Origin of the sequence: Pseudomonas imrae (assembly GCF_046352735.2) — a bacterium.
GTDB lineage: Bacteria > Pseudomonadota > Gammaproteobacteria > Pseudomonadales > Pseudomonadaceae > Aquipseudomonas > Aquipseudomonas imrae.
This window is the reverse complement of sequence record NZ_CP110853.2, coordinates 3,559,846-3,616,325: the sequence shown is the minus strand read 5'-3', so window position 1 is coordinate 3,616,325 and position 56,480 is coordinate 3,559,846. Positions and strand designations below refer to the sequence as shown.

Genomic DNA, 56,480 nt, shown 5'->3' with positions numbered 1-56,480 from the left:
GGTTGCCACCATGCGCGGCATGCTTACCGAGCTGGATCCGGGTGAGTGGAAGGCGGGTGAAGCCAGTGAGTTCAAGTTCGCCATCAGCCTCAGCTACTACAAGCTTGAAGTCGCTGGCCGCTTGATGTTTGAGATCGACCCGCTGGGTTGCGTCCGCGTCATCAACGGTGTTGATCAACTTGCCAGCGTCCGTCGCGACCTGGGTTTGTAAGGAAGTTTCCCCCATGAAAAAAATGAACAAGGCTCCATCCTGGCTCACCGTCACGTCGGATATCGCGACCATTAAGTTGACCCGGCCATGCGACATCAACAACGTTACGGTCGACCAGTTGACCCTACGCGCCCCGACCTTACGTGAAGTCCGCGCCTCTGATGCCATTGGCGGTGATGACCCGGTGTTGCGCGAAATGACTCTGTTCGCCTCGTTGGCAGATGCCGGCACCAAGGACATCGATGCGCTCAAACTGACGGATTATGCGCGTCTGCAGGCGGGTTACTCCCAGCTGTCAAAGGACGCCGACATGCCTGAGGATAAAGACCAACTGCCTGCGTGGCTGGTCGTCGATCCAGAGGGTGCGGTGGTGACGTTCTCCAAGGCCTATGAGATCAAGAATCTCAAGCTTGACCGCCTGACCTTGCGCGCCCCGACTGTGCGCGATGTCCGCTCCGCCACTTCTGCATCTGCTGGCGATGACGACCAGCGTGACACGATCCTGCTCGCCAACCTGTCTGAATCCGACGCCAAGGATCTGGAGGGGCTCAAGCTGACGGACTACCAGCGGCTGCAGGCCGCCTACTTTCGCCTGGTGCAGGACGACGGAGTTTAGCCCCACCCTGCAAAAGCAGGTCGCGAAACGCTTGGCGACGCAATACTCATTTGCCGCCAACGAAATCGAGACCATGCCCTTTTCCACGATGATCTGGTGGCTCATGGACTGAGCCTCACATCCCCGGCCGGAGTAATCTCATGGCAAATAACCTGGCGCTCGGCCTGGTCATCGGCGGCGCCGTCAGCTCCACGGTCGGCGCCGCCTTCAAGGATGTCGAAGGCCGCATCAAGAAACTCAGCGAGCAAGGTACCAAGGCTCGCGTGCTGCAGAGCACCATCGGCGACACGGTGCGCCTGCGGGACGAATGGAAGAAGGCCCATGACACCGGGGCGGCTTCGGCCGATGGCCTGCTGCGTAAGCTGGAATCCAACCTCAGAACCCTTAAGGAGCAGGGTATTGAGGTGGGCAAACTGCGCAAGGAATACCAAGCCCTCGGGCAGGTAGCGCGAGGCGCTGAACTCAAGGCGCTGGGCCACACGCAGATCCAGCAGGGCAAGGAGGGCATGAAAAGCTCCCTCGGCCAAGCGGCGGCACTTACTGCGTCGTTGGCGATTCCGACCAAGGTCTCCGGCGACTACCAGGCGCAGATCCGCCAGATGTCGTTGTGGGCACACACCGCCGGTACCGGTGATGAGGCCGAACTGGCGGCTAGCATCAGCAAGGTCGCGGCAGATAAGGGCATGAGCCAGCAACTGCTCGCAAGGTCGGTCGGGGCGCTGATCGAAAAGGGCGTTGAGTGGGATGTTGCCACCAGCTATGCCGGGCAAATCGCCGACCTGATCGACGGCCAGGGCATGGAGCCCGAAACCATCGCCACCTTGATCAACTCGTTCAAGGAGGCCGGGGTTAAACAGGCTGATATGGGCGCCATGCTGGGCCAGGTAGCGGCGGCTGGTGACATCGGTGCATTCGGTCCCAAGGACATGGCCAAGTACCTGCCGGCCATGCTCGGCAACATCAAACGTCTGGGCATGGAAGGTCCGGAGGCGGTGCGCTTTCTCGGGGCCAGCTTGCAGTCGCAGTTCTCGCAGACGCAAGATTCGGCGGCTGCGGCCACCAACATGAACAACCTGCTTAACGCAGTGATCAGCAGCACCAGCCAGGAACGGTTTGCCAAGGAAGGCTACGACCTGACCGGCTCGATCCTCGCCGCGACCAAAAGCGGCAAAGCGGCCAACCCGGTCGATGCCTTCATCATGCTCAGTGAACAACTGATCAAGAAACAGGACCCGGCCAAAGCCAAGAAAATCGAGGCTCTCAAGGCCAAGATCAAGGCCTCGGCGGATGGCAGTGCCGAGGAAGAGCAGGCCATGGTCGCGCTGACCGAGGCAGCGGGTTTGGCGAACATCGTCAGTGATCAGAGCGCCAGTGCGGGCTTGCTCGCGCAGATCAAATATGGCGACAAGATCAAGGCCGATATGGCAACCATCAAGGAGACCGATGGTAAGGCCAAGATCGAGGCGGATGCGGCGAAGGCGCGGGAGACGTCGAATCGCAGGTGGTTGGCGGCCACGGCGGGGATTGAGTCGTCGATGACCCGAATCGGGGACGCGGTACGGCCGCTGACGGATATGGCGGCGGATGGGTTAGGGAAGGTCGCTTATGGATTGGGGGAGCTGGCTGGGAAGTTTCCGACTGTTGTGAGCGGTGCGACGTTGTTGGCCGCTGGTGTCATCGGTTTGGGCGCTGCCATTAACGCGATCAAGATCGGCAAGGGCTTACTCAACGTCGGGCGCGGCTCGCTCATGGGCAACCCGAACGTGATCCAGCGGGTGTTTGTTACCAATCCATCAAGCCCTGGTGCAGGGGGGATAGACGGGCGTGAAGGCAAGCGCGGCCGAGGGAAGGGCAAGCGTGGTCGGGGTGGTCGCACACCCAGTCCCGCCTCGGCGTTACCAGTCGGGGCAGCAGCTAGCCGATTTGCGCCCAAGGCTATGATGGGGAAAGGGTTGGGGTTCGCCAAGGTCGGCGCCCCCTTGGCGTTGATCGAGGCCGGGTTGATTGCGGCCGATACCTACCAGAACGCTGAGACGCGTGACGAAAAGGCCGAAGGCTACGGCAATGCCGCCGGCACCTTGGCTGGCACGCTGGCTGGTGCAGCAGCTGGTGCCGCGATTGGGTCCGTCGTGCCGGTTATCGGCACAGTGGTCGGTGGCCTGATCGGTGGGTTTTTGGGCGGTTGGGGCGGTGGTGAGTTGGGTAGTGCGGTCGGTAAGGCCGCGTTCGGTGGGGCTGATATGCCGGCTGAACGGCCAGTGCTTTCGGCACAACCTTCACCGTTGCGCCTGCAGCCGCCAAGCGACATGCCGATGCCGATGCCGATGCTCGGCCAGATGGCTCCCTCGGCCTCGGCTGGTCCGTTGATGCTCAAGCTGCCTGCAGCAGCGTTGCGCTTGCCCCCGGCCAGCACGACAGAGGCACCCGACGTCATTCATGTTGCCCCCTCTGTAGCGTCTGGTCCGTTGATATCCAAGGCACCCGTCGTGACAGGGCCGACGTTGGGAGATGTCTCACGCGCGTTGGCGACCGCACCTGCTGCAACTGCCGCGCCGCGTGAGTCTGCCCCTGACACCGCGCCCACGCCGCGCCTCGGACAGGCATCACCTTCGTTGTCGTTTGGCCCTTTGATGCTAAAGACACCTGCTACAGGGCCGAGGCAGGGTGATGTCTCCCGGTCATTGGCGGGCGCACCTGCTGCGGTGGCAGCTCCGGCGGTGATCAAAGCTGCGGTCGTTGCAAAGTCGGAACCCGCACGTATAGATCAGCAATGGACATTCGCACCATCGATTCCGGTTAGCGTGCAGGGCGATGTCAAGGATCCGCGACAACTGGCCCAGGAACTGATGCCGTACCTTCGCAGAATGTTTGAGGACTTCAGTCGTGAGCAAGCTCGCCGGAACCTGTTTGATGCACCCCACGTTTAAGGAGACGCAATGACTTACTTGGAACAGCTGCAGTCGGGTTTCAAATACCTGGTCAAGGCGGGTGAAGCAGGGCGTCGTAGCATCGATGAGATGATCGGTCCGGTGAACGGCGCAATCGGTGAGATTACCGGTGCTGCAGAGGAAATCGCCAGCCTTCCCGGTATGCCACCTGGTGTTGGCGTAAAGCTGCAGCGGGTCATGCGTGGAATCGGTACTGCGCAGTCCAAAGTCGGTACCGTTCTGGCGACCTACAACAAAGCCACGCGGACAATGTCAGGCATTGATGAACGGATGGGCACGCTTAAGGAACAGGCCTATCGTGCTGGGACGGCTATCAATAAGGTCGCTGGCCTGGTCGATCCCAGTCTGGCAAATATCCTGCCGACCAGTGCTCTGGCGCCCAGCGTCACACCCATGGCGGAAGCGGTTAAACCGTTTCCGCACTTGCTGATCCTGCAACCGCTTCAAACCAATGCTCAGCCGTTCTACTTCAACCTGGATACGGCTGCCTTCGATGAACTGCGCCGGCAAACTGAGTTTCGCTGGGCCTCGCAAGAGCGCCTCAGTCGCCGGCCAGCGCAGCAAGCCGTAGGCATGGGCGAGGAAAAATTGAGCCTCAAGGGCGCGATCTTTCCCAGCTTTAAAGGCGGGCTCAAGCAGCTGGATACCCTGCGTTCCATAGGGTCAAAGCTGCTACCACTGAACCTGACTACCGGCTACGGCTTCGTTCTCGGTACCTGGTGCCTGCGTAGCCTTGAAGAAGAGCAGGGCGCATTGCTGGCTGGCGGGATCCCGCGTAAACAAACCTTTAGCCTGGAGTTCACCCGCTATGGCGACGATATGCAGAACGTCTGATGGTGACCTTCTCGATACCCTTTGTTTTCAGCATTACGGGCATCTGAACGGATCGGTCGAGACCGTGCTGGCGGCAAATCGGTCGTTGGCAGATGAACCCCAGCCGTTTCGGGCTGGGCTATTGATCACCTTTCCAGAGGTGACGGAGCCGATGGTGGAGCAGGTGCAGTTGTGGGATTGAATGTAGAGGTGTGTCGATGAAACCTACTTTTCGAATCGTCGCTGACGGTGCTGATATCACCGCCCTGATCAACGATCGTCTGTTACTGCTGCGTACGCTGGATAAGCCAGGGATGGAATCGGACGAGTTCGAGTTGCGTATCGATGACCGTGACGGCGCGGTTACATTGCCCAAGCGCGGCGCAGGGATTGAGGTCTACCTCGGGTACGACAGCAAAGCACTGGCGCGCCTGGGCCGGTACACCGTCGACGACATCGAGGTCTCTGGCCCACCCGACACCTTGGTCATTCGTGGCAAGGCGAGCGACATGCGCGGCAGCGGCAAGACCACTCGTAGCGGTAGTTGGGAAAACGTACCGCTGTCCCGGATCGTTGGTGACATCGCGACACGCAACGGTTGGGCGCCTGAATGTTCGGTTGCAACGACGGTGCCTCGAGCTGACCAGTTAAATGAATCCGACTTCAACTTCATCACCCGGCTAGCCAAGAATCATGATTGCACGGCCAAGGTTGCTGATAGCAAGTTGTTGGTGCTGCCCCGCCAGAGCGGCCAAACCGCCAGTGGCAAGCCCTTATCGGCGATTACCATTCGTCGTAGCGACGTCAGCCGGTGGCAGTTCCGCTTCACCGACCGCACCACACAGAAGGCAGTTAAGGCGCAGTACCAGGACAAGAAAACCGGCGAGCTGGTCAACCTGACTCTGGATAACGATGACGCGCCGGCAGGGTTGCCCCCCGTGCATACCGACCGACACATCCATCCAAACAAGACCGCTGCCGAGCAAGCAGCCAAGGCTCGGCTCGTGGCTTTTAACCGCTCGACTGCCGAGGTCCGGCTGGAGATGGTTGGGCGTACTGATTTATTCGCCGAGCGACAGATCAATGCGCAGGGTTTCAAGGAAGGACTGGATGGGATGTTTCTGGTCGACTCGGTGGAGCAGGTGTTTACCCAAACTGGTTGGAGCACTACGGTCGAATGCAATGCAGGGAAGCAGGGCAAAGCCAAGGCGGCAGGGAAGAAAGCGAAAAAATCCAAGGAGGTCAAAATTCTGGAGCTGTGACCAGACTTTTCAGTTTCATCACCCGCCGCCTTCGAGCGGTATTTTTTTGTCCGGGAAAACACAATGTCTCTCACCGAGCAACAACTGCAACGCATCATGCCCAACGCCCGCCGCCAAGCGGGCGTTTTCGTATCCGCCCTAAACGCAGCCATGGCAAATCGGCAGATCGATACGCCGAAGCGTAAGGCGGCGTTCCTGGCCCAGGTCGGTCATGAGTCCGGCCAGTTGCAATACGTGCGTGAATTGGGGAGCGATCAGTACCTCAGTAAATACGACACCGGCAACCTTGCCGCCAGACTGGGCAACACTCCGGAAGCCGATGGTGATGGTCAGCGCTATCGCGGTCGGGGGCTGATCCAAATCACTGGCCGCAGTAACTACTTGCGCTGCAGCGTGGCGCTGTTTGGCGATGAGCGCTTGCTACGCACGCCGGAGCTGCTGGAGCTACCGCAATGGGCGGCAGAATCGGCAGCCTGGTTCTGGTGGGTGAATGGGCTGAACCTGCTGGCCGACAAAGAGCAGTTCAAAACCATCACCCGCCGGATCAATGGGGGCCTCAACGGCTTGGAGGATCGGCTGCAACTCTGGGACAGGGCGAGGGCGGTGTTATGCGTCTCTTTGACCTGATCCCGGCGCAGTTCCGAATCGCCGCCATCTGTTTGTTGTTGGTGATGCTGGCCGGCGGATCTGCTTCATTGGCCTGGACGGTCCAAGGCTGGCGGTTTGGTCAGCAGTTGGAGCGGCAAGCGCGCCACCAGGCCGACACCCTCAATGAAATGGCCCAGGCATCTGCCAGCCTGCAGCGCACTGAGCAGGACAAGCGCCTAGCCCTAGAGCGGCGCCTGCAGAGCAAAGATGAAACCCACCACAAGGAATTGACCAATGAGCAAACGAAGCAGGCTCGCCTGCGTGATCGCTTGGCTACTGCTGATCTACGGCTGTCAGTCGTACTCGCCGCCACCGAAACCAGCTGCAGTAGCTCAATGCCAACCACCACCGCCACCGGCCGCGTGGTTCATGGCACCGCAAGAGTCCAACTTGACCCAGCGCATGCTCAACGAATTATCGGAATCACCGATGCCGGCGACCAAGGATTGATCGCTCTACGGGCCTGTCAGGCTTACGCAAAAGAAGTTTCAACACCGAAGTAAAAGGAGCGGCCAGGGCAGGATGTGTCAACATCCAGCTCGGCCACCTTTCCTGCAGATCGTCCCTGCAAGTCCAGCCAAGGCTCCTGCTTCGTGCACAAAGCGGAGCGAGCCTAGCACTGTTTATCCATACAGCAAAGGTCTTGCTTTCATATGTCCACACCCATCATCCCTTGGATGGGCGGCAAACGCCGCCTGGCCGACCGTCTTATCCCGCTCTTTCCGCCACATGAATGCTACGTTGAAGTATTTGCCGGCGGCGCCGCGCTTTACTTCATGCGTCCCCAGGCCGCGCCGGTTGAAGTCCTGAACGATATCAACGGCGACCTGGTGACGCTGTACCGGGTCGTGCAGAACCATCTGGAGGAATTCGTGCGCCAGTTCAAATGGGCACTCAGCTCTCGGCAGGTGTTCGAATGGCAGAAGATGACGCGTCCTGAAACTCTGACCGACATCCAGCGCGCCGCCAGATTCTTCTATCTGCAGCATCATGCGTTTGCCGGTAAAGTCACGGGGCAGACGTTTGGTACTGCTACCACGGGCCCGGCCATAAATTTGCTGCGGATCGAGGAAAACCTTTCTGCAGCGTGGCAGCGGCTGTCGGGAACCTATGTTGAAAACCTTGGGTGGCTTGAGTGCGCCGAACGCTATGACCGGCCGCATACCTTCCATTACATGGATCCACCTTACTGGCAGACCGCTGGCTATGGAGTGGACTTTCCTTTTGAAAACTACGAGCGGATGGCCGACTTCATGCGGCGTTGCAAGGGCAAGGTGATGGTCAGTATCAACGATCACTTGGACATCCGCCGGGTATTCGAAGGTTTCCATTTTGAAACAGTCGACATCCGCTACAGCAACACAAACCAACGGCAAGGCAAGGCCGAGGTTAGCGGAGAATTAGTGATCATGAACTGGGAACCAGCCGCCTTAGGAGGGCTGTTTTGATGGTCGCCATCGAGGCCGGCTTCGTTGTATACTGCCGGCCCCGCATACCCCTTGAGCTACAGGAATATCAGCGTGACTGTACTCCAAACGATGTACTGGCAGCCTACGCCGCCTTAGCGCTACGCCCCCTCGCAACACCTTGCTTCCGCTAGCTTCGCTCGCGGATGCGTACTGCTGTACGCCTGGTTTTTGACCTAAAGCACACAGCGCAATAATCCTAAAATTTGAATTAGTATCGATTTGCTCGCCGTCCGTTTGGCGTGTGCGATGCTTTGCCCTGGATATTTCTATGCTGCAAAAACTTAGACAAACGTGGTTTTCCAACGTCCGTGGAGATGTGCTCGCGGGAATCGTAGTCGCACTCGCGCTGATTCCGGAAGCAATTGCTTTTTCCATCATCGCCGGCGTCGACCCTAAGGTCGGTCTCTACGCCTCCTTCTGTATCTGCGCCGTAATCGCATTCGTCGGAGGCCGCCCAGGCATGATCTCGGCAGCTACCGGTGCGATGGCACTATTGATGGTCACGCTGGTAAAAGATCATGGACTTCAGTATCTGCTGGCAGCCACCTTGCTCTGTGGGGTACTCCAAATCCTCGCGGGTTACCTGAAACTCGGTTCACTGATGCGCTTCGTCTCACGCTCAGTGGTCACTGGTTTCGTGAACGCATTGGCTATTTTGATTTTCATGGCGCAGTTGCCTGAATTAACCAACGTCACCTGGCATGTCTACGCCATGACCGCAGCAGGCCTCGGAATTATCTACCTGTTTCCGTATGTACCGAAGATTGGCAAGCTGATTCCTTCGCCGCTCGTGTGCATTCTGACCCTGACTGCTATCGCGATTTACCTGGGGCTGGACATCCGTACCGTTGGCGACATGGGGCAACTGCCGGACACGTTGCCGATTTTCCTGTGGCCTGAAGTGCCGCTGAACTTTGAAACCTTGCGCATCATCTTTCCTTACTCCGCAGCGCTGGCAGTTGTAGGCTTACTGGAGTCGATGATGACCGCGACCATCGTCGACGACCTCACCGATACCACCAGCAACAAAAATCGCGAATGCAAAGGTCAGGGTGTGGCCAACATCGCTGCCGGCGTGCTTGGCGGGATGGCAGGTTGCGCGATGATCGGCCAGTCGATTATCAATGTGAAATCAGGTGGGCGTACCCGCCTTTCGACGTTATGCGCGGGGATCTTCCTGCTGCTGATGGTGGTGTTTCTCGGTGAATGGCTCTCCAAAATACCGATGGCAGCACTCGTTGCAGTAATGATCATGGTCTCCATCGGCACATTTAGCTGGGATTCACTTCGCAACCTGAAAAAGCACCCGCTATCGACCAACCTTGTAATGGTCGCAACCGTGGTGGTGGTCGTGGCAACGCATAACTTGGCTTACGGCGTATTAGTTGGCGTACTGCTGGCTTCGCTATTCTTTGCGAACAAGGTCGGACACTACCTCGACATCAAGAGCACTCTTGAAGAAGATGAGTCGCATCGGACTTATCGTGTCATGGGACAAGTATTCTTCAGCTCGGCAGACAAGTTCACCGACGTGTTTGATTTCAAGGAGGCGCTCAATAAGGTCACCATCGATCTTACACAGGCGCACTTTTGGGATATCACCGCCGTCGCAGCGCTGGATAAAGTGGTTATCAAGTTCCGTCGTGAAGGTGCCGAGGTCGAAGTGCTGGGTCTCAACGAAGCAAGCGCGACAATCGTTGACCGCTTTGGCGTGCATGACAAACCTGGCGCTATCGACAAGCTCATGAGCCACTAAGGAGAACGACAATGACTCACGTAATGGCATGCATTGATAACTCACAATCCTCATTGGCGGTCTGCGACTATGCAGCATGGGCGTCGCAACGACTCAGTGCCCCGCTGACTTTGCTCCATGTGCTGGATAAGGAGAAATATCCGGCATCCGCCGATCTCAGCGGCAATATAGGTCTTGGCAGCAGAGAATATCTATTGGAAGAACTGGCTACGCTAGATGCGCAGCGTGCCAAGCTCGCCTTGGAGCAAGGGCAGCATATGCTTGAAAAGGCCCGCGAGCGGACGGTCATCTCCGGTGCCGTAGCGTCTGACCTGAAACAGCGACATGGCCACCTTGTTGAAAGCCTGAGCGACCTGCAGGAAGATATTCGCCTACTCGTTATAGGGAGAGTGGGTGAAGACAGCACGCACAATGCTCACACTCTTGGCCGCCAGATTGAAGCAGTTGTCCGAACTATCCATCGGCCCATTCTGATTACAAGCAGAAAATTTAAACAGCCAGAGAGGGTAATGCTTGCATTTGACGGCAGCCCTACAGCCCATAGAACCGTGCAGATGCTTGCTTCCAGCCCATTGTGCGAAGGCCTGCCGATTCATATCGTTATGGTTGGAATAGATTCTCAAGACAACCAGAACGAGCTTGAGAAAGCACGAAGCATACTTATCTCGTCCGGCCTGAAGGTTCAAGCCGAGATCCGGTCAGGCGAGGTAGAATCGGTTCTGCATGCGTATCAAGCCGAGCACGCCATCGATCTCCTGGTCATGGGCGCGTATGGGCATTCACGCATCAGGCAGTTTTTGGTAGGTAGCACGACGACGACGATGCTGCGAACAGTCACTCTTCCGGTATTGCTGCTTCGCTGAAACAGCGTCCCGACCACAGTATTTCCAAAGTCCGGAAATGCTGTGGCGATCCTGAATGATGATTAACTGAACTTGCTGCAACGAGACCACATGCAACTCATAGCCGAAATTATTCATCCAGAGCTGAAATCCATGCAGGGCAGAGTATTCCGTCGTCATGCTGCACGCGGCATCGTATTGCGAGATGAACAGATCCTGCTGCTGTTCACTGAGCGCTATAACGATTTTAGCTTTCCTGGCGGCGGTCTTAATGCTGGCGAGGACATCGTCACAGGGCTGAAGCGTGAGCTTGAAGAGGAGACTGGTGCTCGTGAAATTCAGATACGCCGGCACTATGGTTATATTGAAGAGTACCGGCCCTACTGGAAGCCCCAATACGACTTGATGCATATGACTTCGCATTTTTATCTTTGCGGTGTAGCGTTTCAGCTAGATCCAGTGAGAATGGAAAGTCATGAAATAGCTAATGGTATGCGGCCTGTTTGGATCAACCTGCAAGAGGCCATTACACACAATGAAGCCGTGATGCAGCGTCAGGAGTCCTCGATGGGGCAGTCCATTCAGCGCGAAACTTTCATGTTGAAGAAAATCGCGTCAGAGTTGATGACGCCAATCAGCCGCTGAGAGTTTTTATTTTGGGGGTTTTTGGTGCGATTCAGCCACGGGCCCGAGATGTATCGGTAGTGTTCAAAGCTTTGGGGCAAAAATGGGGCAAACCGTACGCCAATCTATGCCATTCAATGCCACTTATGCATTTATGCAACCCGCTGAAGACTGGCCCTTCAGCCAGCAACCGCGGGCTTTGCCAGCAAAATCTCTCACATACTCAAGCACAATTGGGGTGTGAGCAATTGCGGCGTAGCGAGAGGATGCTTACGACCCAAAGCTTCCACTCGGTCAGCAGTTATACCCAGCCTCACCCATCGCGGGCCCCTTGAGAGGTTTGGTTATCTATCTCAGGCGGCAGGCCGACGCTGAACCTGCAGTAGTGGCAACCACGAAGTGGAAGCGTATACTGAGAGTTTGTATTAAAGTTAACCAAATAAAAAACGACCGTATGAGAGGGTATTTATTCCGCTGAGCGTTGAGCTAGATATCTAAAGTAAGCGCTATAGTTTTTTACGTCAGCAAGTCTTTCTAATTCTCCTATTTGCTCCACTGCATACTTCATGGATATGTTCGTACGGGTGAACATCAAAAAGACAAACGAAAATGACGCAGCTAGTAGTGAAAGCAAAGCACCTTTTACGGATAGAAACGCATTACTTAATTCTGCCCATGGAAAGATAAGCGTGGGGAGGCTAACTGCTGGCATAAAGGTTAACGGATAGATTACACCCGCTAGGAAAATGAGCCCTACCATTAGCAATGACCAAGTGATTTGTGGTGGAGATTCTGGGTTGCCTTTCACCGATTCGAGGAAGTCGCTTACGACTCGAGCATGATGCTTTGCCTCTAAGTGACACACAGTAATCAAATCCCATTCCTTTTGCAGCGGGATCCAAGGGGGGCTGAGTCCTGGGACATTTAGCACCGTTTGGCGTGTGTCAATATCGAAATGCGATGTGTTTGCGCGTATCAAAGCGTTAATTTGAGCCAGGCCTGTAAGCTGGCCGCTGTTGCTTAGCTCTCTGGCGCGATCAGCCGCCTCTTTGCGAAGCCGCCTTTCAAGATTCTGATGGCAAACGTTGTTAACCTTTTCACGCAGTTTATCAAGTATGGGGCTACGCTCTGAGAACACTGAAAAATTAGCTTCTTCGTAAATCTTAAGGAGCATTTCATCTGAAAACTCAGTTGACTCTTCTTGTTTGAGTTTTGCGATCTCACGATCAGCACTGCTATGTGCAGCAGAGTTCGTTTCGCGGTTGTACCAGTCAAAGTCAATCGTGTCGATTTTGTCGAGAATTTTTCGCGACTCAACAACAAGGGTTTTCATTCTATTGTTTTTGTCATTGAAGGATGCTTGGTTCGCAAATATCTTAGCAATAATAAATGCGCCGATAATACCAACAATAGCAGCGGTCGATTGCGAGAGCGTACTGAAAAACCAATTCCAGTCAGGGGTCATGATCCAGGTCCGTTAGGTCATAAAGCGACATCGAGAGCTGACTTTAACCCTAAGGCTATAAAAAAACGAGCCCGATAAAACATTGGCCGCAGCAAACCACCTTGCTCCCGCCGACATGTACATTTGGATCGTGAAAATCCAGCATAGGTTGCAGAGCGTTCACCGGGAATACACCTTCACTGCTCTACAGTGATCGCTCCTGGTCGAATACTGCTGATCACGGGGCATCTATTGGCCTATTGCTGCCTGCCAGCACCGTACGCTGCCCACGTTGGGATTACCGACAGCAAACTTGAAATGGCTTAGGCTTGGCCTGAACTCGAACCCTTGAGCTTGGCTAAGCCCTGTTTGATATGGCCGGCGTTTTCACCAATCGTGTCAAGCGCACCACGAACGTTATTCCCTACCTCTGACGAGCCTTGCTGTTCCAAGTGCAGTGTCAGCTCCATTAAGGCTGCCTCCAAGGCAAGCTGGTTGGTGTACATCCTCTCAAGTACATCGGACAGCGAATAATCACCGCGCATGGCGTCGGCTCCTTCCGAGAAAAAGTACAAGCATAGTATCGGTAGTGCCCTTGTCAGGCAGTGATTTCACTTGCTTAGAAATTGCTACAGCGCGAAAGGGTTATAGCGGCTCGGCCCGTAAGGCAAGGGTGTTGGGGAGGGCTACGCCCAATCCATCATCGGGGCAACGCTAAAGCGCCGGGACAGCGCGGGGCTTGATTCTGTTGGGCTAAAGCTCTGTTTATCTAGCATTTTCTTCAACGTGTTCTGGGCGGTATTTCGGGCGTTTTCCGGCGTTTTTGAAGGCTCGGTGGTACGGTGTACCACTTCAAAACTGACGCGTACCACTTTCGACATGGCGACTATCAGGGCAAGAAAACTGGCAGATGGGACGGTGAGCTAGACGGCTCAGATCCGCATCAAGCGCGACGGAGTACAAGTCTACCAAGAGAGCCAGACCTTCGCCCGGAAACAGACAGCCCTGGCGTGGACGCGCAAGCGCGAATCGGAGCTGGACCAGCCTGGTGCGATCGAACGGTCGAGCCGGCAGGGCGTCACCGTCAAAGAAATGATCGAGCAGTAGCTGCTGGAAGTGGAAAAGGCCCGGCCGTTGGGCAAAACCAAGAGGGGGCGGGGTTCAGCCACAAACCGCTGGCAACGACCTGGCGCAGCTCGGCGTTGTGCTGGCAATCGCCAAACACACGGCGGCTGGATGAAATAACCCGTATTCGCGGCGCATAACGCGGGTGCCGATGCGGGGGCTGAGGATGTCGGTGATCGACTGGTTGATGTGATCCAGATCGCCGATGGTGCAGCCTTCCACCAAAGTGGCGTTGAGGTGATGGGCGACGCTGTCCTACTCGATCACCGTGCCGTCGGCGTAGGTGCGGCGGTGCAAGCCGGGGCGATTGCCATTGGCTGGGAGGTGGGCGCTGTAAATGCCGATCACGACGCCGCCGTTGGCGAACTGGCCGGATGGGCTGAACACCATGACTGGTTCACCTTCTGTCGGCGGGTCCCATACCTGGTCGGCTCCCGCGCGTTGAGCGATCCATGGCAGCCAGGCCGTGGCCAGTTCGCCGGCTTTACCTTCACACGGGGAGGCTCCATCTGCGCGCCGTCCAGATAGTTGATGAATATAATTCTACTTTGCAAGTCTGGGCGCTTGGGTCATCCTTGTGAGAAACTTCTTAAGCAATACACATGGCAGGCGTGAACATTAAACGTTCACGCCTGATTTTTGCGCCCATGTCATGGGTTAATTGAAAATTCCAGCGCCGCTGACGGCTGATCTTTCGCGGTGAATGTAATACTGCCGGTGCCGTTATCAAATGTCCCCCCAAATAACGTTAGCGGAAATTTGAAAGTTTCACTGTTGTCTTGTTCCGCCGGAAATCTTGAGTGCCAGGATACTGGTGGTGAGTATTTATCGTACTTTATTACAATGGTTGTATCGATTTGATCCCCGGTTTTCATTCCAGGGAAACCAATAGTAAGATAAAAGAACTCGTTTAGTTTAGACACTAATAGTTTGCCGTCTTTAACATCTGTGCTGGTAGGGGCAGGCCATGTATCTAGTTTTTTAACTTCTATTATTTGCATTTTTTATTCCTTTAAAGTTTATTTTTGGGGGGAGGCACTTTTGATTAGACTATCGGGCATCATGGCCTCGATCTGAATTCTATGGGACTTTAATACACGATATATCGTTCGCTTTTCAGTGAATAGCGCTGAGGGCTGAGGAAATTTGGCCCTGGCGTGGTCGTGCGGCAAGTTGATCGGAGCATTCTTAGATGGTCTCGCTGGCCTGCGCCATGCGATGTGTACGACATTACTTTTCGTACAGAGCCCAGGATAAACATAACCCGGTCTCTTTCGAGACCGGGTTTACAGTTTGGGGAAGGTTGAATATACGCTGAGTTAACCGCGTAAACGTTGCTTATAGGGCAATAACAGACACATGGTTACTACCTCTATTGCATACATAAGCATATGCACCGTTCATGCTGATGCCAATGCCTTCAGGGTTGGTGAAACCGCCGATGGTTTCAATAACAGTGTCGGTACTGGTGTCGATAGTGTGCAATTTATTGCCCAAGGATTCGGATATGTAGGCTCTTTCCAAAATGGGATGCATTGCAACTCCATTGGGTGAGTTGAACCCAGTTAGTATTTTACTGATTTTGTTAGTGATTAGGTCTAGTACCAGGACAGTGGTTCCGGTGTCGTTCAGTCCGCGGTTGGTGATGTAAGCCTTTGGGGCATGAAAGTTATGCGGGCTGGTAGCTATGTCCTGTGGGTAAGACGTGCCTGGAATATCGCCAATGAGACTTCCATTTCCCACCGGATTAATCATTGTAATGACACTTCGGGAGGGAGCATACAGTCGAGTGTATTCAGGGTTGAATGCCAGTCCAGTGGGGTAGATGACTTTCAAACTGTTCAGGCGTGCTCCCGTTTGTGCGTCGTGAACATACACAAAAGCATCGAAGTTGCAGGAAAAGTAAACTTTTGATCCCTGTTCGTTGAACGCTATCCCAAGAATACGATTAAAGCCATTTATAGTCTGGACGATTTTGTTTGTTGCGAGGTTTACCACCGAAGCGGTTTTTGCTCCCATGTTGCCGACAAATAGGCGAGTACCGTCAGGATGTATGGCCAGCCTATAGGGGCTGGAGAACCCGGAGATAGTATCAATCACGGTGTTGGTATGGGTATCGATAACGGAAACCGTATGCGAGACCCAATTCGTGACATAGGCGCGAGAGCCATCAGCACTAAGTGCAATGTGGTGTGGTTTATTGCCGACAGTGATATTTTTAATTATACCTGTTTCGCGTTTAACAATATATTGAGGCGCTTTTAGCTTGACTGCCGTACTGAATTGGTTGGTGCCATCAAGAGAGACACTGACTTCGACATCCAACGTCGTCCCATCCGATAGCGAAAGTTGATAGCCGAGCGGGATAGGCTCGCTGATCTTTTTCGCACTTGCCTCGGCAGCTGTTACGACTCTTCCATCGGCCAATTCAATGTCGCGCTCACCGTCCAGCTTGATCCAGATGGCCTGGCCTGCTCGCATGAAGGGATAGCCCAGAATCTGCACGCTGTTGCTATTATGGGTATTGAGTTGATTTCCGTCTGCTTCGGGTACCGATACCAAGTCCAAGTCTGGAATTGGTTGCACCTCCAGGTCAAGCGTATCTGAAGGAAGTAGGGAAGTGCCGCGCTTCACTGTGTAATACACGGGAACATGGCTATCCACATTGGCTGCCACGGCTGTATTGCCGATCGTGAAATCGACATACCCTTTGCTGGCATCGCCAGGTTTCGGCGCAATAGTTGGCCTGCCCAAGTCTGGTTTGCCTTCGAAATACGGTTGGATCAAATCGGTATTGAGCATGTTATAACGCACACGCAGGGTAAACACTGCAGGGTAAGGAGGGCCGCTCACATGTATCGGATTCATCGTTGCACTTTTACCTGGCACGACAATGGTCGCTTCCAGTATTTCCGGGACATCAAGATTCAGCGGGGCCCCTACTCGCATATCCACAGAATGAGACAGGCGGTCACGTTCGCCGTCTTTTTTCAAGATGTAATAGATTCTCGCCGAGTATTGAAGATTTGCTAGAACAATGGCTCGTGGGACATCGAAATACAGGTTTTGGCCCACCCATAGCGGTGTAATAGGGAACGGCTTGTTGTAACTGCCCCCTGGGGCAGTGCCTTGGAAGTACAAGGTGACGGTAGAGCCAAGTGTGAACAGCGCATTTTTCGGGATGATGATTGTTGCGCCGAAGTGACTGACTTCTGGATTGAATACGTGATCCGGTGGCGGAGCTTCCTCTATTTCAACTATGGGCATTGATTCGATGATGCCGCCTACGTCAAAATTAGCGACTTGTGAGTAGCGAGTGCCTTCGCTATTGGTTACTTGATAACTGATATTTAACGTACCACCTGCCAGTTTCGCAATCTCGCCGTTGGGGCCATTGATAATGTTAAACGTAATAGTACCGTCGCCCGCCGGTCTTGGGCCAATTGGACGGTAGTAGTCGTCGCCAGTCGGATAGGTACCGATCAGATGTACAAGTACCTGGTCGTAGTAATCCTGGCCACCGTAAGGATTGATCCTGATAGTGACGTTTACAGACTCTGGCGGTATGTTGCCCTCGGGCGCCTGAAGTACGGTGACGGGAGGCAGGCCGATCGGAATGGAGTTACCGATCACGTCCAATACATTGACCCGTGAGCGGCGATTGGGGGTAACCCCGCTGCGTTTGCGTTCGAAGTATATACGAACGGAGCCTCCGACCAATGCCTGCAGGTCTGCGAACGCGATGGGGATATGTAAGTTGACGAAAAGTGAGCTGATTTTGCCGTAGTATTCTTTTTTCACAACCGAACCATCGGCAGTGTGTCCTTCGGCGAATACAAGGATTTCATCGTCTTTCAAGTAACCATTGCCTGGCACATTGATGACCAGGGTCGCGGGTTGCCCCTCGAGAACTCTAATGTCTATGCGGCCTTCATCGTCAACCTCAGCAACAATAGGCTTGTTCAGCAGTGGATTGGGGTTACCTACATGCGATTGAATAGTCGTGATGGGGGAGGCCCCGTCCGTTTTGTTTCCTGCTTCGTCAATGACAAAGTATTGAGTGACAATGTCGCCATAGCCGACCGTACTCCAGGTGCCGGCGTTAACCATGATGACGATAGGATCGGCGCCCGCCGCTTCACCTTCCGTTACCGAATGCTTGACGGCATGACCGTTAAGATGGAGCCAGATAACATCTCGGGCTGCCCAGTTATAGAGAGGTGAAAGACCTGTTCGATTTGGGTACTTGTTGATGCGAACGGCAACCCCGTTCTGGGCGTCTGCGTCAGTAACGCCGTGGTCAATAATATGTTGTTCATACATTGGCGCATCGAAATGTTGGTGATAGGACAAACCATGGTCGGGGTCTGGTCCGCCAGGCTCTATATCGTCGACAAAAAATTTGAAGTGAGCGGTCTCGTCAGCCCCTCCACCTGCTCGGGTAACCTTGAAGAAACAGGGAGCAATCTCGCCGTAGTTCAACTCGGTCTGCGGCACATAGAGCGGTATTGATAGTCCCCCATCCGCCTGGATATCAGTCACCGTTGTAAAAGCTACCGGGTTATTATCATCTCCGAAGAACAGTTCAATGAAGTCAAACTCTGCCATGAGCAAGTAGGGGCGCAAGGTGCAGAGCAAACCTTTTTCCGGATTGAGGGTTTTTGCTCCCTTATTGATGCCCCCATGGTAGCCAGTATAGGGCTTCCTGAGGCCCGGAATATCCAAGACCAGGCTGGAAAAAGGTACCGGGGCCAGGATTTCAGGGCTTGTAAGGTCAACCTCATAGACTGTTTCACCCTTGGAGGCGGGGCGAGGCGTCGGTGCGGGTGTTGGTATAGGCATAGGCACAATCACCGGGCACTGGCACTCGGACTCACTCTGATTGGGGTCGCTGGGGACTTTTGGCATGGTCGTGATCCTTGAATGAAAGGTGAAAGCCTCGGCACCATCACGGCTGAGACCTGAAAACCATTCGATGCCAAAGGAAAGAGCGAAGATAGCTGTGAGAATTGACAGTGCCGACGAGCGGTACCCGTCTGCCTTGATAGTTAGGCTCTGTACGAAATCAGCCGAAACCAATTTGACTTCCACGGGCGTCGAGATTCAGTAAAGTCCACGACCATCAAAGGCAGGAGCCCACGATGGCCGAACGGTACGAACTCCCCGATGCAGCCTGGGATTTGGTTGCAGACATTTTCTATGACCCTCGCCGCAGCGGGCGGCCACGAATAGATGATCGCTTGATGCTTAACGGCGCCCTTTGGATGCTCTGTTCTGGCGCTGTCTGGCACGATATGCCTGGACGCTCTGGCCCATGGTCGACGGTTTATCAGCGCTTTCGTGATTGGCGCAATCTCGGAGCGTTTGACCACATGCTCAAGCGGCTTCACATCAAGCTCAACGAGCATGGGTAAATTGATCTGGAGACCTGGATGATTGACTCCACTGCGGTACGAGCAGCCCGGGCCTCTTCTGGTGCAGGGAAAAAAGGGGCCTGAAGAACCGCAAGATCACGCGCTCGGGCGCAGCAGGGGCGACCTGACCACCAAGATCCATATGCTGTGCGATGCCAACGGCATCCCGCTGATGCAACCTGTTATTCCTCTGCGCAGTATGAAGCGCAAACCCAAGCCAGGATTACCGAGACTGTTTGATCGTCCCAAGTACCGGCAGCGCAATATCATCGAGCGTATGTTTGGCTGGCTGAAGGAGAACCGCCGCATCGTTACGCGCTTCGACAAACTCGCGCAAAGTTATGCGGCGATGGTCTCGCTGGCCTGTGCCATGCGATGTGTACGATATTACTTTTCGTACAGAGCCCAGTAGTGCTGTCTTCAGCGCAGTTTTCCAGTAACTGCCGTGAGTCATACTGCATATGCAACGTCAAAAAATCATATTCCCAATAGGTCGCAGGGAAGTAGCACCGCATGTTGGTGATTTATTGTGATGACCAAGAAACCTTGTCCTGAGATGGTCGATAGGGCAAACCCTGAATGGCCAGCCAAGGATTATGCAGAGACTAAGCCCGCCGGCAACATGCAGGCGGGTTGTTTGGCAAGGCCCAGGAACGGAAATGCTCAAGCCAAAGCGTGGTCGGCCAAAGTCGGTAGTCACCAAAGAGCACACCAATGTTCGTTTTGATGCAGATGTGCTGGAGCGATTCAGCGCCTCTGGACCACGCTGGCAAATGTGAATAGTCGTTCTAGGTGGGCTTTAGACCCAGTATTTACGATCCTCAGGGGCTTCAATTCCCGTCCTTCATCCGCCGCGCCACCAGATAAACGCCCAGTCCGGCCAACGCAGTAAACGCGCCGATATAGCCGGTACTCGTCCACCCCAGCCCCGCCGTAATCGCCATCCCGCCAAACCACGGCCCTAGCGCATTGGCCAGGTTGAACGCGGCATGGTTGGAGGCTGCTGCCAGGCTCGGCGCTTCGTGGGCGATGTCCATCAGGCGGATCTGCAGCGGTGCGGCCAGGGAGACCATGGTGCCTACCAAGCCGATACCCAGCAGTACGCCCCATAGCGAACCGGCGGCAAAGGGGAAGATCAGCAATACCGCCATCGACCACACCAGAATCAGGCCAACCGCGCGAAATTGCAGGCGGTCGAACAGTTTGCCACCGGCGATGTTGCCGATAATGCCGCCGACCCCGAATGCCGCGAGCCCAAAGGGAATCCACTGGGGCGACACTTTGGTCACTTCGAGCATGGTCGGGGCCAGGTAGCTGAATACGCAAAACATCCCGGCAAAGCCAATCGCACCAATGGACAAGGCCATCCATACCTGTGGCTTGGTGAAGGCGCGCAGTTCTTTGCGGGGGTCGCTGCGCGGCTCATCGTGGCGGTCGGGCACATAGCGCCAGACCAAAGCGATGGTGCACAAGGCGATCACGCTCACCAGTGCAAACGCTGAGCGCCATCCCAGGTATTGCCCAAGGACAGTGGCGATCGGGTTGCCCAGCAGCATGGCCAGGGTCAGGCCCATCATCACTCGTGCCACTGCACCGGCGCGTTTGTCTGTAGCGACCATGCTCGAGGCCACCACGGCGGCGATGCCGAAGTACGCACCATGGGGCAAGCCGCTGATGAAGCGAAAAGCCACCAGGCTGCCAAAAGTCGGAGTGAACGCCGTGGCCAGGTTGCCCAAGGCGTACAGCGCCATTAATAAAAGCAGCATATGTTTGCGCAGCAGTTTGGCACCGAGGATCGCCAGCAACGGAGCACCGACCATCACTCCCAGCGCATAGGCGCTGATGGCGTGGCCTACTTGCGGCTCGCTCAGGTTCAGGTTGCTGGCGATGTCGGGCATCAGGCCCATGATGGCAAATTCGCCGGTACCGATAGCGAAAGCACCCACGGCCATGGCAGCTTCCATTTTCGCGGCGCTGCGTGCGGGCAGGACGTGCCCGGATGTTTGATGGATAGACATGGATTGTTCTGCTTTTGATGGATGGCACAGGGGAAAGCCGCCGATGCTACTCCTGCAACTGCGAAGGTTTCTAGAGCAGGCTTTTACGGGAGAGTTCCGTTGCGCCTAGGGCGGGGGCTATTGAAGCTGCGTACTGGATTGCACAATGTTCAGCACCAATGGCCAATACCGGCATTTCCAATACCTTGCGCGACGTTTCTGCACGGTATTTCGATCCAGGCGCGCGATGGCGTCCCTTCGCACCAGCTTCGGCAGTCGGTCGACGTTGTACTGAGCTTGTTGCCGGCACGACCACCGAGTCCAGAACAGACGCCCGATCCAACGGGACCATGATATTCTGCACGCCATCTTGGTCTAATCTCTCTACGGTACGTACACCCGAATACGTGCCGGCGAGTTGCTGTCGCCGAGGTAGCTGAAGCCAATAATGATAAGAAGTCAGCGCAGAAGGGACATAAAAGTGAGGTCGATACGTCGGCCTTGTGTGCCCACCCTTCGGTCTTTAGTCGATACGGGAACCCGCGGTGCGTTGTTTGGCGCTGCGTGAATCAAGGTTGCCGGATGAGACAAAACCGTGGGGCGGATGGCGTTTTATCATAGGTGCTACGATGTTCAAGAAAGTAAACACTGCCCTGCTGGGGCTGGCTTTGTCGATGGGGATCACTTCCGCCCAGGCGCAAGAGGCAAAGAAAGTCGATGTGCTGCTGATCGGCGGCGGCATCATGAGTGCGACCCTGGGTGTATGGCTCAATGAGCTGGAGCCTGAGTGGTCGATGGAGATGGTCGAGCGCCTGGACGGTGTTGCCGAGGAAAGTTCCAACGGTTGGAACAATGCCGGTACTGGCCACTCCGCGCTGGCCGAGCTGAACTACACTCCGGAAGACAAGAACGGCAACGTTGAGATCCCGAAAGCGGTCGAGATCAACGAAGCGTTCCAGGTTTCCCGTCAGTTCTGGTCGTGGCAGGTTCAGCAGGGCGTTCTGAAGAACCCTCGATCGTTCATCAACTCCACTCCGCACATGAGCTTTGTGTGGGGCGATGACAACATCAAGTTCCTGAAAAAGCGTTATGAAGCGCTGCAAGCGAGCCCATTGTTCGCTGGCATGCAGTACTCCGAAGACCCAGCGCAGATCAAGCAGTGGGTTCCGCTGATGATGGAAGGGCGTGATCCGAACCAGAAAATCGCAGCTACGTGGTCGCCGCTCGGCACTGACGTGAACTTCGGCGAGATTACCCGCCAGTTCGTCGCGCACCTGCAGACCACGCCCAAGTTCGACCTGAAACTGTCGAGCGAAGTGCAGGACATCACCAAGAATGACGATGGCTCCTGGCGCGTCAGCTACAAAAACCTGAAAGACGGTACCAAGACCGAGACCGACGCCAAGTTCGTGTTCATCGGCGCGGGCGGCGGTGCATTGCACTTGCTGCAGAAGTCTGGCATTCCGGAAGCGCGTGAATATGCAGGCTTTCCGGTGGGTGGCTCGTTCCTGGTGACCGAGAACCCGACCATTGCCGAGCAACATCTGGCCAAGGCCTACGGTAAAGCTTCGGTTGGCGCACCGCCAATGTCGGTTCCACACCTGGACACCCGCGTGCTGGATGGCAAGCGCGTCATCCTGTTTGGCCCATTCGCGACCTTCTCCACCAAGTTCCTGAAAGAAGGTTCGTACTTCGACCTGCTGACCAGTACTACGACTCACAACATCTGGCCGATGACCAAAGTCGGCATCGAGCAGTACCCGTTGGTTGAGTACCTTGCCGGTCAACTGATGCTGTCCGATGACGATCGCTTCAAGGCGCTGCAAGAGTACTTCCCGAACGCCAAGCAGGCCGACTGGCGCTTGTGGCAAGCCGGCCAGCGTGTGCAGATCATCAAGCGTGACGAAGAGAAGGGCGGCGTCCTGAAACTCGGCACCGAAGTGGTCAGCTCCGCCGACAACACCATCGCAGGCCTGCTGGGTGCATCGCCGGGCGCGTCTACCGCTGCGCCGATCATGCTGAGCGTGCTGCAAAAAGTCTTCAAGGATAAGGTTGCTTCCCCTGCCTGGCAGGAAAAACTGCACCAGATCGTGCCGAGCTACGGCACTCAGTTGAACGGCAATCCTGAGCGTGTTGCGCAAGAATGGGCCTACACCGCCAAGGTTCTGCAACTGACTCCGCCGCCAGCGATTTCGCAACAGGCTGCTCCACAAGCAAGCGAGGCTGCCAAGCCTGCTGCGCAGCCGAGCGCGCCAGCGGCTGATATCGCACTGTAAATCATAGGCGGCGTGCTGGCTCAGGACCCGCTCAATGTAAAAAGCCCGCTGAACCGGTAACGGTCAGCGGGCTTTTTAGTTGCGGTCAGGCCTTGGGATTGTGCCGGAACGCAAAACCCCTGTGGGAGCTGTCTTGAACATCATCTTCGCTTAACTGACGGGCATCAGGTGCTCAGGTAGGTTTTTTTGTACCTAACAAACGTACATCCTTGAGCAGCGTTGCCCCTAATTGCTCAGTGCCCAGTTCCTTATATCCTACCGCCTTGATGTTTCCATCCTGCTCCGCCTGGATGATGATCACTGGCGTCTCCGTGCCCGTACCTTTTTCGATGTGCATGGCGTATTGGGGAACCTGCAGTTTGATCGGTGTTCCTGCCGCCTTGCCTTTCCCATTGATCAGAAACGCCGCGCAGCCGCTGTCGACATCGGCATTGGTGGCGGAACGGCCGCTGACAAAACAAGTTTCGGGCAGATCGGGCCAAGCGATGGTTTGCGCCAGGGCCGGGGCCGGTACCGACAACAGGATGGGAAACAGGAGTGTGCGCACGTCAGGCGTTCTCTGAAACAGCAGGGGAGCACGTTTTACCAAAGCCTGCCCATCGCAGCAATGCCAGGTTCGGCCCAGGTGCTGTATACCTGCGTGCTTCGACGCGTTGGTATCAAACGTGGCGGTATATTCGCATCCGGCGGCATGGGCACAGCTCTCCATCGGCACCCTGCAATTACGCCCAAACAGATAAAGCATATGAGCACGCCGCACGCGCCTTTGAGCCGGCGCGTGCGGGTTTCAGATTATTGCACGACGCGGTAACACGGCACGTAGGCCGCACCACCTGGCAATTTCATACGGTGCTGCTCTACAAACGCCTTCAGTAACTGGTCCAGTGGTTTCATGATCGCTGGGTCGCCGTGGATTTCATATGGCCCTTTCTGCTCGATCAACCGAATGCCCTTGTCCTTGACGTTGCCCGCCACGATCCCCGAGAACGCCCGGCGCAGATTGGCTGCCAGTTCATGGGGCGGCAGGCGGTGGTTCAGTTGCAGGCTGGCCATGTTTTCGTGGGTTGGGTCGAACGGACGCTGGAAACCTTCATCGATCTTCAGCAGCCAGTTGAAGTGGAACGCGTCGTTGCGTTCACGGCGGAACTGTTTGACGGTCTTGAGGCCTGCGGTCATTTGCCGGGCGACTTCTGCCGGGTCATCAATAATGATCTGGTAGTGGGCCTGGGCCGCCTCGCCCAGGGTCGCACCAACAAACGCGTGCAACTGGTGCAGGTACGGCGCTGCCTGTTTCGGCCCGGTGAGGATGACCGGGAAGGGCACGTCGCGGTTGTCCGGGTGCATCAGGATGCCCAGCAGGTACAGGAACTCTTCGGCTGTGCCGGCGCCGCCCGGGAAGATAATGATCCCGTGGCCTACGCGCACGAAGGCTTCCAGGCGTTTTTCAATGTCTGGCAGGATCACCAGTTCATTGACGATTGGGTTTGGTGCTTCGGCGGCGATGATGCCCGGCTCGGTGAGGCCCAGGTAGCGGCCGCCAGTGATTCGTTGCTTGGCGTGGGAAATGGTCGCGCCCTTCATCGGGCCTTTCATCACGCCGGGGCCGCAGCCGGTGCAGACGTCGAGGCTACGCAGACCCAGTTCGTGGCCGACTTTCTTGGTGTATTTGTACTCTTCGGTATTGATCGAGTGGCCGCCCCAGCACACCACGATCTTTGGCTCGACGCCCGGACGCAGGGTGCGGGCGTTGCGCAGCAGGTGGAACACGTAATCGGTGATGCCCTGGGAATTGCTCAGGTCGATGCGCTGGCTGTCCAGTTCGTTTTCGGTGTAGACGATGTCGCGCAGGGCGCTGAACAGCATTTCGCGGGTGCTGGCAATCATTTCGCCGTCGACGAAGGCATCGGCAGGTGCGTTCAACAGCTCAAGGCGTACACCACGATCCTGTTGGTGAATACGCACTTCGAAGTCTTTATAGGCATCGAGGATAGTCTTGGCGTTATCGATATGCGCGCCGGTGTTGAGGATGGCCAGGGCGCACTGTCGGAACAGGGTATAGACACTGCCGGAACCGGCTTCGCTGAGTTGCTGGACTTCACGTTGAGAGAGTGTTTCGAGACTGCCCTTGGGGCTGACGGAGGCATTGATGACTTGTCGTTGAGGCATTCTGGTTCCCTGAAAGCGCTACCACCGGCCCGCGTACGGTCAGTGGCTTGAGGATGTGGCGCGCCGAATACGGTCGCACAGGACTGGTATTTTCCCCGGCTCGCAAGCCGGACGCAAACCCGGTCGAGTTTCATCATGCCCCAGAATTTGTCGGATCCGTGCCCGTATCGAAAAAATATAGTCTTTGCCCGGTGTGGATTGGATTTTGCGAACAGAAGATTTGCGACTATCGTGACGCTTCGGATTTTCGGACGTCATAGACCGGTACGATTGAAGTTGAATGGCCACCACTGGCCTTCGGCACCTTGGAAGAGGCAGTAATTTATGATCATCAAACCGCGGGTTCGTGGCTTTATCTGTGTGACCGCCCACCCTGTTGGCTGTGAAGCGAACGTCAAAGAGCAGATCGGCTACGTGACCGAACACGGTGCCATCACTGGCGGCCCGAAGAAGGTTCTGGTCCTGGGCGCGTCCACCGGCTATGGCCTGGCTGCGCGCATCAGTGCCGCTTTTGGTTGCGGTGCCGACACCCTTGGCGTGTTTTTTGAAAAAGAAGGCGAAGAAGGCAAGCTCAGCTCTGCTGGCTGGTATAACAGCGCCGCCTTTCACAAATTTGCTGAAGAAAAAGGCCTGTACGCCAAGAGCATCAATGGCGACGCGTTCTCCGACGAAATCAAACGCCTGACCATCGAGACCATCAAGAAAGACCTGGGCAAGATCGATCTGGTGGTCTACAGCCTGGCCGCCCCGCGCCGTACCGACCCGCAAGGCGTGGTGCACAACTCCACGCTCAAGCCAATCGGCAAAGCCGTGACCCTGCGCGGGATCAACACCGACAAGGGGGTTGTAGTCGATACCACGCTGGAGCCTGCTACCCAGGAAGAAATCGACGGCACCGTCAAAGTGATGGGGGGCGAAGACTGGCAGCTGTGGATCGACGCCCTGCGTGACGCCGATGTATTGGCCGAAGGCGCCAAGACCACCGCCTTCACTTATTTGGGCGAAAAACTGACCCAGGACATCTACTGGAACGGCTCCATCGGCGAAGCCAAGAAAGACCTGGACAAGAAAGTCCTGACCCTGCGCGACAACCTGGCAGCGCTCAAGGGCGACGCCCGTGTATCGGTGCTCAAGGCTGTGGTCACCCAGGCCAGTTCGGCGATCCCGATCATGCCGCTGTACCTGTCGCTGCTGTTCAAAGTGATGAAAGAGCAGGGCACACACGAAGGTTGCATCGAGCAGGTCTATGGCCTGTTCAAGGACAGCCTGTACGGCAGCGAGCCGAAGCTTGACGCTGATGGCCGCCTGCGTGCCGACCTGGCGGAGCTGGAGCCGAAGGTCCAGGACGCCGTAGCTGCACTGTGGAACCAGGTGACCGACGACAACGTCAACGAGATCAGTGACTTTGCCGGTTATAAGGCCGAATTCCTGCGTCTGTTCGGTTTCGAAATCGACGGTGTGGATTATGACGCAGATGTTAATCCGACCGTGCAGATCAAAGGTCTGGTTCAGGCTTAAGCGATCCGGTTGATAAAAAAAACGGTCCTCCAGGACCGTTTTTTTTTGCTTGTTTGAAACTGCATATCAGAACGCTCCTACGGGGCCTGGTTCGTCCTTTTGTTCCTTCGTGTGCCAGACTGCAGCAGCTCACACACTCAGGCTAACGGAGGATCTTCATGACGATTCGTGCAGTAGTTTTTGATTTCGGTGGTGTTCTGTTTGACTGGAGCCCCCAGCATCTGTACCGCAAGTTGATTGATGATGACCAAGAGCGGCAATGGTTTCTGGATAACATTTGCACCCAGGTCTGGAATACCGAGCAGGACGCCGGGCGCAGCCTTGCCGAAGCCACGCGCACCCTGATCACCCAATACCCACAGCATGAAGCTTTGATCCAGGCGTACTACGACCGTTGGCCCGAGATGCTGCGCGGGCCGCTCAAGGAAGGGGTGGCGATCCTTGAAGCGCTGCATGAAATGAAGATGCCACTGTTCGGCTTGACCAACTGGTCTGCAGAAACCTTTCCTTATGCGCGGGAAAACTATCCCTTCCTGCAGTACTTTCGCAATATCGTGGTCTCGGGCGAAGTAAAGCTGATCAAGCCAGACGCCGCGATCTACCAAGCAAGCCTCGAGCAGATCCGTGCCCACCTAAAGGACGTCAAACCTTCTGAGGTGGTTTTTATCGATGATGTGGCAGACAACATCGAGGCGGCCATCGCCTTGGGTTGGCAGGGTATCCATCACGTAACCGCCGAGCGCACCCGCGATGCCTTGCGGGCCCTGGGGGTGAATCTCTAGCGCGCCCATTGCTCCATCGCGAAGTCGACGAAGGCCCGCAGCTTGGGCAGGCGGTAACGGTCCTGGGCATAGAGCAAGTGCATTGGCCGGTAAGGTGGCTGATAGCCCGGTAGCAATGCCACCAGCTTGCCCGCCAGCAAGTCCGGACCCACCAATGCGTCGGGCAACATAACGATGCCCATGCCTTCGACGGCTGCGCGTTGCAGGGCTTGGGAACTGTTGATAGTCATCGGTCCACTGACGGTAACCTCGACCAGGCCCTCGGGGCCGCGCAGTCGCCATTGTTTGTCGGCATGGCGCCAGTCGTCGTTGGAGGGGTAGGCGAATGCCAGGCAGTCGTGTTGCTGCAGATCCGCCGGTTTTTGTGGTGTGCCTCGCCGGGCCAGGTACTGCGGCGCGGCGCACAGGGTCATGGTGTAGTCCTGCAACGGCCGGGCGATCAGGCTGGAGGGCTGCGACTCGCCGAGACGGATCGCGACATCGAACCCGCTGTCGATCAGGTCCATCGATTGATCGCTCAGCACCACATGCAGCTTGATCTGCGGATAGCGGCGGGAAAATTCACTCAGTGCAGGTGCCAGCCGCTCGGAGCCAAACGCCGGCGGCGCAGTGATGCGCAACAGCCCCTTGGGAGTTTCGCTGTGGACCTGCTCGGCCAGTCGCTCGGAATCGGTCACTAGCCCCAGCACTTCCAGGCAGCGCTGGTAATAGAGCCCACCGAATTCGGTCAGGCTTTGCTTGCGGGTCGTGCGCTTGAGCAGGCTTACCCCCAGCCGTTGCTCCAGCGCCCGCAGATGGTTGCCGACCATCGTGGTGGACATCCCGCAAGCGTGGGCCGCTGCTGTCATGCTGCCGGCATCTACCAGTTTCACGTAGACGGTCATTGCCTGGAATAGATCCATTATCAAGCCCTGATTCAAAGTCATTGCAGTTTTGCGCAGTTTATCCAGCTCAAGTGGTTAACGATACTGCGCCATCACTACGATGTACTGGAGCCAGACACCATGACCACCGCCTGTTTGATGGACACCTATCAACCTTTGCCCTTGAGCTTTACCCATGGACTGGGCACGCGCCTCTGGGACCAGCAGGGTCGTGAATACCTGGACGCCGTGGCCGGTGTTGCGGTGACCAATGTCGGTCATTCCCACCCGAGGCTGGTATCGGCTATCAGCGAACAGGCCGGGCTGCTGCTGCACACCTCCAACCTGTACGGCATCGACTGGCAGCAGCAATTGGCCCGGCGATTGACCGAGCTGTCAGGCCTGGACCAGGCCTTCTTCAACAACTCCGGTGCCGAAGCCAACGAAACAGCGCTGAAACTGGCGCGTCTGCATGGTTGGAAAAAAGGCATCGAGCAGCCTCTGGTGGTGGTGATGGAAAACGCTTTTCATGGCCGGACCCTGGGCACCATGGCTGCCAGCGATGGGCCGTCTGTGCGGTTGGGGTTTCAACGTTTGCCGGGGGATTTCATCAAGATCGGATTTGGTGACCTGGCGGCGTTGGAGCTGATCACCGAGCAATTCGGCACGCGTATCGCTGCGGTGTTGCTGGAGCCGATCCAGGGAGAAAGTGGTGTGCAATTGGCTCCGCCCGGTTACTTGCAAGTTTTGCGCGATCATTGCACACGCCACGGTTGGTTGTTGATGCTCGATGAAATCCAGACCGGAATCGGTCGTACCGGCACTTGGTTCGCGTTCCAGCACGAAGGTATCGTGCCCGACGTGATGACCCTGGCCAAAGGCCTGGGCAACGGTATCCCGATTGGTGCCTGCCTGGCGCGTACTGCCGTGGCCCGGTTGTTTACCCCTGGCAGTCACGGCAGCACCTTTGGCGGCAACCCCTTGGCTTGTCGTGTGGGTTGCACCGTGCTGGATATCATCGAGGAGCAGCGCTTGCTGCACAATGCCGCGCAACAGGGCGAGCGCCTGCTGGCGCGGCTCAGGGTGGAGTTGAGTGAGCATCCACAGGTAGTGGCGATCCGCGGGCAGGGCCTGATGATCGGCATTGAGCTGGCCAGGCCTTACCGTGAACTCGTCCAGCGGGCCGCCCAGGAACACGGGGTGCTGATCAATGTGACACGGAGCAAAATCATTCGCTTGCTGCCACCGTTGACGCTGGATGCGAAGGAAGTCGAGATGATCGTGCGGGCAATTGCCAGGTTGCTCAATCAAAGTGCCGGGCCATTGAGCCACTCTTGATTCATGGTCTCGGTATCCCCCAGGTATTCCAACAGCCACTTCATGGCCGGCGACAGTTTGTTCTGCGCCCAAGCCACGCAGGATGGGCTGGCGGGGAAGGGCCGGGACAGTTGCAGTGCCACCAGCTCCCCGCCGTCGATCAGTGGCAGAACCAAGTGCGCAGGCACCATGCCGACGCACAGCCCGTCGCGCAGGCAGTCCATGGCGGAAGCCCAATTGGGGACTACTAGCCGACGTTGGTTGTCCAGGGTCCACGTGTCGCGTTTGGGTAGGTTGCGCGAGGTATCGGTCATGCACAGCGACGCAAAGGGCCGCAACTGATCATCGCTGAGCAAACCATTCACCTGTGCCAGAGGATGTCGGGCGCTGGCCACGCATAACCAGTTCAACAAGCCCATATCGCGAAAGGTGAAGTGGCTGGCCACTGGCACCGCGCTGGTGGCGCCGATCACGATATCGGTGCGCTCATCTGCCAAGGCATCCCACACGCCGTTGTACACCTCATACTCCAGCAGCAGCTCGACTTCCGGGAACTGGCGATAAAAATCCAGCACCAGTTGTCGGCAGCGCTGTTGCTTGACGATAGAGTCCACAGCCACTTTCAATTGGCCACTCCAGCCATTGGCAACCTGCTGGCACAATCTGCGGGTGCCGAGCATTTTTTTCATCACCCCACGTGCTTCGTCGATAAACAGCCGGCCGGCAGGTGTGAGCTCCACATCGCGATGGCGCCGCACAAACAGAGGGACCGCCAGCCACTCTTCCAGTTGCCGCACGGTATAACTGACAGCAGACGGCACGCGATGCAGTTCCTGGGCTGCGGCGCTGAAGCTGCCGTGGCGTGCGACGGCATCCACCACATCCAGGGAGTATTCGGACCACATGGCGCCTGCCTTCAAAAAAATTGATAAGAATGTCCAATTATTATCGCTTCACAGAAGATTTGTCAGCTTCATAATGGGCGTCAGTCAGCAAATTGTTTGATGGCAGGACTAACAAGGCTTCGATGAAAAATTCTTTTGGTTTCACTTGGTATCTGGCGGGGTTGAGCATGCTCGGCTATCTGGCCATGGACATGTATTTGCCCGCGTTCGGCGCGATGGGCGAGCAATTGCAGATTTCGGCGAGCGCGGTGGGCGCCAGCCTGAGTATTTTCCTGGCGGGTTTCGCGGTGGGGCAGTTGCTGTGGGGGCCGTTGTCTGACCGCTTGGGGCGCAAGCCGATTTTGCTTACTGGCTTGAGCCTGTTTGTACTCGGGTGCCTGGGAATGTTCTGGGTCGAGACTGCGCCGCAGCTCTTGGCCTTGCGTTTTGTGCAGGCGATTGGCGTATGCAGTGCCGCGGTCAGTTGGCAGGCACTGGTAATCGACCGTTATCCCGCCGACAAGGCCCACCGAGTGTTCGCCAGCATCATGCCGTTGATGTCATTGTCGCCAGCGCTGGCGCCACTGCTGGGGGCGGTGGTGTTGAATCACTGGGGCTGGCAGGCAATTTTTGCGACGTTGTTGGGTGTGTCGCTATTGCTGCTGTTGCCGACACTGTTCCTCAAGTCTGTACCGAAACGCCTGACCGCCAATGGCGAAAAATCCACGCTCGGCTACGGGCAGTTACTTGCGTCACGGGCGTTCACCGGCAATGTGATGATTTTTGCCGCGTGTTCTGCCAGCTTCTTCGCCTGGTTGACGGCATCGCCGTTTATCCTTGGAGACATGGGCTACAGTCCCAATGACATCGGGCTGAGCTACGTGCTGCCGACGTTGGCGTTCCTGGTGGGTGGCTACAGTTGCCGCAGCGCTTTGCAGCATTTTGAGGGCAAAGCGTTGTTGCCCTGGTTGTTGGTGGCGTACTGCGTCAGCATGGTGGCGCTGTACCTAGTGGCGACTTTGACGGTGCCGACGCTGACCACCCTGTTGATTCCGTTCTGCCTGATGGCGCTGGTCAATGGCGCCAGCTATCCGATTGTGGTGGCGAATGCGCTGATGCCGTTTGCGGAAAACTCCGGCAAGGCCGCTGCGTTGCAGAACACCTTGCAGTTGGGTCTGTGCTTCGTCGCCAGCTTGCTGGTGTCGGCGATGCTTGAACAGCCTTTGCTAGTCACCGTGATTGTGATGCTGGCGACCGCGCCGCTGGCGGTGCTGGGGTATTGGCTGGCGCGGCCGACGTCAGACAAGCCGGAACTGGCAGGCGCCTAGAACGTCACTTCCATGTTCAGGGTCGGTGTCGAGGTGCGGCTGCCTCGGCCGCCATCCACGCCGAACTTGTTGTGCCAATACTCGTATCCCACACCCAGGTACAGGTTGGGCTTGGTGCTTTTTCCAGGGCGTACGGCCACCATCAACGCGGTGCGTACCAGGGTTTCCGGTGCTGTATCGCGTGCATTGAAGTCGTGGCCTTTGTCGCCCACATGGTTGATGAAGCCCTGAAACCTGGCGCCATGGTTGCCGATCTCGAATGGGCGCATCCACGTCAGGTTAAGCATGTAGGTATCGTCGAAGGTATGGTTCGGATCTTTCGCCCCCGGAATGCCTGAATGGTTGTTTTCCTTGTAGTACATCAGGCTCAGGTCCAGCACGCCGACAGTATTGAACTTCAAGGTCGGGCCGATAACCAGCGCGCGCTTTTTCGCCGACGCCAGATTGTTGTTGCGGTTGGCATCGAAACCCAGGGTCAAGGCATAGTCCTTGATCAGGCCGCTGCCCAGCGGCCTGTCGAACACCCGTGATGCATACAGCTGATGACGATAGACGGCATAGACCTCACTGCCGCCATGATCGGTGCCCTTGCGCGGGTCGCGACTGTCGGACAGGAACACGTCGAGGTTGAGAAAGTTGCTGCCGTACTGGTAGCCACTGGCATGGGTGAAACTGTAGATACGTTTGCTGAAGTCGTTGGGGTTGTTCGGATTGGTGAACTGTTGGCCGTAGCGAAATCCCACGCTGTTGTTCATCCATTCCACCGCGACAGCCTCCCCGCCGCCGATAAGTGTGAGCAATACGGTTGCGCCGTGCAGTGCCTTTTTCATTGTTTTAGTTCCTCTGGCGTTTGGCTCATGGCGGCCGTGCAAGGGCGCGCCGGCCGCAGTATCGACACAACCAGCCTGGCGCTCAAAGAACAGAATCTCGACTGGGGTGTTGCCGAAATGGCAGCACTGAAGTTGGCCTTGAAGTCAGGAAGTACGCGGCGTCCGAGGGTGCTCTTCACGTTCGCGCAGAGCGATTTCTTCGGCGAACAAGTGCGCCATCGATTCCACTGCCGTGGGCAAGTCCCTTCCCTTGCGGGCATACAAGCCCAGGTCGCTGAATATCCCGCCCTGATCATTCAGAGGGATATGCAGTAACTCACCCCTGGCCAGATCGACCTCGACGCCAATCCGTGTCTGGAACGCGACACCCAATTGCTGGCGTGCGAGCTGGCGCGCCAATTCCATGGAATTGCTTTGCAGCAGGGGCGTATGGACGATGTTCGAGCGTTTGTGCAACGGAGCGATCAGGTGATGGATTGATAGCTCGCTGTTGGCCTGGATCACCCCATGTTCGGCGCACAAGGCGTAGCTGACGCTGGTGTGCAAGGCCAGTGGGTGACCGGGCGCAACCAGGGCCCCGAGACGGAAGTGACCTACGCACAACTGGGTGGTTTCTGCGCTGTGCGGCAGGGCAAACGCCAGTCCGAGATCGGCCTGGCCGTTGATTACCGCCGCTGGAATCGACTGGGAACCCTGCACCGTCACGCCGACGGTCACCGCCGGATAACGCTGGCGCATGCGCTTGAGCACCGCAGGCAGCAACTCCACCGTCGCGCCTTCTACCGTGGCGATCTCTACATGGCCGGTTTGTAAGGCGTTCAAACCTTCCAGCTCACCGCGTACCCGCTCCACATCCTGCAACACCAGGCCGACGTGACGGGTCAGGATCTCCCCGGCAGCCGTCAGGCGCAGGCCGCCGGGCAGCCGTTCGAACAGGGCTGCGCCTACTTCGTCTTCCAGTTTGAGGATCTGTCGGTTCACGGCCGACGAGGCAACATTGAGTCGTCGCGCCGCCTCACGGATCGAATGGCAGCGACGAACCATGTCGAAGTAGCAGATGGCCGGGGAATGGATGCGAAGAGTCCGGTTGAGCATTTTTTTCAGGTCCTGGTGGGTCCCGCTTCAAGCCACGGGGCACGGCGGCTGAATGGATTTTTGTAACCCGGTTGATGGGTTGTTTGTGAAAATGATTGTATACAACTCTATGGACATCCAATCTTTCTATTGCATACAGTGAGCGCACAACAAAAACAGAGACCCCCTCACCATGACTATCCCGAAGGTGTCACCGCAACGGCCAGAAGATGAGAATCTCGGCGTCGCTGCCAACATGGCTTACGGCCTGCAGCATGTGCTTACCATGTACGGCGGCATCGTGGCCGTGCCGTTGATTGTGGGGCAGGCAGCCGGTTTATCGCCCGCCGATATCGGTCTTTTGATCGCCGCTTCGTTGTTCGCCGGAGGCTTGGCCACGTTGCTGCAAACCTTGGGCCTGCCGTTTTTTGGCTGCCAGTTACCGCTGGTGCAAGGCGTGTCTTTTGCCGGTGTGGCAACCATGGTGGCGATTGTCGGCAGTGAGGGCGCGGGCGGTGTGCCAGCGATCCTTGGGGCGGTGATGGCGGCGTCGCTGATTGGCTTGTTGATCACCCCGGTTTTCTCACGAATTACCAAGTTTTTCCCGCCTTTGGTGACCGGTATCGTGATCACCACCATCGGCCTGACCCTGATGCCGGTCGCGGCACGTTGGGCCATGGGCGGCAACAGCCGTGCCGAAGATTTCGGCAGCATGTCGAACATCGGCCTGGCGGCAATTACCCTGGTGCTGGTGTTGTTGCTGAGCAAAATCGGCAGCGCGACCATCTCGCGGCTGTCAATCCTGTTGGCGATGGTGATCGGTACGTTGGTCGCGGTTTTCCTGGGGATGGCTGACTTTTCCAGCGTGACTCAGGGGCCAATGTTTGGCTTCCCCACGCCGTTCCATTTCGGCATGCCGACCTTCCATGTGGCTGCGATCATCTCCATGTGCATCGTGGTGATGGTGACGCTGGTAGAGACCTCGGCCGATATTCTGGCGGTGGGCGAGATCATCGACACCAAAGTCGACTCCAAGCGCCTGGGCAACGGCCTGCGTGCCGACATGCTGTCGAGCATGTTTGCACCGATCTTCGGCTCGTTCACCCAAAGCGCCTTCGCCCAGAACGTCGGCCTTGTGGCGGTCACTGGGGTCAAGAGTCGTTTTGTGGTGGCCACGGGTGGGCTGTTTCTGGTGATTCTTGGCTTGCTGCCGTTCATGGGACGCGTGATTGCGGCGGTACCGACTTCGGTGCTGGGCGGCGCCGGGATCGTGCTGTTCGGGACCGTCGCGGCCAGTGGCATCCGCACGCTGTCCAAGGTCGACTACCGCAACAATATGAACCTGATCATCGTCGCCACTTCCATCGGGTTCGGCATGATCCCCATCGCCGCGCCGAGCTTCTATGATCAGTTCCCTAGCTGGTTTGCCACGATTTTTCACTCGGGGATCAGCTCGTCAGCGATCATGGCGATTCTGCTGAACCTGGCGTTCAACCACTTCACGGCGGGCAACTCCGATCAGCAGTCGGTGTTTGTCGCCGGCACTGAACGCAGCCTGTGCTTCCAGGATGTAGCTGCGCTGCGGGATGGAGATTATTTCCGGGGTGGCAAGCTGTTTGATGCCGAGGGGACGGAGATTCCAGTGGTGGCCGAGGAACCGAAGAAGGCCTCCGTACCAGGCAGGCCCGAGACCAGCGAAGCCTAGGCAAGATCCAGAATTCCACCGTAGCAGTTGTCGAGCGACAGCGAGGCTATGTCAGCGGTATGCCAGGCCGGCCGCTAACGCAGCCTCGCTGGCGCTCGACAGCTGTTACGGGGTGTCCCGCTGGTGTTATTGCTTGAGCACACTTCATCCAGAAACTTCACCACCGTCCCCATGCACGCCTGGCGCTCTTCAACGTGGGGCATGTGGCTGGAGTCTTCGAACAGCGCCCAGCGCACATCCTGAATCTCATCCAGAAACGGCTTTACCACCAACGGTGTAGCCTCGTCATGGCGCCCGGAAATTACCAGGGTTGGTACATCGATCCTCGACAGCCGGCCAATGCTTTTCCAATCCTTCAGACTGCCAATCACATGAAACTCGGTCGGGCCGCTCATGGCGTGATACACCGTCGGGTCCGCGCCTACCAGGGCGAAGGTACGCGCCACTTCTTCCGGCCACGGGTTTACCCGACATACATGCTGATCATAGAAAATCCGCGATGCGGCAAGGTATTCGGGGTCCTGGCAGGTTCCGGCGTGTTCATGCCTGCTCAGGGTTTCATGCACGCCTTCAGGCAACAATTTGCGCAGGCGGTTGGCTTCGGCTACCCAGGTGCGCATGCAGGTCGGCGAGTTGGCCGGGATAAACGCTCGCAGGCCTTTGGGCTGGCGTATCGCGTGTTCACTGCCGAGCATGCCACCCCAGGATTGCCCGAGAATTGCGTAGTTGTCGCTGATTTGCAGGTGATCCAACAGGCTGTCCAGCTCCTCCAGGAACAGCTCCACTGTCCAGAACGAAGAGGCCGCACCCGGCAGGTGGGTTGAACGGCCGTTGCCCAACTGATCATAGTGAATCACCGCATGCCGGCTGGCGGCGATGTCCATGAAGGCGTCCACATAGTCGTGGGTGCAACCCGGGCCGCCATGGATAATGACCAACGGTGTCTTGCCGCTGCCAAGGTCGCCGGTCACTCGGTACCAGGTCTGGTAGTCGCGAAAGGCCATAAAGCCTTCGCGGATCTGTTCGATGAATTCCATCGCGTGCCCTGTCATTAAAAATGGTCAGCCACACGATAGTCTGCACAAAAAGTTTAAGTAACTAGCAAAACAGCTAGGTTTTCCTTCGGATCACTCGCCAGATAATCGGTTATGTCCGCTGCATGTTTGCGCTTTCTGCCTGTCGCCAAGAACAGCATTCAAAGCAGCCTGTCAGTAGTCTTGGAAGCTCTGACCTTTGACCATTTCATCTGCCCACCCCGGCTGCCGCTCGAATTCCTCGAACAGCTCGAAAATGGTCGACTTGACCTTCTGCACGGCGTTGCTTTCTACAACCGTGTCATGCCAGCACAGTGAAAGTTCGCGCTTGAACAGTCGATGATCGATCCTGGCCAGCTTGAGCCTGTGTTGCTCAAGCTCAACATGGGCCGCGGCCCACGGCAGGATCGTGACGCCGAGTTGCGCCTTGACGGCTGAGAACAACAGGTCGGTGGAATTGGCTTCGAATTCAACCTCGCATTTCAGGCCGGCCTCCTGCAGTGCAAATTCGACCCGACTGCGAATCGTGTTCGGAGCACAGGGCAGCACTAGCGGCATCTTCGCCAATGCCTCAATCGACACCGGTTCATCCGTCAATGAAAATTCCGGCCACGCTACCAAGTACAGCGTTTCGGTTAACAGCCGCCGCAAAGCGATGCCCTTGGTTTCGACCACATCGACATTCACCGCCAGTGCCACTCGCCCTACCGTGATCAGACGTCCGAGCTCGGCGCTCGGAGAATCGATCAATTCCAACTTGATACCCGGATAACGGCTGCGAATCGTGCGCGCGAGCGGAATTGCCAGCATGCGCGCCGTACTCGACGGCATGCCGACCGAAACTTTGCCTTGGGGGAATTCGGCGTCCTGGCGCAGCAGTGCGTGGGTGCCGTCGGCCTGGCGCAGCAGTTCGATGGCATGCCGATAAAGCGTTTGCCCAGCCGCTGTGGCAACAACGCCATGCACACTGCGCTCGAGCAGTTGCATGCCCATGTCCTGCTCCAGGTTGCGCATCTGCTGGCTGATGGCTGGCTGTGCAATATGCAGCGTTTCACTGGCGCGGGTGATGTTCCCGCACTCGACCACCTTGATGAAATACCGCAACTGCCGCAGATCCATGTTTACCCTCTAGAGCCATATGATTTTCCGATGAAAGTAGAGGAATATCATATTTGAAGGATATGAGATACGGCGCCTAGACTCGTCTCACAAACGAAGCGCCACCGGTCGTCAAAGGCGAGCAGGGCTTCAAAGGCCTTGGCGCAATGGCCCGTATTCAACCCTTCAATGGACAATCCTATGCAAGCTTTGCAGGGCGTTAAAATCGTCGACCTGAGTCGCGCACTGTCGGGGCCGTTCTGCACCATGGTGCTGGCAGACCTCGGTGCCGATGTGATCAAGATCGAGCCCGGTCCGACTGGCGATATGAGCCGCACCTGGGGGCCCTTCGACCGAGGCGTGAGCACCTACTATTTATCGTGTAACCGCAACAAGCGCGGCATGTGCATTGACTTGCGCAGTCCCGAAGGGTTGACCACCATCGAGCAGCTGATCGATGACGCCGACGTCGTCATCGAGAATTTCAAACCTGGAACGCTGGACAGCATGGGGCTCGGTTATGAGGTGCTCAGCGCCCGCAATCCGCGACTGGTAATGGGCAGTATTAACGCCTTTGGCGCCGACGGGCCGATGAGCAGTTGGCCGGGCTTCGACCAGATCGCCCAAGGCTACTCGGGGCTGATGAGCCTGACCGGTTTCGTCGATGGCGATCCGACACGCACCGGCACCGCTATCGGCGATTTGACTTCGGGCATGTGGTTGGTGACAGCGGTGCTGGCCGCGCTGCTCGAGCGTGAGCGCACCGGGCGCGGCCAACATGTCAGCACGTCGCTGCTGGCCAGTCTGGTCGGGTTGCTGAGTGTGCACGGTCAACGCTACCTCAGCCTGGGGGATGTGCCGCGCCGCACCGGCAACGCCCATTCGGTGATTGCACCTTACGGCGTGTTCCAGACAAAGGATGGCCCACTCAATCTGGCGCCGATTACCTCGGCCATGTGGGGGCGTTTGTGCGTACTGCTCGATTTGCCCGAGTTGCCGGACGATCCGCGCTTTGCCACCAATGAAGCGAGGGTCGAACGTCGTGACGAGTTGAGAGAAATTCTGGAATGTCGTTTGAAAACCCGCAGCAAACGCGAGTGGACCTCGCTGTTCGTCGATGCAGGACTACCCGCCGGCCCGATCAACACACTCGATGAGGTCTTCGACGACCCGCAGGTACTGCACAGCCAACTGACCGAGACACTCATGCACCCGACACTTGGCGCACTGCGTCAGGTAGTGACCCCGGTGTTTTGCGCCACTGACAGCGTTGTCAGCCGCCCACCGCCACTGCTTGGCGAACACACCGTCGAAGTATTGCGCGAAGCCGGTTTCGACGCCGCATCAATCAACGCACTGCTCGCCGCCAAAATAGTGTTCCAGAACTCCGATGACATGACCGGCGCGCAATCGACAGGAGCCGCACAATGAATCCAGCCTCTTGCACAACAGTGACCGTCAACCGGGTCGATGAACGCATCGCGCGGCTGGTCTTCAGCAATCCCACACACCGCAATGCACTCAGCGCGCAACTGCTGACGGCGCTCGACGAAAGTCTCGTCGCCTTGGCATCACAACGCATCCCGGTGGTGATCCTCGGCAGTGAAGTCGGCCAATCCGTGTGGAGTGCCGGCCACGATATCCGCGAACTGCAACACGACCGCGACCCGATTGCCTATGGCAAACCGCTCGAACAGGTATTGCGCCGCATCCGCGCCTACCCCGGCGTGGTGATTGCCCTGGTGTCCGGCTCGGTGTGGGGCGGCGCGGTGGATCTGGTAATGAGTTGTGACTTGGTCGTCGCGGACCGCAGTGCAAGCTTTGCCATGACTGCGGTGAACATTGGTTTGCCATACACCACCAGTGGATTGCTGCGCTTTTTCAACAATTTGCCGATTCATGTGTTGAAGGAGATGTTTTTCACTGCACAAAAGCTCGATGCGCAGCGGGCGGAACGGTTTGGCCTGGTCAACCGACTGGTCGACACCGATGTGCTGGAAGCGACCGCGCTGGAGCTGGCACACGGCATCGCCAGCAAAGCGCCGCTAGCCGTTGCGGCGGTCAAGGAACAGCTGCGTATCCTCGAAGACCTGCAACCGATGCCGGTGCAGGCGATGGAGCAAATTGCCGAGCTGCGCCGACAAGCCTGCGAAAGTGCTGACTTTGGCGAAGGACTGGCAGCCTTTGCCGAGCGCCGGCCAGCAGCATTTAATGGCAATTAGCACGACAGATTTGAACGCTTCTGTGTTTGTACGACCGACTTTTCGTTTTGGCACGCTCGGCCTGACGTGAGTCGATTGCTAAATATCCCGAAACAATAATAACAAGGACGGTACCTGCGGGGCCGTCCGAATGCGGGGAGTCAGATTGAAATGAATAATGAAACTCTGTCGATTTTGGTTCTAGTGGTCATTTTTGCTATCGCCAGCGTGTTGCCGATCAACATGGGCGCGCTGGCGTTCGCAGCGGCCTTTATCGTCGGCTCGGTGATAATGGACATGACATCGGCGACCATCTTCGCCGGCTTTCCCAGTGACTTGTTCCTGACTTTGGTCGGTGTCACCTATTTGTTCGGCATCGCCCAGAACAACGGCACCATCGACTGGCTGATCGAACGGGCAGTGTTGATGGTGCGAGGTCATGTCGCCTGGATACCCTGGGTGATGTTCGTGGTGGCGGCGCTGCTCACTGGTTTCGGTGCGCTGAGCCCTGCGGTGGCAGCGATCCTGGCGCCTATTGCTCTTAACTTCGCCGTGCAATACCGCATCAACCCGGTGCTTATGGGACTGATGGTGATCCACGGCGCTCAAGGTGGCAGTTTCTCTCCAGTGAGTATTTTCGGTGGCATAACCAATCAGATCGTTGCGTCCTCCGGGCTGCCTTATGCACCGTTCACTCTGTTCATCACCAGCCTGCTGTTCAACCTGGGGATTGCCATGGTGGTATTCGTAGTCTTCGGTGGATTGCGTAGCGCTCGCCTGTCATTGGCGGTGGTCCCGTCCGGTCCCGTGTTGCATGCTGGCGGTGCATCGCTGGCGATCCTTGGCCACGGCGGTACGCCGGCGTCCCCTGCTTATCATCGTGCTGACCTGACAGGTACCGGTGCGCCGCTGCATACCCTCAGCGGCCTGGACGGGGCCAAGCTGTCGACGCTGGTCGGGCTGTTGGCCCTGGCGATCTCGGCATTAGTGTTCAAGTTCAATATCGGGTTGGTGGCCATGACGGTCTCGGTTGTCCTGGCCATGTTCGCGCCCAAAGCGCAGAAGGGGGCCATTGACAAGGTCAGTTGGTCGACTGTTCTGCTGGTCACCGGGATCATCACTTACATCGGCGTGATGCAGACGATCGGTACCATCGACTATGTCGCCCATGGCATCTCCGGCTTGGGTGAACCGCTGCTGGTCGCTTTGCTGCTGTGCTTCACTGCCGCAATTATCTCCTCCTTCGCTTCGTCCACGGCGTTGCTAGGGGTGATCATTCCCCTGGCCGTGCCATTCTTGAGCCAGGGCCATATCAGTGCAGTCGGCGTGGTCGCGGCTATCGCCATTTCCACCACCATCGTCGACACCAGCCCGTTCTCCACCAATGGTGCGCTGGTGATTGCCAATACTCCCCCGCAGGAACGAGAAAAAGTGTTGCGCAGCCTGCTGGTCTACAGCGCGGTGGTTGCCCTGGTGGGGCCCTGTGTTGCCTGGTTGACCCTGGTGGTGCCAGGGGTGCTCTGAGCTATCGGGTCAGGCCCTGATCAGCCGGAGGGACTCAATTTTCCGATTGGTCTCGGATCTTTCTTGGCATTTGCTCGCGTTGTGTCGCTTTTTAAGCTTGCTGAAACGTTTCACCAAGTTTATAAAACTGGCACAACTCCAAGAAAGGCTGCTGCCATGACCCCGCTCAAACTCTTTGTTGCCCTTAGCGCACTGTCCGCTGCCTCCCACGCCATGGCCTGGGATTACGTTCTGCTCGACACCGACAGAGCCGCCCAGAACTGGCAGATCACCAGCCAGCAACTCGGCATAAAAACCGACAAACCCTTCAGCGTTACCCTGCGCACCTTGCACGGCGGTCGGCAGGAGGGCGTCAGCATCGTCGACATCGATAACGGCACGATGAAGCTCTCGGTAGTGCCGACTCGCGGAATGAACGTCTTGCAGGCCTCGGTCGGCAATGTACGCATGGGCTGGGATTCGCCGGTCAAGGAGGTGGTCAACCCGTCCTTCATCGAACTCAATGGTCGCGGTGGTCTGGGCTGGTTGGAAGGTTTCAACGAGTTGGTCACCCGCTGCGGATACGAATGGGTCGGCCACCCCGGCGTCGACAACGGCGAACTGCTGACCCTGCACGGTCGGGCGGCCAACATTCCTGCGAACAAAGTCACCCTGCACATCGATGAGAAACCACCGTACGCCATCACCTTGCGCGGTGAACTGAAAGAGCAGGCTTTCAAGAAGGTCGACTTCTCCGTCGCGACCGAACTGGTCACCGAACCTGGCAGCGTAGTGTTCGCCCTCAACGACACCCTAGCCAACAACGGCGACTACCCGAAGGAATACCAGGCGCTGTATCACAGTAACTTCAGCACCCCGTTCCTGGAGCAGGGCGCTCGTTTCGCCGCGCCGGTGAAACAGGTGTCGCCGTTCAACGACAAGGCCAAGGGCGATCTGCCCGACTGGCAAACCTATCGCGCACCGACCAAGGACTACGACGAAACGGTTTACAACGTAGTGCCGTATGCCGATGCCAAGGGCGATACGTTGACCGTGTTGCATAACAAGGCCGGCAGCCTGGGCGTTTCGGTCGGCTTCAATACTCAGACACTGCCCGTGTTTTCCCTGTGGAAAAACACCGATACCCAAGGCCAGGGCTATGTCACGGGGCTGGAGCCGGGGACAAGTTTTTCCTACAACCGTCGTTATCAGCGGCCACTGAACCTGGTACCAACAATTGGGCCGAAGGAACACAAGCAGTTCCGCATCAGCTACAGCTTGCTGGCGGATAAGGCGGCTGTGGATAAGGCCTTGAAGCAGGTGAGCGAGATCCAGGGTGGGCGGGAGACTGAGGTGCGGCAGACGCCGTTGGTTGATCTGACCAAGGGGTGACACCGGCTAGAGCATTGTCGGCCGATATTGCAGCCCCTCGGCCAAATGTTTGCGTCTGATCCCGTCGGCTTGTTCAAGGTCCGCCAGCGTGCGCGACCTTGAGCAGTCGATGGGCTGCTCGCAACGGCTGGCAGACGGATTCCAGTCTGTTTTGTCGGCCGTGGGTAGGTGTCTAGCCTGCTATTCGTATCGAGAATCTGCATTGACGACTCGATAGGCCAACGATGGGGTAGTTGCCGAATGAGGTCAGTCACTCCCGGCCATTGGGTTGGACTTACCGGAAACCGATGGAATGCCAAAACGAAAAAAACCGCCATAAGGCGGGTTTTTCGGGGGTTTCAGAGATTTTGAAAGCCTTCTCTGGAACCTTGTCTGGCACGACCTGGACTCGAATGAAAACTTAAGTACCTGTTTTACAATAAATTCATGCTGATTTCTAAAGTCTCTATCCCTACGATTATCCTAATCAAGACAGCATTTTATGCGAGTTTTTTCAGTGCCTCATGAGGGCGGCAGCGGCAACAGTAGAAAGTTGGCAACCTAACGTTAGGCCTATTTCACTGAGGAGAATGCAGCGCTGTGAAACGGCTGGCTGCTTGTGGCCGATTCCAGTGGGTAGTTCATAGGTGCGCAACCTGAGCGCTGTCTTATGAAGAAGTACTAATTTATGATGCCGCATTGATAAATTTGGAAACAGCACCATGAGTACACGTTCCGACCTCCTGACCAGCGCTGAGATTCTGTTGCGTACCAAGGGCTACGCAGCCTTCAGCTATGCCGATCTGGCGGAAGACATCGGTATCAAGAAGGCGAGTATTCACCACCACTTTCCCACCAAAGAAAGTCTGGCGATTGCCATCGTTGAGAGTTATCTGTTCCGGTTCAAGAATCAGCTGGAATGCATCAATGATGAAAATACCGGCATTATCGATCGGCTCAATGCCTTCGCCTTGATGTTCGCGCAAAGCAGTAAAAATGCGATGCTTCCGCTCTGCGGTGCCTTGGCGGCGGAGTTGCTGGCTTTGCCTGAAAGCCTAAAGGAAATGACGCGGGACTTTTTCGAAATCCATCTCAATTGGCTTCAGGCCAATATCGCACTGGGCCAAGCGGCAGGGGAACTCAAAGCTGAGCTGGATGGCGTGAAGGTTGCCAGGTTCATCTTGAATACGTTGGAAGGTGGCAGCTTTGTATCTTGGGCGCTGAACGACAATTACGAACAGTCTTCTGGATTTGATTTCATTTTAGATGGACTTCGGGTTACCGAAACGCATCACTGAGGTTCGATCAGCTTTTTTCTGCGTCATAAAACGACCGATTCTGCCACTGCTGGCTCGGTCCGTTTTCCCGCCTCGTAAGTGGTTTCAGCCGCTTAGCTCACACTCTCTGAATTCTTTTTGCGCGCACTCAATCTGACGAGCGTACGTCTAGTCTCGCGTTTGGGTTGCGGATACCTACCCATTTCTACACTTTCGGTGTGTGACCAAAAGTACAAGATTAAGTAGCAATCACTGCATTGTTATCGCAGTTATCCCTATTCAGGAAAAAAACGCTGTTTAAGCTGTTTTTTCGGTGGTTGGTTTTAAGAAGAATAATTTCTTGATCGACAACCTACTAGTTGGTAGTCTTGTTTCTCTTCCGGGCCAAACGCCCGGTCCATCCGAAGAGGAACGAACACATGAGCAACAACCTGAATGGTATCGATGTCGCCGCACTCCAGCAGTTTGCCCAAGGCGTTGCTGAGGATGCGACCAAGCGCCACGCGAGCTTCAACGTCAAGACTCAGTGGAAAGGCCAGACTCGCTCTGTGGCCAAAGTCAACCGCTACAGTCTGGCCGGTGAAACCTACTCGCGGGATTTCGAAATCGTCGCCGATGAGCCTAATGAGTTGCTGGGCCAAAACACTGCGCCTAACCCTCAAGAGCTGCTGATGGCCGCTCTCAACGCCTGCATGTCGGTCGGTTATGCCGCCAATGCCGCGATGATGGGGATCAAGATTCACAGCCTGGAAATCGAGACTGACGGCACCCTCGACCTGCGTGGCTTCCTGGGAATCGACGAAAGCGTCAACCCGGGCTACGACGAAGTGAGTGTAGTGATTCGCCTGCATACCGACGCCTCCCGTGAGCGTGTTGAAGAGTTGCACAACGTGGTGCTCAAAACCTCTGTCAACTACGCCAACTTTTCGAAAGCTATCCGTATGGTGCCGACCCTCGAAGTGCGTGAGGGCGGATTCGCCTGTTTCAAACCTAGCGTGCACCGGTAGGCGGCTAGCTGCCCTGGTGCCGACCCTTACGAAATCTGGATAACCGGAGTCTGCAATGAACGTTTTTTTTAAAGGCAAAAAACTGTTGGTCGTCGGCGGTACCAGTGGCATGGGCCTGGAAACGGCACGCATGGTGCTAAAGGCAGGCGGCAGCGTAGTGCTCACCGGCAGCAAGCAAGACAAGGCTGATGCGGTGCGTAACGAGCTTAGCCCGCTGGGCCCTGTGTCGGTGATCGTCGCCAACCTGATGACTGAAGAGGGCATGAATTTCGTTCGTAAGGAAATCAATGCCAACCATAGCGATATCAGCCTGATGGTGAACTCCGCCGGGATCTTTATTCCCAAGCCGTTCACCGAGCACGATGAGGCCGAGTACGACATGTACCTGTCGCTCAACCGCGCGACCTTCTTCATCACTCAGGCCGTGGTCAAGAACATGCTGGCCGCCAAGCTTGAAGGGGCAATTGTCAACGTCGGCTCCATCGGTGCACAGGCCGCATTGGCAGGTTCGCCGGCCTCTGCCTACTCCATGGCAAAGGCAGGTTTGCATGCGCTGACACGCAATCTGGCAATTGAGTTGGCTCACTCGGGTATTCGGGTCAACGCTGTCTCGCCAGGGATCGTTCACACCTCGATCTATGAAGGGTTCATGGACAAAGAGGCGATCCCGGAAGCGATGAAGTCGCTGAACGATTTCCACCCGTTGGGACGAGTCGGCGTTCCCGAAGACGTCGCCAACACCATCCTGTTCCTGCTGTCGGACAAGACGTCCTGGGTGACCGGTGCAATCTGGGACGTGGATGCTGGAATTATGGCTGTTCGGGCCTGACCACAGTGGCGAGCGCGGCCTGATGAAAGCTCCCTCCGCGGGAGCTTTCACGCCTTCACTCAGTACAAGTGAAAGAAGGCTGAATGCTGGCTGCAGGAGTCTTCAATGTCGATCACGACAAAAGCAGCGCTGTTGAAAGTCGCGGAAACCCAAATGCGCTCCAAGGGCTATTCCGCGTTCAGTTATGCCGATCTTGCGGCGCAGATCGGTATTAGAAAAGCCAGTATTCACCATCACTTCCCGACCAAGGAAAGCCTGGGCGCGGAGCTGATCAAGGACTACATCAAACGCTTCGATGCGACCCTCAGTTCGATCGAAGAAATGAATACCAATCCGTTGCTGCGGCTTCGTGGTTTTGCCCGGCTTTTCATCATCAGCGCCAACGAGGGGCTGCTGCCCTTGTGTGGCGCCCTGGCGGCAGAAATGGCGGCACTGCCGCTGTCGCTGCAAGGGCTCACTCGGGTGTTCTTTGAGAGCCAGCTCGATTGGCTTCAGGCCACCCTCAATGACGGGGTCCGGCAGCGCAACTGGTCGCTCGACAAACCCGTTGAGACCTACGCGTTCATGCTGCTGAGCAGCCTGGAGGGTGCGAGCCTTATCGATTGGACATTGGGCCGATCAACCGACCCGTTGGCAGGCTTCGATCATTTGCTTGAAACGCTGGTAACGCGGTCTTAATTTCTTTGAGTACAGGACGAGTCATGCAAACTTCTTCGAAAAAATATGCAGTGGATATCTGGTCTGATTTTGTTTGCCCTTGGTGCTGGGTAGCCAAGCGTCGATTCGAGCAGGCGCTCGATAAATTTGCTGAAAAAGATAATGTACAAGTCAACGTCAGGGCCTATCGCCTGGCGGCGAATCACGCGCCAGAGCCTATGATCGCTGCCCTTAAACGCAAGCTCGGCAATCCGGATTCCGCTGTCGCGATGATGAACACCGTCAGTAAATATGGTCGGGCCGATGGGCTTGATTACCGCTTTGACAGCATGCTGTTTGGCGATACTGCAGATGCCCATGTACTGGTCAAGGCGGTTGCGAACGAAGCCGTTAAAAAACGCTTGGTCGAGGCGTTGTATGAGCAAAGCACCTCCCATGGTCAGTCGCTGTTTGATCGCGGCAGCCTGGAGGCCATAGCCAAGACCGCAGGCGTTTCGAACGCGTTAATCCAACGGGCGTGGTCATCCGTTGAATTGCGCGAAGAGATGGAGGAAGACGAACATATCGCCGCGCAACTAGGTTCGGGCGTGCCTTTGTTTGTATTCGATAATGCCTTCTCATTGTCCGGTGCTCAGCCTGAGGCTGCTTTTCTTGAAGCGCTGAACAAGATGCAGGAGAAGTCGAAAGTCGAAGATGACGCATTCAGCAGTCAAGTCTGCGGCGTAGATGGCTGCAAAATTTGATCAGCAGAAGCGGTGCGGCACTGGGTTGTGCCGCCCTTCATCCATATTGAGAGCGAGATCCAAATGAGCCGTATCGTTGAGTTGAGTGCTCAGCAGTTCGCCCGCTTTGTGGCCAAAGGCAGCAGCGTTGTGCTGTTTTCAGCGTCCTGGTGCAAGCCTTGTCAGGAGATGAAACCGGTGTTTCATGCCTTGGAAGAAAAGCTTCACTCCCTGGCGGCTTTTGCAAAGATTGATGTGGCGGTGTCTCCGACGATCGCGCAAATGTACGGTATCCGGGCGGTGCCATCCTTGGCGGTGTTCCATGAGGGGCGGCTGCTGCGGGTCATGCCCGGATCCCGTTCAGTTGGAACAATGAAAAAAGCCATTCTTGCGGAGTTGGAAGAGGCGATTTAACCGAACCTCCTCCATCAGCGGTCAGGCTGATCAGCCTGGCGTTCTTTTTCATCCCTCGGGTGTGGATTTGCCCCGGACCAGTTATCGATGGGATGAGCGCGGTCTTCGTTGAAGATTTCCGTTAACAGCGCGTTGGCCCGTTTGTAGGCGTCATACTTGAACTCGGTATCATCCACAGGCTGCGCGGCCATTTCTTCCAGCATCTCCAGGTTCAGGCGACGGAATCGATCCGCTCGTTCGCGGGCTTTGCAGCGACCAATGCCCAGTTGCTCCAATGCCCTGCGGCCCAAGGACAATGCGAAAGCAGGGGCGAGGGGCAGCGTTGAAGGCACCGTGGACAGCCACAGGCGTCAGCCAGCGCATCTGGCAGTAGGTCGCGGTCGCATGCAGGGGTTGGGCAAGCACCGAAAACCCGGGGGGCACCCATGTCGAACTGGTCGTGCTCGCCACCGGTGGTCACGGCCCACAACAAGCTCTTACCTTTGAGCGCGGTGGCGCCTTTGCCATAGGCCCCCCTTGGGTGAAGACTTTATCGATCCACAATTTCAGCAGCGGCGGGCAGCAGTACCAGTACAGCGGATGTTGCAGGACCAGCAACTCTGCCTGTTCGAGGGCTTGCTGCTCGGCTTGGACATCGACGTTGAAATCCGGGTGCAGGTCATAAAGGGAGCGTATGACCACATCCGGGTTATTGGAGGTTTGCCTGAGCATCACCTGGTTAACCCTGGATTTGTCGGGGTAAGGGTGAGCATAAATGATCAGAATCATTGGGAACATTCCACGATAAATCGCGTGTTCAATCACAACGCAAAAACTCCCTGGTCGTTGGACATGAGAATGCCCACCGACCAGAGAGTCATTTTTTTTGGGGGGGTGAACCCTTTTTATTTACCTGCTTGAAGTTTCAATACGTCCTGAGCAGTCACGGGTTTGCCAGCGATTCCCCAATCTCCGCTTTTGACCTCTTCGAAGATGACCCAGGTGAGGGCGCGCATGTTTTCACCTTCCACAGACACCATGGCGTCCGTTACTTTCTGGATGACTTCGGCTTTCTGCTGGTCGGTAAAAACGCCTTCAATGCCCTTGATGGTAACGAGTGGCATGGTGTGCTCCTTGACGTCTGAAGTGGACAGTGATGAAACAGCGAGTAATCAGGCTTTGGCTGCAACGTATTCCGGGTAGTCGGTGTAACCCTTGGCAATGCGATCGCTGACACCGTAGTAAGTCGCGCGATCACCCTCTGCCAATGGCCAGCCGTGCTGCATGCGCTCTACCAGGTCAGGGTTGGCGATGTAGGCCGTACCGAAGGCGATCAAGTCGAGTTCACCTTTGGTCAGTTCCGACTCAGCGAGGGCTTGGGTGAACCCACCGGCAGCCATCAAGGTGCCTTTGTAGGCTTCACGGAACGCAGCGCTGAAACCAGGCGGCGTTTGCGCGGCGATGATGGTCGGTTGGTAGTTCAGGTGGACGTAGGCCAGTTCGCGTTCATTAAGCGCTGCCGCCATGCTCATCCAGGTTTCTGCTTCACCTTCGTACACACCAAAGTCATACAGGCGGCCAAACGGCGAGAACCGTACGCCAATCTTCGAGCCACCGATTTCGGCAGCAATCGCGTCAATGGTTTCCAGCAGAAAGCGCTGGCGATTGGCGATAGAGCCACCGTACTGGTCGGTGCGGGTGTTCAAGGCGCTGCTGAGGAACTGATCGAACAGGAACCCGTTGGCAGCCATGATTTCGATACCGTCAAAACCGGCCTCCATCGCCATACGCGCAGACTTCACAAAGTCAGCGATGACACGTTTCACTTCTTCCGTTTCCAGCGAACGGGGCACGCTGGGTTGCACAGCGCCGGATTCACCAGGCTCGATCCAGGCATACACCGTGGTATCGACCGCCGGCTGAGTACCCGAAGAAACCGGAACCATGCCGTGCACCGAAATATGGGACATACGGCCAACGTGCCATAACTGCGCGAAGATCTTCCCGCCCTTGGCATGCACCGCGTCGGTGACCTGACGCCAGCCTGGCAAGTGTTCGTCGGCATAAATACCTGGGGTGTACAGGTAGCCGCGGGCTTCGTCGGAAATCGGCAGGCCTTCGGTGATCAGCAGACCAGCAGAAGCACGCTGTGCGTAATACAGCGCGGTGAACTCGTTAGGGATGTTGTCTAGTGTCCGGGTGCGGGTCATGGGGGCCATAACGACCCGGTTTTTTAGCGCAGTACCGGACAGATCGTAAGGGGTGAACAGCTTATTCATGATTAGTCTCGAAGTCGTTAACAGGTTGAAAGTTAGCGTTTGATTTACGACTTATCGAATGCGTCCAGCACATGTGTGCTGTACACCAACGCGGCACCGGCGTTCATGTTGATTGCCACGCCCAGTGCTTCGGCGACTTCTTCACTGGTGACGCCAAGTTTCTTGGCTTCGGCGGCGTGGAAGGCGATGCAACCGTCGCAGCGGGTGGTCACGGCCACGGCGAGCGAAATCAGTTCGCGGGTCTTCGCGTCCAGGTAATTGGTCTTGCCGCCGGCAGCGCCGAGCGCCGCCATGCCTTTCATTGTTTCCGGAGACAGGCCGTTTAGTTCTACCAAACGAGTATTGATGTCTTTGCGGGTTTGCTTCCAATCTTGCATGGGATTCTCACAGGGATGGTGTTAATTACAGTTATCTAAAAACTTGCTAATAAGCTACCATCCAGTTGGTAGGCATACAATGTGTTCGTGCTGATTTTCACTATCAACGCAATCGAAGGTATTGATAATTTGGTCCCGAACAATAGAAAATCGCTTCATGGGGATGACGATTACTGGACTGTTGATTGTCAGCACCGCTTGCTGTCAGGCATCGTCGAGACGCTCACATACTGATCGTCGCGGAGCGCCGTCATGGTTCGATTCACACTGGACAACCGGTTTTGCGCGGTGGCGATGCCGATATCGCACTTATTCAACTTGCTGACGCAGATGTCCGGCGTAGTCCAGCAAGGTCTGCCGATCAATTTGTCGCGCATCGTTAAACCCTGGTCCATTCTCCGAGCGACACCACCGAACAAACGCCTACCAGCGATCACTGTGCGCCTGCACCGTGCCGTAATGCCCGCCGCCAAATAGATCGCACAACGCCTGGGGCCCGGCATAACTCAGTTGCCGGCTACAGCCAAAATTGCGTCTATCTCGCCTGCCCGCTGGTGCCATGATCGAACTCCTCTCGAAGCCAAACCTTTGAAACTTTCCCCACGTCATCCCGCCAAGGATGTTGAGTGTTATCAGGGATCAAGGTCCCTGCGACCTGTGGGGGTTGTCCACTAACGCGGGACTGGCGGCTCCTCACGACCGGGAGCTTGGGCATCTCATGATCTGGCCTCCTGAACACTTCCGAAGAAGTGGGCGGGTGGAGGCTGCGCTGGCTGACGAGACCAATGCCGCGAGATCCTGAGTCGGGTGAAGGCAGCGAGGCAATGACCGGGGCATGCCTGACTGTCAGTCAGGTGCAGTCCATTCCGTGGGCTGCGGCACCATCATTTGCATCGCTGTTGCCGGTGACTTCGGTGTTTGTCACGCCGATTGTCACGAGGGGAATGCCGCAAAGCCTTGTATGAGGTGGGCTGCAGCAGTGGTAGGAGCGCCCGTCTCTTTCCGGGAGAAAGAGACGGGCGCAGGTTGGCGCAATAAAATGGCCAAGCGGATAGGTTGCTGCAGGGCAGTTGGGTAGGGGGATGTATTTGCCGCAATGGCAATGATCTGAAGTGGGCATCCATCACTCGGTGAGTGACCGTGCGAGCCGCCGGACGCTAATCGCACTTTGGGAGAGCCGCCACGGCGTGGCGTAGCCTTAAAGGTTCTGGCTACCTGGGTTGCTGTCAACGACAGCGCTTTGCCCGACCTTTTCTACGCCTGTGGAGAATTCGGGTCAAGGCTCGAATTTTCGGGAGTTCTGCGGCTGTGGATGAAATTATCCACTAATGGAAATCAGTGGTTTTCCACAGACGATTGCGTGGGCTTTAGATTTTTTAAGTGAGGTCCATCCAAACAGGGCGGCTTTGCAGCCCTGTTTGGATGGACCCACGTGGACAAGCGGATCACTGAGATATGAGGACCGAGCGCTTACTCAGTTGCGCCACGTTTTGCTTTTAGGCGAGTGACATTCGCACCCGTCTGATTGGCGAATTCGCGTGGGCTAACATGCTTCTGCTGATTAGTCTCAAGGTAGCGACTCCACCAGTTCATGATCAGCCTGCGCTCCTCGATGAACTCGGCCTTGTGGATGTAAGCGGCGCGGACGTTGTTGCGTTCCTTGTGGCTCATCTGCCGCTCGATGGCTGTGTCCGTCCGCAAACCTGACTCGATCAGTGCGCTGCAGGCCATCGAACGAAACCCATGCCCACAGATCTCGGATTTGGTGTCGTACCCCATCTTCCGAAGCGCGCTGTTCACCGTATTTCCCAGACGCCACGTTTGAGGTCGAACTCGCTCCAGCGGGCGAAGCGCAGCTCGCTGGAGCGGACAAGCACGTGCAGTGACAGCAAGACCGTCAGTCGGGTAAGTGCGCGGCCTTTATAGGTGTCGATCCGTTCCTGCAACTCAGGTAAGCGCGATAAGGATAAGGCGGGGCGGTGGATGACCCGCGAGGCTTTGATCGAGCCTACGAGGTCGTAAGCAGGGTTTACGGTGATAAGCCGGAGGCGCTTTGCCTCGCGCATGATGCTCAGCAGGTAGTTTTGTACCCTTAAAGCAATGTCTATCGTTCCGCGCTTCTTAATCGCGTCCAGGGGCCGCATAAGGTCGTGGGTATCAAGGTCGACAATGGCGCGGGTGCCGATCAGCGGGAAGAGGTGAGTTTTGAGGCGACTCATCACTGTCTTGGAATAGTCCGGTGCCCACTTGGCTGACATTTCCGTGTGCCAGCCGAGGGCAACGCTTTCAAAGGTGCGGCCTTTGATCAGAGCGTCCGTCTTGGCTTGGTTCTTGGCTCCTATAGGGTCAATGCCATCCGCCAGCATTCGCTTGACCTCCAACCGCTTGCGGCGCGCATTCGCGAGGCCAACGATGGGGTAGTTGCCAAATGAGGTCAGTCCTTCCCGGCCATCAGGTTTGACGTATCTGAGACGCCAGCCTTTGCGGCCATTGGGTTGGACTAGAAGGTAAAGGCCGTCGCCGTCGAAAAGCTTGTAGGCGCGGTCTGTGGGCTTGGCCGAACGGCAAGCGGCGTCGAAGAGTGGAGTAGTGGTGCGCGACATAAGGGTACTCCCTTTTATCGAACTGGTACTTACCGGAATCCGACAGAACGCCAAAACGAAAAAACCCGCCATAAGGCGGGTTTTTCGGGGGTTTCAGAGATTTTGAAAGCCTTCTCTGGAACCTTGTCTGGCTCCACGACCTGGACTCGAACCAGGGACCCAATGATTAACAGTCATTTGCTCTACCAACTGAGCTATCGCGGAATGCGCCGTATCTTACTGATAGGAAAGGATAAGTCAATTGTTTAATGCGTTTTTGCGTCTGCGCATCACGCAGGCGCCTCGTTTACTTTGTGCAAGTAAGACGTGAATAGGTTGGCGGGTCCAGCAGAATGCCCGGGGTCATGAACGTCGAGCAATTGAATACGCGACCCTTGGCGGTAGTGGCTTTGTAGGTCAGCTCCGTGCCGCCCAGGAAGTCTTCCTTGCCTTTGGTGACGGGGCCCATGGTCAGCTCGTCAGTCGAGGCCAGGCCAATCGCCTCGGCAGTGACTTTGTGCATTTGCAATACATTGGGGTTAGTCGAGCAACCTGCCAGTGCAGCCGCCAGGAGCAGCAAGGTGGGGGCAGCCATAAACGTTTTGTTCATGCCGAATCTTCCTTAATCGTGTTTCACACAAGTTCTCAGCGATTCTGGAAAAACGCGCTTCAGAGAACGTAAGCCAGAGAGGTAGAACCAACCCTTGAGCCGGCTAACTGGAGTGTTTTATTTCAGCATGGCTCCCAGGGGGGGCATATAGGTCAAGTGTGCTATAGGCGTCAGTCGGGATTCATGGCGGGGACAGCTCCCAAGCCAGCATGACCCGCGCGATTGCCGCATCGATGACTTCGTGATTCACGCCATCCCTGGCAAGAATGGAAATACCCTGCAGGAAGCTGTCGAACACGGTGGCCAGGGCCTGGGCATGGAGATGGGCGGGAAGCTCCCCGGCGTCGATGCCGCGCTCGACACACGCCACGATCCCGGCACGAGTGCGGGCCCTTGACTCGTTCAGGGCGGCGCTCACATGGGCATTTTCCGGTGAGGGGGCGCTCATCCCGCCCAAAGCCACCATGCAGCCTTTGGGGTGGCCGTCTTCGCACTGCATGCGCGCCGATTGGCGCAAGGCGGTTTCAATCGCTTGCCGGGGCGGCAGGGTTTCATCCCACAGGCATTCGGTGACTTGGGCATACGTGTCCAGGTAACGCTGCACGCACTCCTGGAACAGCGCGTCCTTGGAGCCAAAGGCTGCATAAAAGCTCGGTGCAGAAATTCCCCCGCCCAAGCGTGCCTTCAAATGACTCAAGGACGTGGCGTCGTAACCATGCTCCCAGAACAGGTGCAAGGCCTGTTCGATGGCCTGATCACGGTCGAAGTTGCGGGGGCGGCCCATCTGCGCCATGACGAATTCCTCTGAGTGATGACTTAAATACTATTCGATACATAAGTCGTTGACAACGATGGCGCGCCTCCGTCAACATTTGTATCGATCGGTACTTAAGTGATTCTTTCGTCCACCCAGCTCAGGAACTTCTTATTGTGAACGCTTCCCTTTCTGTCTCGGCTGCGGCCGAGCCTGACCGTTTACCCATCGGCGCATTACTGGCTTTGGCGATGACGGGCTTTATTTGCATCATTACCGAAACCCTGCCAGCAGGCCTGTTGCCACAAATCAGTGAAGGCCTGGAGATTTCCTCGTCGTTGGCCGGCCAGATGGTCACGGCCTACGCGTTGGGTTCAGTGCTGGCAGTGATCCCGTTGACAATTGCGACGCAAGGCTGGCGCCGACGCAATGTGCTGTTGCTGACCATTGTCGGCTTTCTGCTGTTCAACTCGATCACCGCGTTGTCATCCCACTATGGCGTGATATTGGTGGCTAGATTCTTCGCCGGGATGGCCGCGGGCCTTGCGTGGAGCCTGTTGGCCGGGTATGCGCGGCGCATGGTCGCGCCAGAGCAACAGGGCAGGGCGTTGGCGGTGGCCATGGTCGGTACGCCGATTGCGCTGTCCCTTGGCGTTCCGCTTGGTACCTGGCTGGGCGGTATCGTCGGCTGGCGCACTGCGTTCAGTATCATTTCGGGCATGACGTTGCTGCTGATTGTCTGGGTGCTGGCCAAGGTGCCGGACTACCCCGGGCAGGCCGCCCACCAACGCTTGCCCTTACGCAAAGTGCTTATAACCCCAGGCGTGCGTCCGGTATTGGCGGTGGTGATTACCTGGATGCTGGCCCATAACATCCTCTATACCTATATCGCGCCATTTGTGGCGCCTGCCGGGCTGCTGGACCGAGTGGACCTGGTGCTGCTGGTGTTTGGCGTCGCGGCATTGAGCGGGATCTGGATCACCTCCAGATTGGTCGAACCGCTGCTGCGCAGGACCGTATTGGTCAGCCTGGCGATGTTTGCTGCGACTTGCCTGGTATTTGGCCTGCTGGCGCAGCTGCCGCAAGTGATTTACCTCGGCGTGGCGGTGTGGGGTTTGAGCTTCGGCGGTGCCGCTACTTTGCTGCAGACGGCCTTGGCAGATGCCGCTGGTGATGGTGCAGATGTGGCGCTGTCTCTGAACGTGGTGGCCTGGAACAGCGCGATTGCCTGCAGTGGCGTGGTGGGTGGCCTGTTGCTGGATACCTGGGGCGTGGCCTCGTTCCCATGGGCGATGCTGGTGTTGCTGGCGATGAGCTTAGTCATTGCCTGGGGAGCACGAGCCCACGGTTTCAGGCCGGGCCGACGAGCAGTCGGCAAGGCTGCTGTCGCGACACATTGAGCGTTTTCAGGGTTGCAGTTGTTTCACTTCAGGCCGGCGTATCTCTCCCAGCGAATCACGCTGCATCGACTGCAGGTTTTTCTCGATGGTTTCGCAGATGGTTTCCATCTGGATCTGGTGTTCACTGGAGCGAAACGGACTTTGCAGATCGGTGCCGATGCGCTCGATGGCCAGCAGCATAAAACCCACCACCGTCGAGGCCAGCGGAGTGAACCAGCCCAGGGACTCCACCAAGCCTACCGGCACGATCAGGCAGAACAGTGAAATGAACAGTCGTGGAAAATACACATAGGGATAAGGCAGCGGTGTGTTGGCGATCCGCTCCATGCCGCCCTGGCTGTTGGACAGGTCCACCAGGGTCGACTCCAGCCGCGCCAGGCGAATGCTGTCCAGGCGCCCGGCCTTGTACTCCCTGGCCAGCAGCGCTGCGGAGCCGGTGAGAATGTCGTTGGCAAAGTTATTGGTGGCGCCGCT

At 56.6% G+C, this 56,480-nt stretch carries 52 protein-coding genes, 1 tRNA gene and 6 pseudogenes (2 of these 59 only partly in view); 33 read left to right on the top strand and 26 right to left on the bottom strand.

The window, feature by feature from the left end; translation table 11 throughout:
• The 12 genes from OQ460_RS16230 to OQ460_RS16175 form a co-directional block, all read left to right on the top strand.
• Window positions 1–211, top strand: partial view of a phage major tail tube protein gene (locus OQ460_RS16230; RefSeq protein WP_410022031.1) — the final stretch only. It extends 293 nt beyond the left edge of the window; only the last 211 of its 504 coding nucleotides appear in the window; its start codon lies beyond the left edge, outside the window; the stop codon is at window positions 209–211.
• Window positions 212–224: 13 nt separating this feature from the next.
• Window positions 225–827, top strand: coding sequence for a phage tail assembly protein (locus OQ460_RS16225; RefSeq protein ID WP_410018426.1), 603 nt, complete (start codon window positions 225–227; stop codon window positions 825–827).
• A 140-nt stretch (window positions 828–967) separates the two neighbouring features.
• Entirely contained in the window at window positions 968–3,754 is a 2,787-nt protein-coding gene (locus OQ460_RS16220; RefSeq protein WP_410018425.1) for a phage tail tape measure protein, read from the top strand.
• Window positions 3,755–3,763: 9 nt separating this feature from the next.
• Window positions 3,764–4,609, top strand: coding sequence for a phage tail protein (locus OQ460_RS16215; RefSeq protein ID WP_410018424.1), 846 nt, complete (start codon window positions 3,764–3,766; stop codon window positions 4,607–4,609).
• Complete coding sequence (locus tag OQ460_RS16210; RefSeq protein WP_410018423.1) at window positions 4,584–4,790, top strand: tail protein X; 207 nt, start codon at window positions 4,584–4,586, stop codon at window positions 4,788–4,790. Before OQ460_RS16215 ends, OQ460_RS16210 begins: the two co-directional genes overlap by 26 nt.
• 16 nt (window positions 4,791–4,806) lie before the next feature.
• Window positions 4,807–5,850 carry a phage late control D family protein gene (locus OQ460_RS16205; RefSeq protein WP_410018422.1) on the top strand — a complete coding sequence of 348 codons (1,044 nt, stop codon included), beginning with the start codon at window positions 4,807–4,809 and terminating at the stop codon, window positions 5,848–5,850.
• Window positions 5,851–5,913: 63 nt separating this feature from the next.
• Window positions 5,914–6,477, top strand: coding sequence for a glycoside hydrolase family 19 protein (locus tag OQ460_RS16200; RefSeq protein ID WP_410018421.1), 564 nt, complete (start codon window positions 5,914–5,916; stop codon window positions 6,475–6,477).
• Window positions 6,459–7,001, top strand: a complete 543-nt coding sequence (locus OQ460_RS16195) for a lysis protein (protein ID WP_410018420.1) — start codon at window positions 6,459–6,461, stop codon at window positions 6,999–7,001. Before OQ460_RS16200 ends, OQ460_RS16195 begins: the two co-directional genes overlap by 19 nt.
• Window positions 7,002–7,151: 150 nt before the next feature.
• Window positions 7,152–7,946: a DNA adenine methylase gene (locus OQ460_RS16190; RefSeq protein ID WP_410018419.1), complete on the top strand. Its 795-nt coding sequence runs from the start codon at window positions 7,152–7,154 to the stop codon at window positions 7,944–7,946.
• A 289-nt stretch (window positions 7,947–8,235) separates the two neighbouring features.
• On the top strand, window positions 8,236–9,723 hold the full coding sequence (locus OQ460_RS16185) for a SulP family inorganic anion transporter (protein WP_410018418.1): 1,488 nt from the start codon (window positions 8,236–8,238) through the stop codon (window positions 9,721–9,723).
• Window positions 9,724–9,734: 11 nt separating this feature from the next.
• On the top strand, window positions 9,735–10,586 hold the full coding sequence (locus OQ460_RS16180; RefSeq protein WP_410018417.1) for a universal stress protein: 852 nt from the start codon (window positions 9,735–9,737) through the stop codon (window positions 10,584–10,586).
• A gap of 90 nt (window positions 10,587–10,676) precedes the next feature.
• Window positions 10,677–11,210 carry an NUDIX hydrolase gene (locus OQ460_RS16175; RefSeq protein ID WP_410018416.1) on the top strand — a complete coding sequence of 178 codons (534 nt, stop codon included), beginning with the start codon at window positions 10,677–10,679 and terminating at the stop codon, window positions 11,208–11,210.
• Window positions 11,211–11,655: 445 nt separating this feature from the next.
• Here OQ460_RS16175 and OQ460_RS16170 read toward each other — a convergent pair whose 3' ends face one another.
• From OQ460_RS16170 to OQ460_RS16160, 3 genes are all read right to left on the bottom strand, one after another.
• Window positions 11,656–12,654 (bottom strand): reverse transcriptase-like protein, encoded by a 999-nt coding sequence (locus OQ460_RS16170; RefSeq protein WP_410018415.1) that lies wholly within the window; start codon window positions 12,652–12,654, stop codon window positions 11,656–11,658.
• Window positions 12,655–12,956: 302 nt separating this feature from the next.
• Window positions 12,957–13,178 carry a hypothetical protein gene (locus tag OQ460_RS16165; RefSeq protein WP_410018414.1) on the bottom strand — a complete coding sequence of 74 codons (222 nt, stop codon included), beginning with the start codon at window positions 13,176–13,178 and terminating at the stop codon, window positions 12,957–12,959.
• Between the two features lie 141 nt (window positions 13,179–13,319).
• Window positions 13,320–13,514 (bottom strand): hypothetical protein, encoded by a 195-nt coding sequence (locus tag OQ460_RS16160; RefSeq protein ID WP_410018413.1) that lies wholly within the window; start codon window positions 13,512–13,514, stop codon window positions 13,320–13,322.
• A gap of 55 nt (window positions 13,515–13,569) precedes the next feature.
• Between OQ460_RS16160 and OQ460_RS16155 the strand changes: the two are divergent.
• Window positions 13,570–13,855, top strand: a pseudogene (locus OQ460_RS16155) (site-specific integrase); the annotation flags it as partial.
• Window positions 13,856–14,013: 158 nt separating this feature from the next.
• On the opposite strand, the gene OQ460_RS16150 reads toward OQ460_RS16155, so the two are convergent.
• From OQ460_RS16150 to OQ460_RS16140, 3 genes are all read right to left on the bottom strand, one after another.
• Complete coding sequence (locus tag OQ460_RS16150; RefSeq protein ID WP_410022030.1) at window positions 14,014–14,208, bottom strand: phage baseplate assembly protein V; 195 nt, start codon at window positions 14,206–14,208, stop codon at window positions 14,014–14,016.
• Between the two features lie 200 nt (window positions 14,209–14,408).
• A complete protein-coding gene (locus OQ460_RS16145; protein ID WP_410018412.1) occupies window positions 14,409–14,759 on the bottom strand; it encodes a hypothetical protein in 351 nt (116 codons plus the stop codon).
• 337 nt (window positions 14,760–15,096) lie between these two features.
• Complete coding sequence (locus OQ460_RS16140) at window positions 15,097–18,849, bottom strand: YncE family protein (protein WP_421096169.1); 3,753 nt, start codon at window positions 18,847–18,849, stop codon at window positions 15,097–15,099.
• A 50-nt stretch (window positions 18,850–18,899) separates the two neighbouring features.
• On the opposite strand from OQ460_RS16140, the pseudogene OQ460_RS16135 reads away from it, so the two are divergent.
• Both OQ460_RS16135 and OQ460_RS16130 read left to right on the top strand, forming a co-directional pair.
• Window positions 18,900–19,584 (top strand): annotated as a pseudogene (locus OQ460_RS16135) (IS5 family transposase).
• A 247-nt stretch (window positions 19,585–19,831) separates the two neighbouring features.
• Entirely contained in the window at window positions 19,832–19,951 is a 120-nt protein-coding gene (locus OQ460_RS16130; RefSeq protein ID WP_410018410.1) for a BrnA antitoxin family protein, read from the top strand.
• Window positions 19,952–20,002: 51 nt separating this feature from the next.
• On the opposite strand, the gene OQ460_RS16125 is transcribed toward OQ460_RS16130, so the two are convergent.
• Window positions 20,003–21,190, bottom strand: a complete 1,188-nt coding sequence (locus OQ460_RS16125) for an MFS transporter (RefSeq protein WP_410018409.1) — start codon at window positions 21,188–21,190, stop codon at window positions 20,003–20,005.
• Between the two features lie 608 nt (window positions 21,191–21,798).
• Here OQ460_RS16125 and mqo point away from each other — a divergent pair.
• On the top strand, window positions 21,799–23,445 hold the full coding sequence (gene mqo / locus OQ460_RS16120) for a malate dehydrogenase (quinone) (RefSeq protein ID WP_410018408.1): 1,647 nt from the start codon (window positions 21,799–21,801) through the stop codon (window positions 23,443–23,445).
• Between the two features lie 172 nt (window positions 23,446–23,617).
• Here the strand turns inward: mqo and OQ460_RS16115 are convergent, their stop codons facing one another.
• Complete coding sequence (locus OQ460_RS16115; RefSeq protein WP_410022029.1) at window positions 23,618–23,992, bottom strand: hypothetical protein; 375 nt, start codon at window positions 23,990–23,992, stop codon at window positions 23,618–23,620.
• Between the two features lie 245 nt (window positions 23,993–24,237).
• A complete protein-coding gene (gene ppnN, locus OQ460_RS16110) occupies window positions 24,238–25,611 on the bottom strand; it encodes a nucleotide 5'-monophosphate nucleosidase PpnN (protein ID WP_410018407.1) in 1,374 nt (457 codons plus the stop codon).
• A 324-nt stretch (window positions 25,612–25,935) separates the two neighbouring features.
• Here ppnN and fabV point away from each other — a divergent pair, with 324 nt between their 5' ends.
• Together fabV and OQ460_RS16100 are read left to right on the top strand one after the other, a co-directional pair.
• Window positions 25,936–27,129: an enoyl-ACP reductase FabV gene (gene fabV, locus OQ460_RS16105; RefSeq protein ID WP_410018406.1), complete on the top strand. Its 1,194-nt coding sequence runs from the start codon at window positions 25,936–25,938 to the stop codon at window positions 27,127–27,129.
• Between the two features lie 158 nt (window positions 27,130–27,287).
• Window positions 27,288–27,911: an HAD family hydrolase gene (locus OQ460_RS16100; protein WP_410018405.1), complete on the top strand. Its 624-nt coding sequence runs from the start codon at window positions 27,288–27,290 to the stop codon at window positions 27,909–27,911.
• Here OQ460_RS16100 and OQ460_RS16095 read toward each other — a convergent pair.
• Window positions 27,908–28,813: a LysR family transcriptional regulator gene (locus OQ460_RS16095; protein ID WP_410018404.1), complete on the bottom strand. Its 906-nt coding sequence runs from the start codon at window positions 28,811–28,813 to the stop codon at window positions 27,908–27,910. The genes OQ460_RS16100 and OQ460_RS16095 overlap by 4 nt on opposite strands.
• A gap of 102 nt (window positions 28,814–28,915) precedes the next feature.
• Between OQ460_RS16095 and OQ460_RS16090 the strand changes: the two genes are divergently transcribed.
• Window positions 28,916–30,112, top strand: a complete 1,197-nt coding sequence (locus tag OQ460_RS16090) for an aspartate aminotransferase family protein (RefSeq protein WP_410018403.1) — start codon at window positions 28,916–28,918, stop codon at window positions 30,110–30,112.
• On the opposite strand, the gene punR is transcribed toward OQ460_RS16090, so the two are convergent.
• The gene (gene punR, locus OQ460_RS16085) at window positions 30,082–30,996 is read right to left on the bottom strand and encodes a DNA-binding transcriptional activator PunR (RefSeq protein ID WP_410018402.1); all 915 of its coding nucleotides are present in this window, start codon (window positions 30,994–30,996) and stop codon (window positions 30,082–30,084) included. The two genes, OQ460_RS16090 and punR, sit on opposite strands and share 31 nt — an antisense overlap.
• Window positions 30,997–31,118: 122 nt before the next feature.
• Between punR and punC the strand changes: the two genes are divergently transcribed.
• Window positions 31,119–32,303 carry a purine nucleoside transporter PunC gene (gene punC / locus OQ460_RS16080; RefSeq protein WP_410018401.1) on the top strand — a complete coding sequence of 395 codons (1,185 nt, stop codon included), beginning with the start codon at window positions 31,119–31,121 and terminating at the stop codon, window positions 32,301–32,303.
• Here the strand turns inward: punC and OQ460_RS16075 are convergent.
• A complete protein-coding gene (locus OQ460_RS16075) occupies window positions 32,300–33,133 on the bottom strand; it encodes a nucleoside-binding protein (RefSeq protein ID WP_410018400.1) in 834 nt (277 codons plus the stop codon). The two genes, punC and OQ460_RS16075, sit on opposite strands and share 4 nt — an antisense overlap.
• A gap of 144 nt (window positions 33,134–33,277) precedes the next feature.
• Window positions 33,278–34,228, bottom strand: a complete 951-nt coding sequence (locus OQ460_RS16070) for a LysR family transcriptional regulator (RefSeq protein ID WP_410018399.1) — start codon at window positions 34,226–34,228, stop codon at window positions 33,278–33,280.
• A 172-nt stretch (window positions 34,229–34,400) separates the two neighbouring features.
• On the opposite strand from OQ460_RS16070, the gene OQ460_RS16065 reads away from it, so the two are divergent.
• Window positions 34,401–35,912, top strand: a complete 1,512-nt coding sequence (locus tag OQ460_RS16065; RefSeq protein WP_410018398.1) for a nucleobase:cation symporter-2 family protein — start codon at window positions 34,401–34,403, stop codon at window positions 35,910–35,912.
• Between the two features lie 74 nt (window positions 35,913–35,986).
• On the opposite strand, the gene OQ460_RS16060 is transcribed toward OQ460_RS16065, so the two are convergent.
• A complete protein-coding gene (locus OQ460_RS16060; RefSeq protein ID WP_410018397.1) occupies window positions 35,987–36,949 on the bottom strand; it encodes a proline iminopeptidase-family hydrolase in 963 nt (320 codons plus the stop codon).
• Between the two features lie 171 nt (window positions 36,950–37,120).
• Window positions 37,121–38,065 (bottom strand): LysR substrate-binding domain-containing protein, encoded by a 945-nt coding sequence (locus OQ460_RS16055; protein WP_410018396.1) that lies wholly within the window; start codon window positions 38,063–38,065, stop codon window positions 37,121–37,123.
• A 180-nt stretch (window positions 38,066–38,245) separates the two neighbouring features.
• On the opposite strand from OQ460_RS16055, the gene OQ460_RS16050 reads away from it, so the two are divergent.
• The 10 genes from OQ460_RS16050 (at window position 38,246) to OQ460_RS16005 (ending at window position 48,025) form a co-directional block, all read left to right on the top strand.
• Entirely contained in the window at window positions 38,246–39,475 is a 1,230-nt protein-coding gene (locus OQ460_RS16050; RefSeq protein ID WP_410018395.1) for a CaiB/BaiF CoA transferase family protein, read from the top strand.
• A complete protein-coding gene (gene scpB / locus OQ460_RS16045) occupies window positions 39,472–40,266 on the top strand; it encodes a methylmalonyl-CoA decarboxylase (RefSeq protein ID WP_410018394.1) in 795 nt (264 codons plus the stop codon). The genes OQ460_RS16050 and scpB overlap by 4 nt, the downstream gene beginning before the upstream one ends.
• Window positions 40,267–40,416: 150 nt before the next feature.
• Window positions 40,417–41,769, top strand: a complete 1,353-nt coding sequence (locus OQ460_RS16040) for an SLC13 family permease (protein WP_410018393.1) — start codon at window positions 40,417–40,419, stop codon at window positions 41,767–41,769.
• A 156-nt stretch (window positions 41,770–41,925) separates the two neighbouring features.
• The gene (locus OQ460_RS16035) at window positions 41,926–43,140 is read left to right on the top strand and encodes an aldose 1-epimerase family protein (protein WP_410018392.1); all 1,215 of its coding nucleotides are present in this window, start codon (window positions 41,926–41,928) and stop codon (window positions 43,138–43,140) included.
• Window positions 43,141–43,841: 701 nt separating this feature from the next.
• Window positions 43,842–44,417 carry a TetR/AcrR family transcriptional regulator gene (locus OQ460_RS16030; RefSeq protein ID WP_104910642.1) on the top strand — a complete coding sequence of 192 codons (576 nt, stop codon included), beginning with the start codon at window positions 43,842–43,844 and terminating at the stop codon, window positions 44,415–44,417.
• Between the two features lie 398 nt (window positions 44,418–44,815).
• Complete coding sequence (locus OQ460_RS16025) at window positions 44,816–45,403, top strand: OsmC family protein (RefSeq protein ID WP_410018391.1); 588 nt, start codon at window positions 44,816–44,818, stop codon at window positions 45,401–45,403.
• A 55-nt stretch (window positions 45,404–45,458) separates the two neighbouring features.
• Entirely contained in the window at window positions 45,459–46,232 is a 774-nt protein-coding gene (locus OQ460_RS16020; protein ID WP_410018390.1) for an SDR family NAD(P)-dependent oxidoreductase, read from the top strand.
• Window positions 46,233–46,337: 105 nt separating this feature from the next.
• Entirely contained in the window at window positions 46,338–46,910 is a 573-nt protein-coding gene (locus OQ460_RS16015; protein ID WP_410018389.1) for a TetR/AcrR family transcriptional regulator, read from the top strand.
• Between the two features lie 23 nt (window positions 46,911–46,933).
• Entirely contained in the window at window positions 46,934–47,632 is a 699-nt protein-coding gene (locus OQ460_RS16010) for a DsbA family oxidoreductase (RefSeq protein ID WP_410018388.1), read from the top strand.
• A 63-nt stretch (window positions 47,633–47,695) separates the two neighbouring features.
• A complete protein-coding gene (locus tag OQ460_RS16005) occupies window positions 47,696–48,025 on the top strand; it encodes a thioredoxin family protein (RefSeq protein WP_095633395.1) in 330 nt (109 codons plus the stop codon).
• Window positions 48,026–48,039: 14 nt separating this feature from the next.
• Here OQ460_RS16005 and OQ460_RS16000 read toward each other — a convergent pair.
• The 6 genes and pseudogenes from OQ460_RS16000 to OQ460_RS15975 all read right to left on the bottom strand — a co-directional run.
• Window positions 48,040–48,324: pseudogene (locus tag OQ460_RS16000) on the bottom strand (glutathione-regulated potassium-efflux system protein KefC); the annotation flags it as partial.
• Window positions 48,325–48,337: 13 nt separating this feature from the next.
• Window positions 48,338–48,793, bottom strand: a pseudogene (gene kefF, locus OQ460_RS15995) (glutathione-regulated potassium-efflux system oxidoreductase KefF); the annotation flags it as partial.
• Window positions 48,794–48,909: 116 nt separating this feature from the next.
• Complete coding sequence (locus tag OQ460_RS15990) at window positions 48,910–49,128, bottom strand: tautomerase family protein (protein ID WP_197865520.1); 219 nt, start codon at window positions 49,126–49,128, stop codon at window positions 48,910–48,912.
• 48 nt (window positions 49,129–49,176) lie between these two features.
• Window positions 49,177–50,283, bottom strand: a complete 1,107-nt coding sequence (locus tag OQ460_RS15985) for an alkene reductase (protein WP_410018387.1) — start codon at window positions 50,281–50,283, stop codon at window positions 49,177–49,179.
• A 44-nt stretch (window positions 50,284–50,327) separates the two neighbouring features.
• A complete protein-coding gene (locus OQ460_RS15980) occupies window positions 50,328–50,660 on the bottom strand; it encodes a carboxymuconolactone decarboxylase family protein (RefSeq protein WP_410018386.1) in 333 nt (110 codons plus the stop codon).
• A 218-nt stretch (window positions 50,661–50,878) separates the two neighbouring features.
• A pseudogene (locus OQ460_RS15975) lies at window positions 50,879–51,221 on the bottom strand (integrase); the annotation flags it as partial.
• Window positions 51,222–51,445: 224 nt separating this feature from the next.
• On the opposite strand from OQ460_RS15975, the gene OQ460_RS15970 reads away from it, so the two are divergent.
• The gene (locus tag OQ460_RS15970) at window positions 51,446–51,625 is read left to right on the top strand and encodes a hypothetical protein (protein WP_410018385.1); all 180 of its coding nucleotides are present in this window, start codon (window positions 51,446–51,448) and stop codon (window positions 51,623–51,625) included.
• 505 nt (window positions 51,626–52,130) lie between these two features.
• On the opposite strand, the pseudogene OQ460_RS15965 reads toward OQ460_RS15970, so the two are convergent.
• From OQ460_RS15965 to OQ460_RS15950, 4 genes and pseudogenes are all read right to left on the bottom strand, one after another.
• Window positions 52,131–53,263, bottom strand: a pseudogene (locus OQ460_RS15965) (tyrosine-type recombinase/integrase).
• A gap of 128 nt (window positions 53,264–53,391) precedes the next feature.
• Window positions 53,392–53,467, bottom strand: a tRNA-Asn gene (locus OQ460_RS15960).
• 82 nt (window positions 53,468–53,549) lie between these two features.
• Window positions 53,550–53,852, bottom strand: a complete 303-nt coding sequence (locus tag OQ460_RS15955; RefSeq protein ID WP_410018384.1) for a hypothetical protein — start codon at window positions 53,850–53,852, stop codon at window positions 53,550–53,552.
• Between the two features lie 181 nt (window positions 53,853–54,033).
• On the bottom strand, window positions 54,034–54,645 hold the full coding sequence (locus OQ460_RS15950; RefSeq protein WP_410018383.1) for a TetR/AcrR family transcriptional regulator: 612 nt from the start codon (window positions 54,643–54,645) through the stop codon (window positions 54,034–54,036).
• 212 nt (window positions 54,646–54,857) lie between these two features.
• Here OQ460_RS15950 and OQ460_RS15945 point away from each other — a divergent pair, with 212 nt between their 5' ends.
• A complete protein-coding gene (locus OQ460_RS15945) occupies window positions 54,858–56,006 on the top strand; it encodes an MFS transporter (RefSeq protein WP_410022028.1) in 1,149 nt (382 codons plus the stop codon).
• 6 nt (window positions 56,007–56,012) lie between these two features.
• Here OQ460_RS15945 and OQ460_RS15940 read toward each other — a convergent pair whose 3' ends face one another.
• Window positions 56,013–56,480, bottom strand: the 3' portion of a protein-coding gene (locus OQ460_RS15940) for a bestrophin family protein (RefSeq protein WP_410018382.1). Its footprint extends 444 nt past the window's final position; 468 of the gene's 912 nt are visible here — the last part of the coding sequence; its start codon lies off the right edge, out of view; it ends in the stop codon at window positions 56,013–56,015.

Excerpts from the sequence above, each read along its gene's own strand:
- OQ460_RS16220 (WP_410018425.1), top strand. The coding sequence starts at position 968 with ATGGCAAATAACCTGGCGCTCGGCCTGGTCATCGGCGGCGCCGTCAGC.
- OQ460_RS16170 (WP_410018415.1), bottom strand. The coding sequence starts at position 12,654 with ATGACCCCTGACTGGAATTGGTTTTTCAGTACGCTCTCGCAATCGACC.
- OQ460_RS16005 (WP_095633395.1), top strand. The coding sequence starts at position 47,696 with ATGAGCCGTATCGTTGAGTTGAGTGCTCAGCAGTTCGCCCGCTTTGTG.
- OQ460_RS16015 (WP_410018389.1), top strand. The coding sequence starts at position 46,338 with ATGTCGATCACGACAAAAGCAGCGCTGTTGAAAGTCGCGGAAACCCAA.
- scpB (WP_410018394.1), top strand. The coding sequence starts at position 39,472 with ATGAATCCAGCCTCTTGCACAACAGTGACCGTCAACCGGGTCGATGAA.
- OQ460_RS15990 (WP_197865520.1), bottom strand. The coding sequence starts at position 49,128 with ATGCCACTCGTTACCATCAAGGGCATTGAAGGCGTTTTTACCGACCAG.
- OQ460_RS15985 (WP_410018387.1), bottom strand. The coding sequence starts at position 50,283 with ATGAATAAGCTGTTCACCCCTTACGATCTGTCCGGTACTGCGCTAAAA.
- OQ460_RS16210 (WP_410018423.1), top strand. The coding sequence starts at position 4,584 with ATGGCGACGATATGCAGAACGTCTGATGGTGACCTTCTCGATACCCTT.
- OQ460_RS16095 (WP_410018404.1), bottom strand. The coding sequence starts at position 28,813 with ATGGATCTATTCCAGGCAATGACCGTCTACGTGAAACTGGTAGATGCC.
- OQ460_RS15950 (WP_410018383.1), bottom strand. The coding sequence starts at position 54,645 with ATGGCGCAGATGGGCCGCCCCCGCAACTTCGACCGTGATCAGGCCATC.
- OQ460_RS16200 (WP_410018421.1), top strand. The coding sequence starts at position 5,914 with ATGTCTCTCACCGAGCAACAACTGCAACGCATCATGCCCAACGCCCGC.
- OQ460_RS16070 (WP_410018399.1), bottom strand. The coding sequence starts at position 34,228 with ATGCTCAACCGGACTCTTCGCATCCATTCCCCGGCCATCTGCTACTTC.
- OQ460_RS16060 (WP_410018397.1), bottom strand. The coding sequence starts at position 36,949 with ATGGAATTCATCGAACAGATCCGCGAAGGCTTTATGGCCTTTCGCGAC.
- OQ460_RS16020 (WP_410018390.1), top strand. The coding sequence starts at position 45,459 with ATGAACGTTTTTTTTAAAGGCAAAAAACTGTTGGTCGTCGGCGGTACC.
- OQ460_RS16030 (WP_104910642.1), top strand. The coding sequence starts at position 43,842 with ATGAGTACACGTTCCGACCTCCTGACCAGCGCTGAGATTCTGTTGCGT.
- OQ460_RS16190 (WP_410018419.1), top strand. The coding sequence starts at position 7,152 with ATGTCCACACCCATCATCCCTTGGATGGGCGGCAAACGCCGCCTGGCC.
- OQ460_RS15945 (WP_410022028.1), top strand. The coding sequence starts at position 54,858 with ATGACGGGCTTTATTTGCATCATTACCGAAACCCTGCCAGCAGGCCTG.
- OQ460_RS16010 (WP_410018388.1), top strand. The coding sequence starts at position 46,934 with ATGCAAACTTCTTCGAAAAAATATGCAGTGGATATCTGGTCTGATTTT.
- mqo (WP_410018408.1), top strand. The coding sequence starts at position 21,799 with ATGTTCAAGAAAGTAAACACTGCCCTGCTGGGGCTGGCTTTGTCGATG.
- OQ460_RS16215 (WP_410018424.1), top strand. The coding sequence starts at position 3,764 with ATGACTTACTTGGAACAGCTGCAGTCGGGTTTCAAATACCTGGTCAAG.
- OQ460_RS16040 (WP_410018393.1), top strand. The coding sequence starts at position 40,417 with ATGAATAATGAAACTCTGTCGATTTTGGTTCTAGTGGTCATTTTTGCT.
- OQ460_RS16205 (WP_410018422.1), top strand. The coding sequence starts at position 4,807 with ATGAAACCTACTTTTCGAATCGTCGCTGACGGTGCTGATATCACCGCC.
- OQ460_RS16055 (WP_410018396.1), bottom strand. The coding sequence starts at position 38,065 with ATGGATCTGCGGCAGTTGCGGTATTTCATCAAGGTGGTCGAGTGCGGG.
- OQ460_RS16180 (WP_410018417.1), top strand. The coding sequence starts at position 9,735 with ATGACTCACGTAATGGCATGCATTGATAACTCACAATCCTCATTGGCG.
- OQ460_RS16145 (WP_410018412.1), bottom strand. The coding sequence starts at position 14,759 with ATGCAAATAATAGAAGTTAAAAAACTAGATACATGGCCTGCCCCTACC.
- OQ460_RS16035 (WP_410018392.1), top strand. The coding sequence starts at position 41,926 with ATGACCCCGCTCAAACTCTTTGTTGCCCTTAGCGCACTGTCCGCTGCC.
- punR (WP_410018402.1), bottom strand. The coding sequence starts at position 30,996 with ATGTGGTCCGAATACTCCCTGGATGTGGTGGATGCCGTCGCACGCCAC.
- OQ460_RS16065 (WP_410018398.1), top strand. The coding sequence starts at position 34,401 with ATGACTATCCCGAAGGTGTCACCGCAACGGCCAGAAGATGAGAATCTC.
- ppnN (WP_410018407.1), bottom strand. The coding sequence starts at position 25,611 with ATGCCTCAACGACAAGTCATCAATGCCTCCGTCAGCCCCAAGGGCAGT.
- OQ460_RS16125 (WP_410018409.1), bottom strand. The coding sequence starts at position 21,190 with ATGTCTATCCATCAAACATCCGGGCACGTCCTGCCCGCACGCAGCGCC.
- OQ460_RS16130 (WP_410018410.1), top strand. The coding sequence starts at position 19,832 with ATGCTCAAGCCAAAGCGTGGTCGGCCAAAGTCGGTAGTCACCAAAGAG.
- OQ460_RS16175 (WP_410018416.1), top strand. The coding sequence starts at position 10,677 with ATGCAACTCATAGCCGAAATTATTCATCCAGAGCTGAAATCCATGCAG.
- OQ460_RS16160 (WP_410018413.1), bottom strand. The coding sequence starts at position 13,514 with ATGTCGAAAGTGGTACGCGTCAGTTTTGAAGTGGTACACCGTACCACC.
- OQ460_RS16100 (WP_410018405.1), top strand. The coding sequence starts at position 27,288 with ATGACGATTCGTGCAGTAGTTTTTGATTTCGGTGGTGTTCTGTTTGAC.
- OQ460_RS15980 (WP_410018386.1), bottom strand. The coding sequence starts at position 50,660 with ATGCAAGATTGGAAGCAAACCCGCAAAGACATCAATACTCGTTTGGTA.
- OQ460_RS16075 (WP_410018400.1), bottom strand. The coding sequence starts at position 33,133 with ATGAAAAAGGCACTGCACGGCGCAACCGTATTGCTCACACTTATCGGC.
- OQ460_RS16090 (WP_410018403.1), top strand. The coding sequence starts at position 28,916 with ATGACCACCGCCTGTTTGATGGACACCTATCAACCTTTGCCCTTGAGC.
- OQ460_RS16025 (WP_410018391.1), top strand. The coding sequence starts at position 44,816 with ATGAGCAACAACCTGAATGGTATCGATGTCGCCGCACTCCAGCAGTTT.
- OQ460_RS16165 (WP_410018414.1), bottom strand. The coding sequence starts at position 13,178 with ATGCGCGGTGATTATTCGCTGTCCGATGTACTTGAGAGGATGTACACC.
- OQ460_RS16050 (WP_410018395.1), top strand. The coding sequence starts at position 38,246 with ATGCAAGCTTTGCAGGGCGTTAAAATCGTCGACCTGAGTCGCGCACTG.
- OQ460_RS16225 (WP_410018426.1), top strand. The coding sequence starts at position 225 with ATGAAAAAAATGAACAAGGCTCCATCCTGGCTCACCGTCACGTCGGAT.
- OQ460_RS16185 (WP_410018418.1), top strand. The coding sequence starts at position 8,236 with ATGCTGCAAAAACTTAGACAAACGTGGTTTTCCAACGTCCGTGGAGAT.
- fabV (WP_410018406.1), top strand. The coding sequence starts at position 25,936 with ATGATCATCAAACCGCGGGTTCGTGGCTTTATCTGTGTGACCGCCCAC.
- punC (WP_410018401.1), top strand. The coding sequence starts at position 31,119 with ATGAAAAATTCTTTTGGTTTCACTTGGTATCTGGCGGGGTTGAGCATG.
- OQ460_RS16195 (WP_410018420.1), top strand. The coding sequence starts at position 6,459 with ATGCGTCTCTTTGACCTGATCCCGGCGCAGTTCCGAATCGCCGCCATC.
- OQ460_RS15955 (WP_410018384.1), bottom strand. The coding sequence starts at position 53,852 with ATGAACAAAACGTTTATGGCTGCCCCCACCTTGCTGCTCCTGGCGGCT.
- OQ460_RS15970 (WP_410018385.1), top strand. The coding sequence starts at position 51,446 with ATGCCGCGAGATCCTGAGTCGGGTGAAGGCAGCGAGGCAATGACCGGG.